At 55.1% G+C, this 57,671-nt stretch carries 48 protein-coding genes (2 of these 48 running past the window's edge); 23 read left to right on the plus strand and 25 right to left on the minus strand.

Annotated elements, in window-relative coordinates; genetic code table 11:
* A protein-coding gene (locus AC2FLU_RS19105) for an FMN-binding glutamate synthase family protein (RefSeq protein ID WP_496809409.1) crosses the window boundary here: on the plus strand, positions 1-540 show its 3' end. Its footprint begins 1,041 nt before the window's first position; the window shows 540 of its 1,581 coding nt (coding positions 1,042-1,581); the start codon falls outside the window, past its left edge; it ends in the stop codon at positions 538-540.
* A gap of 85 nt (positions 541-625) precedes the next feature.
* Here the strand turns inward: AC2FLU_RS19105 and AC2FLU_RS19110 are convergent, their stop codons facing one another.
* Genes AC2FLU_RS19110 through AC2FLU_RS19125 form a run of 4 tightly spaced genes read right to left on the minus strand, consistent with a single transcriptional unit; the run spans position 626 to position 4,542 of the window.
* Positions 626-1,282: an ABC-type transport auxiliary lipoprotein family protein gene (locus tag AC2FLU_RS19110; RefSeq protein WP_480483711.1), complete on the minus strand. Its 657-nt coding sequence runs from the start codon at positions 1,280-1,282 to the stop codon at positions 626-628.
* Positions 1,279-2,595 (minus strand): MlaD family protein, encoded by a 1,317-nt coding sequence (locus AC2FLU_RS19115; RefSeq protein WP_496809410.1) that lies wholly within the window; start codon positions 2,593-2,595, stop codon positions 1,279-1,281. Before AC2FLU_RS19115 ends, AC2FLU_RS19110 begins: the two co-directional genes overlap by 4 nt.
* 5 nt (positions 2,596-2,600) lie before the next feature.
* Entirely contained in the window at positions 2,601-3,416 is an 816-nt protein-coding gene (locus AC2FLU_RS19120; protein ID WP_496809411.1) for an ABC transporter ATP-binding protein, read from the minus strand.
* A 1-nt stretch (position 3,417) separates the two neighbouring features.
* Complete coding sequence (locus AC2FLU_RS19125; RefSeq protein WP_496809412.1) at positions 3,418-4,542, minus strand: ABC transporter permease; 1,125 nt, start codon at positions 4,540-4,542, stop codon at positions 3,418-3,420.
* Between the two features lie 257 nt (positions 4,543-4,799).
* Here AC2FLU_RS19125 and AC2FLU_RS19130 point away from each other — a divergent pair, with 257 nt between their 5' ends.
* The 3 genes from AC2FLU_RS19130 (at position 4,800) to AC2FLU_RS19140 (ending at position 9,136) form a co-directional block, all read left to right on the plus strand.
* On the plus strand, positions 4,800-6,338 hold the full coding sequence (locus AC2FLU_RS19130) for an alkaline phosphatase family protein (RefSeq protein ID WP_496809413.1): 1,539 nt from the start codon (positions 4,800-4,802) through the stop codon (positions 6,336-6,338).
* Positions 6,339-6,539: 201 nt separating this feature from the next.
* Complete coding sequence (locus AC2FLU_RS19135; RefSeq protein ID WP_496809414.1) at positions 6,540-8,435, plus strand: PAS-domain containing protein; 1,896 nt, start codon at positions 6,540-6,542, stop codon at positions 8,433-8,435.
* Entirely contained in the window at positions 8,435-9,136 is a 702-nt protein-coding gene (locus tag AC2FLU_RS19140) for a response regulator transcription factor (RefSeq protein WP_496809415.1), read from the plus strand. Before AC2FLU_RS19135 ends, AC2FLU_RS19140 begins: the two co-directional genes overlap by 1 nt.
* A gap of 107 nt (positions 9,137-9,243) precedes the next feature.
* Here the strand turns inward: AC2FLU_RS19140 and AC2FLU_RS19145 are convergent, their stop codons facing one another.
* From AC2FLU_RS19145 to AC2FLU_RS19165, 5 genes are read right to left on the minus strand one after another with little or no spacing between them, the layout of a single operon-like run.
* Positions 9,244-10,554 (minus strand): HlyD family type I secretion periplasmic adaptor subunit, encoded by a 1,311-nt coding sequence (locus tag AC2FLU_RS19145; protein WP_496809416.1) that lies wholly within the window; start codon positions 10,552-10,554, stop codon positions 9,244-9,246.
* Positions 10,538-12,685, minus strand: a complete 2,148-nt coding sequence (locus AC2FLU_RS19150) for a type I secretion system permease/ATPase (RefSeq protein ID WP_496809417.1) — start codon at positions 12,683-12,685, stop codon at positions 10,538-10,540. The genes AC2FLU_RS19145 and AC2FLU_RS19150 overlap by 17 nt, the downstream gene beginning before the upstream one ends.
* A complete protein-coding gene (locus AC2FLU_RS19155; RefSeq protein ID WP_496809418.1) occupies positions 12,682-14,025 on the minus strand; it encodes a TolC family protein in 1,344 nt (447 codons plus the stop codon). The genes AC2FLU_RS19150 and AC2FLU_RS19155 overlap by 4 nt, the downstream gene beginning before the upstream one ends.
* Positions 14,015-14,854: a SapC family protein gene (locus AC2FLU_RS19160; protein ID WP_480554941.1), complete on the minus strand. Its 840-nt coding sequence runs from the start codon at positions 14,852-14,854 to the stop codon at positions 14,015-14,017. The genes AC2FLU_RS19155 and AC2FLU_RS19160 overlap by 11 nt, the downstream gene beginning before the upstream one ends.
* 46 nt (positions 14,855-14,900) lie before the next feature.
* A complete protein-coding gene (locus tag AC2FLU_RS19165) occupies positions 14,901-18,719 on the minus strand; it encodes an Ig-like domain-containing protein (RefSeq protein WP_496809419.1) in 3,819 nt (1,272 codons plus the stop codon).
* Between the two features lie 228 nt (positions 18,720-18,947).
* Between AC2FLU_RS19165 and AC2FLU_RS19170 the strand changes: the two genes are divergently transcribed.
* Positions 18,948-20,996: a dockerin type I domain-containing protein gene (locus AC2FLU_RS19170; protein WP_496809420.1), complete on the plus strand. Its 2,049-nt coding sequence runs from the start codon at positions 18,948-18,950 to the stop codon at positions 20,994-20,996.
* Between the two features lie 93 nt (positions 20,997-21,089).
* A complete protein-coding gene (locus AC2FLU_RS19175) occupies positions 21,090-21,881 on the plus strand; it encodes an inositol monophosphatase family protein (protein ID WP_480554943.1) in 792 nt (263 codons plus the stop codon).
* Positions 21,882-21,884: 3 nt separating this feature from the next.
* Here the strand turns inward: AC2FLU_RS19175 and AC2FLU_RS19180 are convergent, their stop codons facing one another.
* Genes AC2FLU_RS19180 through AC2FLU_RS19200 form a run of 5 tightly spaced genes read right to left on the minus strand, consistent with a single transcriptional unit; the run spans position 21,885 to position 27,288 of the window.
* Positions 21,885-22,451, minus strand: a complete 567-nt coding sequence (locus AC2FLU_RS19180) for a histidine phosphatase family protein (RefSeq protein ID WP_480519952.1) — start codon at positions 22,449-22,451, stop codon at positions 21,885-21,887.
* A complete protein-coding gene (locus AC2FLU_RS19185; protein WP_480554945.1) occupies positions 22,452-23,513 on the minus strand; it encodes an ABC transporter ATP-binding protein in 1,062 nt (353 codons plus the stop codon).
* Between the two features lie 11 nt (positions 23,514-23,524).
* Positions 23,525-25,738 carry an ABC transporter permease gene (locus AC2FLU_RS19190; protein ID WP_496715875.1) on the minus strand — a complete coding sequence of 738 codons (2,214 nt, stop codon included), beginning with the start codon at positions 25,736-25,738 and terminating at the stop codon, positions 23,525-23,527.
* Positions 25,739-26,764 (minus strand): ABC transporter substrate-binding protein, encoded by a 1,026-nt coding sequence (locus tag AC2FLU_RS19195; RefSeq protein ID WP_480554948.1) that lies wholly within the window; start codon positions 26,762-26,764, stop codon positions 25,739-25,741.
* 59 nt (positions 26,765-26,823) lie between these two features.
* Entirely contained in the window at positions 26,824-27,288 is a 465-nt protein-coding gene (locus AC2FLU_RS19200) for an NUDIX hydrolase (RefSeq protein ID WP_480519960.1), read from the minus strand.
* Between the two features lie 224 nt (positions 27,289-27,512).
* On the opposite strand from AC2FLU_RS19200, the gene AC2FLU_RS19205 reads away from it, so the two are divergent.
* From AC2FLU_RS19205 to AC2FLU_RS19230, 6 genes are all read left to right on the plus strand, one after another.
* Entirely contained in the window at positions 27,513-28,322 is an 810-nt protein-coding gene (locus AC2FLU_RS19205) for a DeoR/GlpR family DNA-binding transcription regulator (RefSeq protein ID WP_480477264.1), read from the plus strand.
* A 61-nt stretch (positions 28,323-28,383) separates the two neighbouring features.
* The gene (phnD, locus tag AC2FLU_RS19210) at positions 28,384-29,358 is read left to right on the plus strand and encodes a phosphate/phosphite/phosphonate ABC transporter substrate-binding protein (protein ID WP_480899987.1); all 975 of its coding nucleotides are present in this window, start codon (positions 28,384-28,386) and stop codon (positions 29,356-29,358) included.
* Between the two features lie 60 nt (positions 29,359-29,418).
* The gene (gene phnC / locus AC2FLU_RS19215) at positions 29,419-30,213 is read left to right on the plus strand and encodes a phosphonate ABC transporter ATP-binding protein (RefSeq protein ID WP_496715870.1); all 795 of its coding nucleotides are present in this window, start codon (positions 29,419-29,421) and stop codon (positions 30,211-30,213) included.
* The gene (gene phnE, locus AC2FLU_RS19220; protein ID WP_209507091.1) at positions 30,210-31,025 is read left to right on the plus strand and encodes a phosphonate ABC transporter, permease protein PhnE; all 816 of its coding nucleotides are present in this window, start codon (positions 30,210-30,212) and stop codon (positions 31,023-31,025) included. Before phnC ends, phnE (AC2FLU_RS19220) begins: the two co-directional genes overlap by 4 nt.
* On the plus strand, positions 31,025-31,840 hold the full coding sequence (phnE, locus tag AC2FLU_RS19225; protein WP_480899989.1) for a phosphonate ABC transporter, permease protein PhnE: 816 nt from the start codon (positions 31,025-31,027) through the stop codon (positions 31,838-31,840). The genes phnE (AC2FLU_RS19220) and phnE (AC2FLU_RS19225) overlap by 1 nt, the downstream gene beginning before the upstream one ends.
* Positions 31,837-32,742 carry an HAD-IIA family hydrolase gene (locus tag AC2FLU_RS19230; protein ID WP_480519962.1) on the plus strand — a complete coding sequence of 302 codons (906 nt, stop codon included), beginning with the start codon at positions 31,837-31,839 and terminating at the stop codon, positions 32,740-32,742. Before phnE (AC2FLU_RS19225) ends, AC2FLU_RS19230 begins: the two co-directional genes overlap by 4 nt.
* 239 nt (positions 32,743-32,981) lie before the next feature.
* On the opposite strand, the gene AC2FLU_RS19235 is transcribed toward AC2FLU_RS19230, so the two are convergent.
* Entirely contained in the window at positions 32,982-33,434 is a 453-nt protein-coding gene (locus AC2FLU_RS19235; RefSeq protein WP_209507088.1) for an Lrp/AsnC family transcriptional regulator, read from the minus strand.
* 116 nt (positions 33,435-33,550) lie between these two features.
* Here AC2FLU_RS19235 and AC2FLU_RS19240 point away from each other — a divergent pair, with 116 nt between their 5' ends.
* From AC2FLU_RS19240 to AC2FLU_RS19270, 7 genes are all read left to right on the plus strand, one after another.
* On the plus strand, positions 33,551-34,750 hold the full coding sequence (locus AC2FLU_RS19240; protein ID WP_496716376.1) for a methionine gamma-lyase: 1,200 nt from the start codon (positions 33,551-33,553) through the stop codon (positions 34,748-34,750).
* A 15-nt stretch (positions 34,751-34,765) separates the two neighbouring features.
* The gene (locus tag AC2FLU_RS19245; RefSeq protein WP_496809421.1) at positions 34,766-37,138 is read left to right on the plus strand and encodes a thiamine pyrophosphate-binding protein; all 2,373 of its coding nucleotides are present in this window, start codon (positions 34,766-34,768) and stop codon (positions 37,136-37,138) included.
* Between the two features lie 172 nt (positions 37,139-37,310).
* On the plus strand, positions 37,311-38,159 hold the full coding sequence (gene hpaD, locus AC2FLU_RS19250) for a 3,4-dihydroxyphenylacetate 2,3-dioxygenase (RefSeq protein WP_496809422.1): 849 nt from the start codon (positions 37,311-37,313) through the stop codon (positions 38,157-38,159).
* Between the two features lie 93 nt (positions 38,160-38,252).
* On the plus strand, positions 38,253-39,698 hold the full coding sequence (locus AC2FLU_RS19255; RefSeq protein ID WP_496716015.1) for an NAD-dependent succinate-semialdehyde dehydrogenase: 1,446 nt from the start codon (positions 38,253-38,255) through the stop codon (positions 39,696-39,698).
* Entirely contained in the window at positions 39,698-40,552 is an 855-nt protein-coding gene (locus AC2FLU_RS19260) for a fumarylacetoacetate hydrolase family protein (protein ID WP_480555341.1), read from the plus strand. Before AC2FLU_RS19255 ends, AC2FLU_RS19260 begins: the two co-directional genes overlap by 1 nt.
* Positions 40,549-41,349, plus strand: coding sequence for a 2-oxo-hept-4-ene-1,7-dioate hydratase (gene hpaH, locus AC2FLU_RS19265; protein ID WP_480555342.1), 801 nt, complete (start codon positions 40,549-40,551; stop codon positions 41,347-41,349). Before AC2FLU_RS19260 ends, hpaH begins: the two co-directional genes overlap by 4 nt.
* Positions 41,350-41,361: 12 nt before the next feature.
* Positions 41,362-42,417, plus strand: a complete 1,056-nt coding sequence (locus tag AC2FLU_RS19270) for an aldolase/citrate lyase family protein (protein WP_496812080.1) — start codon at positions 41,362-41,364, stop codon at positions 42,415-42,417.
* 144 nt (positions 42,418-42,561) lie between these two features.
* Here the strand turns inward: AC2FLU_RS19270 and AC2FLU_RS19275 are convergent, their stop codons facing one another.
* The 7 genes from AC2FLU_RS19275 to AC2FLU_RS19305 all read right to left on the minus strand — a co-directional run bounded on the left by AC2FLU_RS19275 (position 42,562) and on the right by AC2FLU_RS19305 (position 49,938).
* Complete coding sequence (locus AC2FLU_RS19275) at positions 42,562-43,791, minus strand: AGE family epimerase/isomerase (RefSeq protein ID WP_496809424.1); 1,230 nt, start codon at positions 43,789-43,791, stop codon at positions 42,562-42,564.
* Positions 43,792-43,858: 67 nt separating this feature from the next.
* Positions 43,859-44,926 carry an ABC transporter ATP-binding protein gene (locus tag AC2FLU_RS19280; protein WP_480555345.1) on the minus strand — a complete coding sequence of 356 codons (1,068 nt, stop codon included), beginning with the start codon at positions 44,924-44,926 and terminating at the stop codon, positions 43,859-43,861.
* A gap of 11 nt (positions 44,927-44,937) precedes the next feature.
* Positions 44,938-45,780 (minus strand): carbohydrate ABC transporter permease, encoded by an 843-nt coding sequence (locus AC2FLU_RS19285; protein WP_480546696.1) that lies wholly within the window; start codon positions 45,778-45,780, stop codon positions 44,938-44,940.
* 10 nt (positions 45,781-45,790) lie between these two features.
* Positions 45,791-46,741: a carbohydrate ABC transporter permease gene (locus AC2FLU_RS19290; RefSeq protein ID WP_496812081.1), complete on the minus strand. Its 951-nt coding sequence runs from the start codon at positions 46,739-46,741 to the stop codon at positions 45,791-45,793.
* Entirely contained in the window at positions 46,723-47,982 is a 1,260-nt protein-coding gene (locus AC2FLU_RS19295; protein WP_480555349.1) for an ABC transporter substrate-binding protein, read from the minus strand. Before AC2FLU_RS19295 ends, AC2FLU_RS19290 begins: the two co-directional genes overlap by 19 nt.
* Before the next feature lie 35 nt (positions 47,983-48,017).
* The gene (locus tag AC2FLU_RS19300; RefSeq protein WP_496716011.1) at positions 48,018-49,169 is read right to left on the minus strand and encodes an aminotransferase class I/II-fold pyridoxal phosphate-dependent enzyme; all 1,152 of its coding nucleotides are present in this window, start codon (positions 49,167-49,169) and stop codon (positions 48,018-48,020) included.
* Positions 49,162-49,938: a FadR/GntR family transcriptional regulator gene (locus AC2FLU_RS19305; protein ID WP_480477294.1), complete on the minus strand. Its 777-nt coding sequence runs from the start codon at positions 49,936-49,938 to the stop codon at positions 49,162-49,164. Before AC2FLU_RS19305 ends, AC2FLU_RS19300 begins: the two co-directional genes overlap by 8 nt.
* Positions 49,939-50,332: 394 nt before the next feature.
* Between AC2FLU_RS19305 and AC2FLU_RS19310 the strand changes: the two genes are divergently transcribed.
* Positions 50,333-52,072 (plus strand): type I secretion system permease/ATPase, encoded by a 1,740-nt coding sequence (locus tag AC2FLU_RS19310; RefSeq protein ID WP_480520548.1) that lies wholly within the window; start codon positions 50,333-50,335, stop codon positions 52,070-52,072.
* A 41-nt stretch (positions 52,073-52,113) separates the two neighbouring features.
* Positions 52,114-53,388, plus strand: coding sequence for an HlyD family type I secretion periplasmic adaptor subunit (locus AC2FLU_RS19315; RefSeq protein WP_480520546.1), 1,275 nt, complete (start codon positions 52,114-52,116; stop codon positions 53,386-53,388).
* 8 nt (positions 53,389-53,396) lie between these two features.
* Here AC2FLU_RS19315 and AC2FLU_RS19320 read toward each other — a convergent pair whose 3' ends face one another.
* Genes AC2FLU_RS19320 through AC2FLU_RS19330 form a run of 3 tightly spaced genes read right to left on the minus strand, consistent with a single transcriptional unit; the run spans position 53,397 to position 56,408 of the window.
* Complete coding sequence (locus AC2FLU_RS19320; protein WP_480606797.1) at positions 53,397-54,404, minus strand: ABC transporter substrate-binding protein; 1,008 nt, start codon at positions 54,402-54,404, stop codon at positions 53,397-53,399.
* Complete coding sequence (locus AC2FLU_RS19325) at positions 54,383-55,750, minus strand: sensor histidine kinase (protein WP_480477302.1); 1,368 nt, start codon at positions 55,748-55,750, stop codon at positions 54,383-54,385. The genes AC2FLU_RS19320 and AC2FLU_RS19325 overlap by 22 nt, the downstream gene beginning before the upstream one ends.
* The gene (locus AC2FLU_RS19330; RefSeq protein WP_267366073.1) at positions 55,740-56,408 is read right to left on the minus strand and encodes a response regulator transcription factor; all 669 of its coding nucleotides are present in this window, start codon (positions 56,406-56,408) and stop codon (positions 55,740-55,742) included. Before AC2FLU_RS19330 ends, AC2FLU_RS19325 begins: the two co-directional genes overlap by 11 nt.
* 108 nt (positions 56,409-56,516) lie before the next feature.
* On the opposite strand from AC2FLU_RS19330, the gene AC2FLU_RS19335 reads away from it, so the two are divergent.
* Together AC2FLU_RS19335 and AC2FLU_RS19340 are read left to right on the plus strand one after the other, a co-directional pair.
* Positions 56,517-57,497, plus strand: coding sequence for a tripartite tricarboxylate transporter substrate binding protein (locus tag AC2FLU_RS19335; protein ID WP_480625505.1), 981 nt, complete (start codon positions 56,517-56,519; stop codon positions 57,495-57,497).
* A 65-nt stretch (positions 57,498-57,562) separates the two neighbouring features.
* Positions 57,563-57,671 carry the 5' portion of a tripartite tricarboxylate transporter TctB family protein gene (locus tag AC2FLU_RS19340; protein ID WP_496809425.1) on the plus strand. Its footprint extends 374 nt past the window's final position, so the window shows 109 of its 483 coding nt (coding positions 1-109); its start codon is at positions 57,563-57,565; its stop codon lies off the right edge, out of view.

A 57,671-nucleotide genomic window follows, 5' to 3' on the forward strand; every position in this document is an offset into this window, starting at 1 on the left:
GTGGAATTCACCAACCGGTTGGGTATGCCCCTGAACGAAGCTTTGATCTTTGTCAGCAACTGTTTGCGCGGTGTCGGAGTGCGTGACAAGATTCGGATCATCTGTTCCGGAAAAGTGGCGACCGGTTATGACATGGTCGAGAAGTTGGCGCTTGGTGCCGACATGTGCAACTCGGCGCGCGCGATGATGTTTGCGGTGGGTTGCATCCAGGCATTGCATTGCAACACAAACCGTTGTCCGTCAGGGGTGGCTACACAAGATCCCATCCGCGGGCGCGCCGTGAATGTGCCGCAGAAACGCCGCCGTGTTCATCGCTATCACGATGCCACACTGGAAAGTTTCCGCGAGCTTTTGGGCGCGATGGGCAAGGAAAAAGCGTCCGAGTTACATCCCCGTGATATCCTGCACCGAACTGCGGACGAGCATGAGCGTACCTATGCCGAGCTTTATATTTATCTGGAGGACGGTGCCTTGTTAAAGGACGACATTCCCGAAGAATTTGCAGATGATTGGAACCGAGCTTCGGCCGCACAATTCTGAAAACCACATTGGGTAGCACGATGATTGGTCATGTGAAAGCGCGGCCGTAGTTGCCCGCTTTTTCCGCCGTCTTATGCAACTTTCGTTATCTGGGAATGGATCGCGGGTTGTTTGCCACGTGGGTATTGATCTTGCGAATGCTCCATTCAACAGAATCTCTCATCGCGCGCCCCAAGGCCAGGTCAAACGCGTTGATCAGATCCGGCGTCTGATCGCTTGCCGCCACGACGTTTTCCTGGAACGAGCTGGATGCAACGATTTTATCTTCGTATTCGTCGATCACCTTGATGTTAATGCGAACTTCGACGCGAATATTGGCTCCGTTCTCGGTATTTTCGATCACGACCCCCTGAAACTCTCGAAGGTCCGGGGCTATTACATAATCGGCCCGCAGGCCAACGGTTGAGCGTCCAACAGCTGCGACTTTGCCCGAGTTCTCAAAGCTTTCAACCAACAAGGTTTGAACGATCAAGGGCGCGCGATCCACCCAGCGGGCGCGGGGCAAATATTGAACCTGCAACGAGGTGGGCTGAATGGCAATCTGGTCCGTGTTTACAGCGGCAGTTGCCGTGGGTTCCTGAACGACGATCTGCTTTTCAATCCTGGGCAGCGCCGAGGAAAACGTGCTTTTTGGGGTCAGCAGATACAAATCATTCGGTTTCGCCGCTTGTTGCAACGTGCCCAGACCAGCGCAGCCGCCAAACAACGCGACCATCAACATTGCAAGTGCAGGCTTGATCATTGACGGAACTCCGATGCTTGGGTGCCCAGAAGGAAACGTGCCGGATCGCGTTCAACTTTGTCTACGAGGCGATCCAGACTGATAACAAGACGCTGGGATTCTTCGATGAAACGAACAAACTGAGGCAACCCGACCCGCAGGAAGTCTGACACTTGTCGGCGGTTGCTCTGAACAATGCCGTCGATGGTTCCCAGCAATTCGGACGCGGAATTTGACGCGCTCAGGACGTCGTCCGAGATCTGGTCGATCTTTTCCGTTATGCCCGCGACGGTTTCAGTCACCTGATTGGCCGCCTTCCGGACATCTTCCGCAACAGGTGCCACGTCTTCCTCCATGACCCGATTTGCAGAGTCAAAAGCGGATTCTGCCGAAGCCAGCGCCCCCTTGGCGGACTCCATCGTCGTAGTAATCGAGCCAAGCGTCGTATTGGCGTTCATCACGGTTTCGTTCACAATTCCAAGGGTAACGCTGCCTTCATCAGACAGAACGGTCAATCGTTCAGCCAGTTGCGAGCCTCGCTCGATGAAAGGCTTCACGTCCTGCTGCAAAATGCGGTCCGCCGTCTGAAGGGTTGTTTTTGCTTCGTCCAGCGCCGTCTTGGCGGACCCGGATGCCGTTTTGACGGCTTCCAATGTTTCCGTGCCGGTCTTGAGCGTTGTTTGCGCAGTTTCGATCAGCGGGTCCAGCCGCTTTGAAAACGCGCCAATATCCTGCGCAGCGCTGCCGATGTCATTTGCGACGGATTCAAAACTTGTCAGTGTCTTGTCCAGTTTACCCGTAGCCGAAGCAAGATTGTCCAGAATACCGCTCACAGCTTCCCGGTTTTTATCATCGACGACTTTGTTCAGGTTTTCCAAAAGCGTTACGGCTTCATCCAGAACTTTTGGCGCGCCTTCGAACAGGGATTGAATTGTGCTGCGTTTGCTCTTGATAACACTCTTTTGTGGCAATCGTTCAGCGTTAGCCGATCCGCCGGTCAGTTCAACATAGCCAACACCGGTCACGCCAAGGGACTGAAGCTGCGCGATTGTCTCATTGGTTATCGGAATGTCTGCGTCCACTTCGATCCGCACCCGAACCTTTGACGGATCATTTTCATCCAGTTGCAAGGAAACGACTTGCCCGACCGGCAGGCCGTTGAAGTTCACGCCGCCGGCTGCCGACAGACCTGCGACATTGTCAAATAGTACATCGTAATAAGCGTATTGGCGCGTGATCTCAAATTTGGCGAGCCACAGGAAAAAGCCGAATGCGCCCAGCAACCCCGCAAGGGTAAACGCGCCGATCAGAATATAGTTCGCCCGGGTTTCCATTGCTTTTACCTGTTTTGCCCCTTCTGCTGCGCCGCGCGGGCGCGGGGGCCTGTGAAGTATTCCTGTACCCAAGGATGATCGACCTTGGTCATGTCCTCAATCGGACCTTCAACCAACACGCGCTTTTCTGCAAGCACCGCAACGCGGTCGCAGATCGCGTAAAGACTGTCCAGATCATGGGTGACCATGAAAACAGTCAACCCAAGTGCCTGCTGCAACTCGCCGATCAGTTCATCATACGCCGCTGCGCCGATCGGGTCCAATCCTGCGGTTGGTTCGTCCAGAAAAACGATCTCGGGGTCAAGAGCCAGCGCCCGGGCCAGCGCAGCGCGCTTGCGCATGCCACCCGACAGTTCTGACGGAAACTTGCCGCAACTCAGCTGTGGCAGTCCCACGAGGCTGATCTTCAACGCACCCAGAGACTCCATTAGTTTTTCGCTGAGACCTGTGTGTTCCCGCAACGGAGCCATCACGTTTTGCAGCACGGTCAGTGACGAAAACAAGGCCCCGTCCTGAAAGGCAACACCCCAGCGGCGTTCGATCCTGCGGCGGTCATCCTCTGGGCCATTCAGAACATCGACGCCCAGCACTTCGATTTCTCCGGCGGCAGGTTTGTTCAGCCCTACGATAGTTCTGAGTAATACGGATTTACCGGTGCCCGACCCGCCAACGATTCCCAGAACTTCTCCCCTCCAGACATCAAGATTCAGGTTTTCGTGTACCACCTGGGTACCGAACTGAGTTCGGAGCCCGCTTACACGAATGACAGCCTCACGGTCTTTAGTTGTGGCGACTGATGGCTGTGGTGTATCCCCGGTCATGTCATATTCCGATCTCTGAGAAGAAGATCGAAAACAAAGCGTCGATTGCGATCACCATGAAAATGGATTGAACAACTGATGCTGTCGTACGTTGACCGACACTTTGGGCGGACCCTTTGACCTGCATTGCCTGCCAGCAGGCAATTACGCCGATGACGAGCGCAAAGAACGGAGCTTTGATAAGACCGACCGCCAATTGCCAGACGTCGGTGTTTTCCTTCAAACGAGTAAGAAACATGCCGGGGCTTACCCCCAGGTCGATCCAGCTCATCAATGCGCCACCAAACAGACCCGCGATATCGGCGACAAAACCCAGTATGGGCAGCATGATCAACAAGGCCAAAACGCGGGGAATGACCAGAACTTCGATCGGGTCCAGACCCAGCGTTCGCATTGCGTCGATTTCTTCCTGCACTTTCATCGAACCGATAGATGCGGTGAATGCAGAACCCGAGCGCCCGGCAACAATAATTGCCGTCAACAATATGCCCAATTCACGCAGAACCGAGATCGAGATCAGTTCGACAACGAATATCTCAGCTCCAAATTGCTTCAACTGGGTTGCGCCCTGAAAGGCCAGTACGACACCGATCAGAAATCCCATAAGGGCCACGATTGGCAGTGCTTTGAACCCGGTCTCTTCCATGTGTGTGACCAGCGCTGCCTTGCGCAGTCGCCATGGCATGAGAATGGTACGAAACAGCCGATGCAGTGTCAGACCCAGAAATTCGAGGATGGAAAGCGTATCCCGCCAGGCACCAACAGTGATGTGACCCATTTGTGCGATCAAATCTAACAGACTTCGCGGTTTATCAAGTTCACTGGGTTCGTCGGGTATGCTGCGGGTTACAGTATCTATCAGAGTGGCATGTGCCGGTTTCACCCCTTGAAATTCAAGTGTTGCACCTTGCGACGTGAAGCGTTTGCCAAGGTCCGCGATCAGCCAGGCACCGCCGGTATCCAGGGCTTCGACCTCGGACAGATCGAGAACAAGCCTGTCTCCGGTTGGGCGGACAGAGGCAAAACCTTGTTCAACGGTTTGCAGCGATTGCGTGAGCAGCTCTCCGGATATGCGTACACGAGTACCGCTGGAATCGTGTTCTGAGATTATCGAAGGCTGCGTCATGAGGTCATGTGAAGTGAAACATTCAATGACCGCAATGGCTTTGTGCCGTTGAACATCTTTTTGCGGCGCCGGATGGCCTTGACGTCACGCCGACCGTCGCATTGAAGCTATGCTGAACAGGTGCTTGCCAGAAGTTATCGCGCAGCGACTTTGCCGGGATAATACGCCTTTGTCCGACCGACAAATCGGTTGCGCTATGGCGGGAAGCAATACACATTCCGCGTTGTTTGTTACGGCGCGGAATCGGAGAAGTCGGTATGCATCAGACCAAGAACGTCTTGTTTGTCATCATCGATCAACTCAGAGCGGATTGCCTGTCCGGGGCCTTGGCAGACCATGTGAACCTTCCGAATTTGCGGGCTTTTATGGATGAGGCCGTGACCTTTACCCGCCATTTCTCGGTCACCAATCCCTGCGGTCCCTCGCGTGCATCGATTCTGACCGGCCAATATGCGATGAATCATCGGTCGGTTAGAAACGGAACGCCGTTGCGACACGATACTCCGAACATTGCCACGGAAATGCGCAAAGCTGGTTACCTGCCAATGTTGTTTGGGTACACAGATACCTCCGCCGATCCGCGCGTCCATGATCCCAATGACCCTGACCTCAAGTCTTACGAACAGTCGATGACCGGGTTCGTTGAAGTTGTCGAAATGCGCCTTGAAGAATCATATCCATGGCAAGCCCATCTGATGAAAAAGGGGTATCAGTTCGAAAAGTACTGGGACGTCTACAAGCCCGTTTCGCCCGATGGTGGACACCCGCAGCTGAATGATCCCGCGCTGTATCGGGCAGAAGACAGCGATACAGCCTTTCTGACCGATGCCTTTCTGGACGGAATCGCGCCTCATCGTGGAAAGGGTTGGTTCGCCCATTTGACCTATATCCGCCCGCATCCGCCGTTGGTCGCACCGGCCCCCTACAATGACATGTATGACCCGGCGGACATCCCTCTGCCGCACTGCTTGCCGAGCGCAGCAGCAGAAAAAGCGCTGCATCCGTTCTTCGGACCAAAGCTGGATACCTATAGCGCGAAAAAATTCGTTCACGGTTTTGATGACGTTGAACCTACGGACGAAAACAATCGCACTTTGCGTGCTATATATCTTGGCCTGGCAACAGAGGTTGATCACCACATCGGTCGTGTTGTCCAGTACCTGAAGGACAGCGGGCAATACGACGATACACTGCTGGTTATCACCGCCGATCATGGTGAAATGCTGGGGGATCGACACAGCTGGGGCAAGATGACGGTCTACGATGCGGCGTATCACACACCGCTGATGATCCGTTTGCCCGGGAATGAAGCTATGGCGGGAAGCAAGATCACCGTTCCAACCGAGTCTGTGGATGTCACACCAACCATATTGGACTGGATTGGACAGGCTGTTCCGAACGCTATGGATGGACGGTCCTTGCTGCCATTGTTGCGGGGTAATATCCCAGACGATTGGCGCGACTATTCTTTCAGCGAACTTGATTTCTCAGAACCTGAAAACCCGACGTTATGGCAGCAAGAATTGGGGACCGGTAACAGCGACTCGTGTTTGGGAATATTGCGGGATGAACGGTTCACCCTGGTCGAGTTCGCTGCCGACCTGCCCCCGATCCTGTTCGACCATCAAGGTAAGGGCGAATTTGAGAATGTCGCGGAGAATCCGGATTTTGCAACAGATCTCGCACGGTTAGGCCGACAGATGTTGCGCCACCGGATGAAAAATATGGACCACACATTGTCCTTGCACTCGATCACATCTGAAGGCGCAAAATCCTGTCCCAGATACACATCTTAGAACGCGGTTTATTGTCAACGTTCATCTATTCTGCCTGTACCGGATGCTCGGTCACGGGCGGGTGTGTCGAAGTATTTTGCTTTGTGCACTCCCGGATTGCAAAAAGCAATTGAACGAAGACAGGGTCCGAAACGCCTCCCCTCAATTCCACTACCCGTGCATGGTTTCAGATGCTAGGCATGAGCCGAGGAGACGACGAACTTGGACATAACGGAAAAGCGTATCAAGGCGATGACGACCGCCGGGCTGAACCTGATCGGTCAGGCGCTTTCCATTTATGACAGCAAATTGCAACTGGTGCTCAGCAATCGCCGTTTCCAGGAAATGTTCGGTTTGCCGGACGAGCTTGTTCAAAGGGGTGCTTTGTTTCGGGATACGATCCACTTTCTTGCCAGCCGCGGTGAGTATGGCGACGATGAAAGTGTCGAGGAAATGGTCAATCTGCGCGTCCAGCAAGCCTTGGCGTTTGAGCCTCACTACATGGAGCGCGTGCGTCCCAATGGGCAGGTTGTTTCAATTGAAGGCGCACCGCTGCCACAAGGCGGGTGGGTCGCGGTCTACACCGATATCACCGGAACGCGGCGGGCGGAAAACCTGTTGCGCGCGCGGTCTGAGGAACTGTCGGAACAGTTGCTGAGCCACGCGGAAGAACTGTCCGCAACCAACCGCAAACTTGCGGCCACGATCGCGGCGCTGGAAGAGGCCAAGCGGGAATTGACCGAAATCGAAGCTCGCACACGTATGGTGACCGAGATGATGCCGGCTCATATTGCGCATTTGGACAGCGACGGCCGATACGATTACTCGAACCGTCGCCTGAGCGCCGTCATGCCTGGGCGTCCGTCCGATATTCTGGGGCTTCACATTTCTGAAGCGCTGGGTGCGACCGCCTTTGAACGGGTTAAGGCCCAATTGTTTAAGGCCTATAGCGGAGAGCCGTCGGTTTTCGAGTTCACCGAAGATCAGGATTCCCGACGCATCCGGGTTTCGTTTACGCCGGATGGGGCAGGGGGTGTGTACGTGATGTCGGTGGACATCACCGAAGAGACACAGGCACGCGTTGCATTACAGCAAACCCGCCGCCGGGCGATGGCAGCCCAGATGACCAGCGGGCTTGCCCATGACTTTTCCAATCTGCTCACTATCATCCTGGGGATGCAGTCCCGCCTCGACAAGATGGATTTGCCGGATGGCGCTCAGGAACTTGTGGTCGCAACTCAACAAACCGCGCGCCGGGGCGGGCAGCTGCTGAACCGGATCGCCGACATGACTGGAAACCGAACGCCGCAACCGCAGGCAACGGACATCGGGGGATTGTTGGAAGACCTGAGGATTCTGGCGACACCCTCACTGCCTCGCGGTGTGGGCCTGTCCGTCGTAAACACCTTGCCAAAACAAACATTGATGCTTGATCCGGGTATGGTTCAGGATGCGCTTTTGAATTTGGTCCTGAATGCCCGGGATGCCTGCGGGAGCACGGGTCAAATCACAATCAGTGCACATGCCATAGGTGAGATCTGGATCGAAGTCACGGTTTCCGACACCGGGCCGGGGTTTTCACCCGAGGCGCTAGAAAAGGCACTGAACCCGTTTTTCACAACAAAAGGGAGCGACGGGTCAGGACTGGGGCTGCCGATGGTTTATGATACGGTCAAGCTTGCCGGTGGCGATCTGAATCTAAGAAATACACCATCTGGGGCCTCAGTTGTCATGCGTTTGCCTTTTCGGCCCGCTCCTCCGGCTCAGGGTGGATTGGTACTGTTGGTTGAAGACAGCGAAGACCTGCGCGGGCAGTTTAGGGACATGCTGGTGGATTTGGGCTTTACTGTCATTGAAGCAAATTCAGTTGATGAAGCACTGGCCTTGATATCGAGTGTGAAGGACATTTCGCTGGTCTTGTCGGATATCCGTCTGGAAGGACACGGTACAGGCTTGGACATCCTTGAACAGATGAAACCGGGGTTGCCGCTTATCCTTATGACATCTCTGCCAAATTCAGATCCGCTGCATCAACGGGCGCTTGCCCTGGCACCTGTTTTGCGTAAACCGTTCTCACAGGCTCAATTGTCTGCTCTGATCCAAACCGAGGCCGCCTGATGTCGCAACCACTGGTGACCATTCTCGACGACGAACCCGAGATACGGCGCATTCTGACGGATGCACTGGAGGATGCCGGTTTCCGGACGCAGAGTTTTTCCCGTGCCAGAGAGTTTGAAGCAGCCCTTAATCGAGTAACCCCTGATGTTTGCCTTGTGGACCTGTCTTTACCAGATACCGACGGGCTGGCGCTAGTTCATCGCTTGGCGCTGGAACAGGGTGCAGCAGTGATCATTATTTCCGGCCGGGCACAGGTTCAGGACCGTGTGACAGGGCTGGAGTTGGGCGCGGATGACTATATTACCAAGCCGTTTGACCCGACAGAAGTCGTTGCCCGGGTGCGGGCCAGGTTGCGCGCGCCGCGCGGTCGGACATCACAATCGGACAGGGCGGAATTCAACGGCTGGATTGCGCATTTTGATCGGTATGTTCTGGAAGACGGGTCAGGGACTGAAACACCTTTCAGCCATGCTGAAGGCGAGGTTTTGCGTCTGTTTCTGGAAAGCCCCAAGCGGCTGATCAACAGGGGGCAGATGCAGGAGTCCTTGGGCGGTGCGGCCGGCGACAGTTTTGATCGTGCTATGGATGTCAGAATCTCCAGGTTGCGTACGAAACTTGGTGAAGATCCAAAGAATCCGCGCCTGATCAAAACGATTTACGGTGCCGGGTATATTTTCCTGGGGGATGTCGACTGGAAATAGTGACCCCCTGGTGGGCAGATTGCGAACCTGAATTTCTTTCCGCCCTCTGCGTCAGGCGATGTTGATAGAAAAACACTGTAAGCGTCGGAAAAACAACTATTTTGCACTTACTCACGCAAAGCTTGATCTTTTATCTTCACGACAGGTTCCAGCAGATACTCCAATACGGATTTTCGACCTGACAAAATGTCAACCTCTGCGTTCATGCCGGGTATGATTTCCACCGCGACACCATTTCCATCGAGCATTGTGTCGCTCGTGCGAATTTCCACAACGAACACCTCTTCGTCGTTCCGCTCTGAACGTTTGACGGTATCGGCGCCAATCCGTAGGATTTCACCATCCAGCGCCCCGTATCGCGCAAAATCATAAGCCGTGATCTTTACCTTTACGGGCTGTCCAGCACGTAAAAATGCAATATCTTCGGGCTTTACGTAAGCCTCGACCAATAGTGTGTCGTCCAGGGGAACAATCTCGACAAGGTCTTCGCCACTTCGCGCCAAACCTCCAATGGTGGTTCGGTGGATGCGGTTGACGATACCGCGAACCGGAGAGCGAACCTGCGCTCGTGCAGCCCGGTCGCGTAGGGCTGGCAAGGCGGGTTGCAAAGCCGCCAGTTCCGCAGTTGCAATAGCCAATTCAGTAAGTGCAGCGCTTCGAAATCGGCTATGAGCAGCTTGAATCCGATCGTCGATTTCATCCAAACCAGTTTGCAACCTGTTGGTCACGGCTTCGGCCCGGACCTTGCGACCGCGCCACTCAGCCTCGCTGCGCCGCAACGCCAGCAATGTTGTCGCAGGTTCCATTTGCCGCTCAACAAGCGGAGCAATGATTGCACGCTCCTCCCCAAGTACATTTAGGGTTTCTTCTGCCGTCACCTGATCCACTACACCTTCTTCGTGTTCTCGCTGCTTTTGTTCACGCTGACGTTCCAAAATTGCGATTTCTGCCGCCAGCTCTGCTTGTCGACCCTGATACAATGCAGTTTCCGAACGCACGACACTGGGTGCACCTTCGATCAGCTGCGCATCGAAACTTAATTGTGTTCCATCAATTTCTGCCTGCAAACGTTGTGCACGGGCTTGCAGCCCGAAAGCGCGCTGTTGTTCCTGGCTAAGTTGGCTGTCGATTTGTGTGGCGTCCAGTTCCATCAACAATGCCCCTTTGTCGACCAACTGGCCTTCGCGCACATGAAGCGACCGCAGCACGCCGGGCTCGGCGGCGTCGATCTCCTGTATGTCTCCCGAAGGCACGATCCGCCCATCGACGCGCGTTACGTCATCCAACTCGGTCAAATGTGCCCACAACCCGGCCGAGACAATACAGGACAGGATCAACAGCAAGAGCAATGAACCACGAACGGGAGAGCGCCCCTGCATTTCGCGCGCCAACTTCGCCAGATCAGGATGCTGCGACATTCAAGTGCCTCCCTTTCTGGCGCATGTGCTGCGTCAGTAAGCTCTTGGGTCCATCAGCTGCGATTTTTCCGTTTTCCAGAACGATAACCCTGTCCACAAGCTCCAGCAGGCTGGTTCTGTGCGTTACAATGACCAGGGTTGATCCGGAGGTTGACGTACTCAGGCGTTGAACCAGTTGGGCTTCGGTTTTGACGTCCATCGCACTGGTTGGCTCATCAAAAAGCAAAACCGGAGGACGCCCGACAAGTGCCCTTGCAAGGGCGATTGCTTGCCGTTGACCCCCGGAAAGCCCCTCACCGCGTTCCGCGAGTTGAAGGTCATAGCCCGACGGATGGCTGTTCACGAATTCTTCGACACCGGCAATACGACCGGCTTCGACTATATCGCAATCTCTGGGTCGGACTGCACCGCTGGCGATATTCTCCCGGACAGACCCCGAAAAAAGCCAGACATCCTGCAGGACAGATCCAATATTGCGCCGCAAGTCACCTGGGTCGATCTGACGTATGTCGAGCCCATCGATCATGACCGAGCCTACTCGTGGCGTGTAAAGCCCCAATAGCAGGCGCGCAATCGTGCTTTTCCCGCATCCGATTTGACCTAGAATTGCGACTTTCTCACCAGGCATTATAGTGAAAGACACGCCTCGCAGGGTATCTTCGCTTTGGTCAGAATACGAAAAACACACGTTATTAAAGGCAATTGCCCCTTTGAAATCAGATCGGGTCAGCCATGTGCGCCCCTCCGGGCGTTCGCTTTCTGCGTGCATTAGCGCATTGAGGTTGCGATAGGCGCATCTGGCCTGGTTTGCGCGCGTCAAAGTCTGCGCCAGTTGACCCAGAGGGGCCAACGCCCGTCCAGTCAACATTACCGAAGCGACCAGGGCACCCATGCTGGCCTGCCCGTCAGTGATCAGAAAAACACCAAGAAATACAACAAGCACTTGCGCGGCCTGTTGGGTGAAACCGGTCAGGTTCAGGGCAAATTGCGTGACAGTCCGGCTTCGCGCACCATGCGCTGATTGCTGTTCGATGGCCTGTTCCCATCGTGCGCGCATTTTTCGGCCTGCTGCCGTTGTTTTAATGGTTTCAAGTCCCGAGACAGCCTCAACCAGAACTGATTGCTTGGACTGCCCGTCGGACAGGCTTCGTTCCGCCATCCTTGATAAAACTGGTTGCACCGCCAAACCTGTCAGGAGCACCACCGGTACGGCCAGTGCAGGGATCAAAGCCAGTTGTCCGCCCACCAGAAAGATCGCCAGGATAAACAATCCAATGAACGGCAGGTCGACAACGGCCACCAGCGTCGCGGATGTAAAGAACTCTCGCAGAGTTTCAAATTCGCGAATGGTGCTGGTCATGGCACCGGTAGACCCCGTGCGCGATTTCATCTGGATGTTCAGCAACTGGTCGAAAATGCGCCGGCCCATCAACAAGTCGGCTTTCTGCCCGGCCTTGTCGATAAACCCCGCCCGCAGCAACTTGAGGGTAAAGTCAAAACACAGTGCCAACGCCACACCCACGGTCAAAGCGATCAGCGACTCCGTTGCTTCGTTGGGCAATACCCGGTCATAGACCACCATGATGAATACGGACGTGGACAAACCAAGAAGATTTGCCAGCGCCGCTGCTAGCGCGACCTGAATGTATGACCACCGGTTTGCGGTTAGTGCGTTCCAGAACCAGTGACCGCCATGTGAACCGGACACCCCCAATGCTTCGCCGTCGTGATGGCGCCGGAACAGGATTGCGTAACCGGTATAACAGGCTGCCAGCCTGTCTTCAGAAATCTCACCGACACCTTCGCCTAACTCTGGGTCGAAGACCAATAAAGTACCCTTCTGCCTTCGTCCGTGAAAGACAACGGCTTTACCCTCTGCCAACAGCAACTGGGTGGGTGTCAGATTGTTATCCAAATCGGAAAGGCGCTTTGCCCCATACCCCGCCTGCATACCCGCCTTTTGCGCGAGGGTGAGAATGTCCCGTATTGTCAGATCCCCGTCTGCGCCACTTTGCGCCGCGTGCAGCGCCGCGAGACTCAATGGCCGTTCAAGTGCCGACGAGATATTCAACAGACAGGCTTCAAACGGTGTAAGCAGCGAAGCATTGGGGGCAGGGTCGGATGCGTTCATTGCGTATTGCCCCAGTCGCCCAATGAAACCCCGAGCAGGTCGAGTATGTCCCCGGTCAGGCTTAGGGCTGCATAATTGGTCAGAAAGTAGCTCTGTTCCGCAAGGATCAAACGTTCCTGAGCATTAACGTAGTCCCGCTGTGCATCCAGAATTCCAATGAGGCTACGACGACCGATCGAAAATTGTTCGCGGGAAGCTACGACATTTTCCGCGTTAGCCTCCACGGCAATCCGGGCTTCTCGTAACCGATCGGCACCCGCTTTTTGATCCGAACGGATAAAACCCAATTCTCGCGTTATTTCGCGGATAAGCTGCTCGCGCGCAAACTCGGTCTCTTTGACCAGCGATTCCGCCGCTGCTATTGCAGCGCGGCGCTGGCCGGTGCTGTCCAGCTCGTAATTGAAAGAAAGATCCACTCCAAAGTTCGCGTCACGATTGTTATTCTGGTTCGCGAATGCGGCGACCCTGACATCAGGGCTGCGACGCGCATGCGCTGCGGACCATTCTGCCTTGGCAGCAAGTAGGCTTGCATCGGACCGCCGAACCTGAGGGCTGTTCATTATGATCTGCATGTCACTTCTTTCCAGTCCAGGTGCCGGAACTGGTGCAGAAAGAGCGCCGGGCTCATCCCCGAAAACCTCGCGGAATCGCGCTTCGGCGCGGTCTGTTCGCGCATGCGCATCAGCCAGCTTTGTGCGCGCATCGGACATGCGCGACCGGGCTGCCAGAACGTCGGCACTCGAACCGACACCGTTTTCTGTTCGGTCGGTTATCTGGCGAACAAGCTCTTCATGTGTTAGAACATTCTGTGCTGCGATGCTTCGAATCTTTCGTTGATCGAGGACAAGTACATAGGTCTCGATAGCTGCGAGAGCAGTGGATGAGGCTGTTTGAATCTGATCGCCTCTGCTTTCCAAGACACGTGCCCGCGCAGCGGTCAGATCCCCTGAGGACGCCCCTCCGTCATAGACCAATTGTGAAACCCTCACATACGGCGATACATCCGCTACATCTGAGGCAATCCTTTCAGATCGTGCGTTTAGCCCCAGCGAAATCTCCGGGAGAAAAGCGCCTTCAGCTGCGTCTTGTTTGGCTTTCGCGATGCCCATTCTGGATTTGACTTGCGCCAGGTTGGGGCTGTTCTCGACCGCCTTTTTCACCCGCTGCCCGAAGGCGCTGTGGCTGAGTGTTTTTGATGGTTTTGTTGCCCTGGCACCGGCTGTTTGGGCTGCAAAGGACATCGCAACTGGCGTCAAATCGGGCGGGCGGGTGCAGGCGGAAATCGAGACCAAAAGCAGACTGAGCGTGACAAGATGCAGTGAATACTCATTAAATCGCATACTGACCCTCCTGCCACCGATGGTCCAGTAGGCTTTCTTTTTGTTGGGCGGCGGCCAGCGCTTCTAGAAAATCTGAAGCATCAGATCGTACGCTTGGCGACGACCCGTTGACCAATTGTTCGGCGCGCAATTGAGCGGTCGATAGCCACGAAAAATGGGTCAAGGAAACTTGGTGGGCATATATGAGGCGCAGGCCACCGTTCATGGCGAGCAATGACAGATGCGCTGAAGGAACTTGCTGCAAGGCAACCACGTTGACACCAAAGTAACCGTCGAGGCTTTCGTCCGTTTGTGCGCAGGCGAGTGGAGAAAAAAGCCCCATACCGGCTATCGTACGGCACAATTGATATGTGTTCTCCAGTGATGCTGTGAGAGTGTGAAAGAACGCTTGGACTTTTTGCAGTTCCGGCCCCAACTCTCCGGTTTTGTCAAAGAACGGCTCATCTTCGGGGTTGTCGGTAACCAAGTCCAAGCTTTCGTTGACAAGCAAGTCAAACTCCCCCTCACCGATTTTATCGTGAAGTTCAGGTGGCAGGAATTGAAACGGTGCACATCGCAGTGCAGAAGGAACATAGCTTGCACGCCAATCCCCTTCCGCTGACACGAATGGCGTCGGTTTGTCTGGTGTCATCGATAAGATTGCGACAGGGTAAAATCCCCGGTCGGATTTCAAAAATGCGATTGGAAAAGTGGCTGCTGCCTGAAGAATCTCTGCCTCTGCCACCGGGCAGTCGACTATATCGTGCGCGAATTCGAACGACGTGTAACGTTTCCAGAACCGATGACCATGTCGTAATCGTGTGATCGGGGTTAAGCCATTCTTTGCCATAACTGCCTCATGAAAATGATGGGCGCCAATTTGTTTCGAAGCCGCGTCAGGCGGTCGCGCCGGTTGGGTCGGTGTGTATGATGTTGTCCGCGGTCAAGCCGCTGAGATCGCCCAAACCATGGAAAGTGGCGAGGGTTTCGACGTTGGCGTCGCCTGGTGTCACGAAATCAACTTTGATCAGAACACTGTCCGTTCCGTCCGTTGCCATCACATAGAGCTCATCACCTGTAGATGCCCCGGCAAGGCTTTCTACAGCCGTTTCGAGTGTAACGGCATTGAGGTCCGCAAGAACGGTATCGAGGCCTACAAATCCAGTATCTATGCCCAATGTGCCACCGACAGAAAGCAGTTCGAAACCCGTACCATCACCGCGGAGCGTGGCGACATTCAGTCCGCTGAACATTAGGGCGTCGGTTACATCTGCTGCAGACCCAATTGTGAAACCGGTTATGCTGTCTACGCCATTGTTATTAGGGTCGGCTTCAAAGACAACGACGTCCCGCCCAGCTTCGGTGATGTCAATACTATCATCGCCACCACCGCCACGAATGATTGTATCCGTGTTTGCCGCGGTTAGGATGTCATTGCCATTGGTGCCAAACTGAATTGCAACAGGGCCACCTTCAGGTGATTTTATCGTTAACTCAATGGGTTGAGCAGCGTCCTGTACTGTCATCGTGAAGGTGACAAGAGGTTGGGACAAATCAGAAAAAACAGTCGCCGCCCCAGCGAAGTTGATGATGTCACCTGTGCCTGGGTTTGCCAGGAACAAATCAAACGCGCTGTGTTCCGTGTCTGATCCAATGTCGAATGTGGCAACGGCTGAGTCGAACTCAAGCTCCGCTGTAAAAGCCAGGCCACCAGAGATGTCACGATTTGCATCGGCATAAATGGCAAACGTTACGGTTGACCCACTGCGCCCGACTTCAGAGATCACGTAGGCAGCTGGCTCATGAGCAACCGCCTGATCCGATACAGGAAAGGGATCTGGTCCTCCTGCAACAGTTGCCTGGGCAGAGAAAATAAGATCATCCCCAGCCTCTATGGCGGCGAAATCTGACGACGCGACAGCCAGTGTCCAGGATCCGTCCGCGGTTACTGTCGCGCTACCGACGGAACTGCCGTTCAGCAAGACATCCACGACCTGGCCGTTTGAAAGCCCGGCAGAGGAACCGCTGACAGTAATGCCTGACAGCTTGGCGTCGGCAAGGACCACTGCGTTGTTTACGCCGATATCGTCCAGCATCAGAACAGGCCGAAAGTCCGTCGTTACCGAACTGCTTGCCGCAACCGAGCTGTTGCCGGCAATATCGTCAACTGTTGCGGAGATGGTGTGGTTTGTTCCGTCGGACAGCGCGCCTAGGTCGCTGGCTGGCACAGTGATCGCCCAGGTTCCGCCCGATGGAATACCGGTATAGGTTTGCCCGCCAAACGTGACAGACACTGTTTGGCCATCTTCGGAGGTCGTCGTGCCTGAAATTGTCAGGTCTGTAGCTTGTTCCGTTACATCCAATACGGAGCCAACCGGCAAACTGTCGATCGTGATTGCTGGCGCCGTAAAATCGGTTGTAAAACTTGTCGAGGTTTGGTTGCCATTCCCAGCCGCGTCGGAAACAGAAGCCGTGACGTGGTAGGTGCTCGCATCCTGAAGCCCTGATAGCTCCGCCGATGTGGCTGTGTAGGTCCAGACACCACCGGTTACCGTTGCGGTACCGCTTATATCTACTGTTCCGTCTGCGCGCGCGACCTCCACGGTAATGACCGTTCCATCCTGAGCGTCTGAGGTTCCCGAGACAATCAGGTCGGTACCTTGCTCAGCAGCGTTCATAACAGTGCCGTCAGAAATACCGGTTATTCCCAGGGTAGGGGGTGTGAAATCGGTCGTGAAACTGTTGCTGGCCTGTGACGCCGGATTTCCTGCGGCATCCGAAACGTCAGCCGTGACCGTCACGGTGGCGGCATCAGAGAGGGCCGCAAGGTCAGCAACAGGGACAACTGAGCTCCAAGACCCTCCGGCTGCTGTAGCACTGTAAGATTGACCGTTCAAAGAGACGGTCACGACTTGACCGTCTTCGGCCGACGTTGCGCCCGATATTGTCAGGTCCACCGCCTTTTCGGCAGCATTCATGAATGCGCCGGTCGAGAATGTGTCGATGCTGAGGGTTGGTGCTGTGACGTCTTTCAATAGTGTCACATCAGCCTGAGGGGCTGTCAGCCCGTTTGCGTCGCTGACGTCTGCGGTAATCTGAAAGCTGCCTCCGTCGGCCAAAGATGCCAGATCACCCGCTGGGACTGTTACAGTCCATGTTCCGCCCGTCACTGTTGAGGTATATGTTTGACCATCCAGAGTGACAGTGACTTGCTGACCATCTTCGACATTGGCGGTTGTCCCGCTTATAGCCAAGCTTGCCGCGGCTTCAGCAGCATTGAGAACTGCGCCGACGGAAAGCGGAGATATCGAAATTGAGGGGCCGGTCAGGTCCACAGGTACAGTAACAAGAATCGGCGCGGCCGGGTTGCCCGCGATGTCCTCGACCGCCACAACAACTGCAGCAGGTGTTCCGGTGGATAGACTACCGAGGTCGGAATTGGGGATCGTGACAGTCCAGTTTCCGCCTGTCGCAGCACCACTGTACACCTGACCGTCGAACGTGACGATGATGGTTTGCCCGTCTTCGGCCGTGGTGGAACCCGTTAAGGTTAAGTCACCAGCCACATCAATCAGGTCAATTGATCCACCCGCAACTGGATCCAGAGAAACACTTGGCGCGGTGAAATCCGTATCAAAGCTTCCGCTGGCCTGTGCGGCCGGGTTTCCAGCCGCGTCAGTCACGTCTGCCGTTACATTTACGATTGCGCCGTCAGGCAAGGCGCTAAGGTCAGCCGCCGGGACGGTTACGCTCCACTGTCCACCGGAAACCGTACCGGAATAGCTTTGCCCGTTCAGTGAAACCGTTACGATTTGCCCGTCTTCAGCATCAGTTACACCGGTGACCGTCAGGTCGGTGGCCTGTTCGGCCAGGTTGAGTACCGGCCCGTCAGAAAATCCGGTGATTGACAGGCTTGGCGGGACCGTATCGATGTCAAACTGAACGGATTGTGTCGACAGCTCAGCCCCCGACCCATCCAGGTTCCTGATGGTCACCGTCGACACCCCCTGTGGAAGCGCGCTGGCCTCGGCGGCTGTCAGAGAGATGCTCCAGCTGCCATCGGGGTTGGGTGTCACGGTTTTGACCAGTGACCCTATTGTGACTTCGATAGTCGCAGTCCCTTCGGGAGCGATGGCGTTGGTGCTGACATTGTTCAGTGCAGCGGATTGCAGCTCTGCGAGGTTGAGGCTTGTGTATGTCGGCATGGGTTCGGATACGACGGGGCTGTCTTCACCGCCACCGCCGCCACCTCCTGCGGCCGCAGCCGCCCCGGCCAGACCCAATCCGCCCAACGCCGCGCCGGCCCCACTGATGCCGCCTGCGGACGCGCCTGCTTCCACAGCGCTGAACTGGGCAATCTCCTGAACCACATTCTCAGCGATCATGATGGCACCGCTGTCCAGGATCTGGACGTTTTCAGCCGCCACAATCATTGTGCGGCCATCGGCCATTTTTAGAAGAACATCGCCATTCTTCAACAACTTGACAGAGCGAACGCCTGGAATGGTTTCCGCGAATTGAAAAGCATACAGTTCTTCAATTGTGACTTGTGATAACGCGGGCAAGGCCATCAAAGTTGAAATCAACCCACCGGCAGCGCCGCGCCCTGCCCAGCGACCAAGTTTTCCATCGATCCACTGACGAATGTGTTGCTTGCGGTCCGTTTCCGAAGGTTCAGCCGCCGGACGGTTGTTGAACTCTGGTGCTTTGGTCATCTTACCCTCACATGTGGTTTCCGCGATCACCGAAAAGGAAGACATGTCGCGCTGATAACGGCTGGCTCATCTGTCTTTCCCGCTGGTTACTGTTGCGATCGAAAGTGAAAAATTGAGTTAATCTGAAATCGAACTTCTCGTTTTCACCACAATTCCGCTTTTGTTTCGGTCCGTGCATCAGGTCATCTTTTGGTCAAGGCCAGGGGTGGCGCAGGAGGTGTGGCTGTGATGCTTCAATTCGAAGGTGTGGTGGCAACGGGGAGCGCGGCGCTCGATTCAGGTATCGGCGATACGGCTTTAAAAACGCTTAACGGAACCACGTATCTTTATACCGTCGCCGGACCGGGCGGCGGCGTCGCGGTCTGGAGGCTGGTCGAGGGCGCGATGCCTCAACTGGTCGACACGGAATATTACAGCGGCACAATCACGTTTCACGTTGGTCGCAGTGGTACACCAATAACGCTGGCGGGAACCGAACAACTTGTACTGGATGTGAATATGGCGGTCGGGTTGGTCGGATATGACCTAAACCCGGATGGCACCCTGGACACCCTTACTGAAACCGGATCTCTGACGGGAGGCGGAGATATCTCGGCCATTGTTCAAGTGTCGATCGGGCCCATGGATGTTCTAGCAATGGCTCATGAAGAAACGGGTCAAATCGGGACATATCTTGTTAATCAGGACGGAACGCTGAGCCTTGCTGGCCTTGTTGCTGGCTCTAGTGGCGCGATGCAGACGTTGCGCGCAGGAACAGACCATTTCCTGATCTCAAGTGATGCGGTCAGCAATACAGTCTCAACTTTTCGGGTCGACAGCATTTCCGGTCAGTTGACCGAGATTGACAACAGTTCAGCCCTCGGAACCCTTGGAATCTCGACTCCGACAGCCATCGAAACGATCGAGGCCTACGGCAAGCCCTGGGTAATCGTGGCGGGTGCAGGCAGCAACTCGCTCAGTGTGCTTCAATTGAACGCTGACGGCAGCCTGAGCGCCACAGACCATATTCTGGATTCGCTCACGACCCGCTTTGAATCAGTGCAGGACCTTGAGGTCGTGGACATCAACGGGCGCGTATTCGTCGTGGCGGGTGGCGGCGACGATGGGCTTACATTGTTCACGCTGACTCCGGAAGGCCAGCTGGTTTATCTGGACAGTTTCGCCGACACTTTGACTAGTGGATTGCAGAATGTTGAATCGCTGAGCATTGCACATGTCGGCAATGAGTTGCAGATTCTGGTTACGTCGCAACAAGACGCTGGAGTCACTGTAATTTCGGTTCCTGTCGATGATCTGGGGATCGTGGACAAAGGGTTTGGAACAGTGTCGGGGACGACCTCAGACGACATGCTGAGCGGCAGTATTCTGGATACCACCCTGATTGGCGGAGATGGCGATGACATACTGATAGCCGGAACAGGTGCTACGACTATGTCAGGTGGGGCAGGGGCCGACATTTTCGTGATGCAGTCGGGCAGCGGTCTGACCACGATCACGGATTTTCAACCGGGTGTGGACCGTCTGGACATGTTCGACTATTTGCTGTTGCGGTCCCCTCAGCAACTGACCTTTACCAGCACCACTCAAGGGGCGCGGATAGAGTATCGGGGCGAGGTGGTGCAGGTTCAGTCTGCTTCGGGTGGATCGCTGACCAGTACCGATATTTTCGGGGCCGGGTTTGAAGGCCCCGATCACATTCCGGTTGATTTTGGTGATTTCGGCGGTTTGACGCCCGACAGTTCGGATGGCGTGCTTGGGCCAATCACTGTGGACAGCCAATCTGCAAATCCCGGATTGTCGGATGCAGAGATCAAGTTCACTCCTGACGGTGGTGGCACGGTATCTGTCACGGCTGACGATCAGGGGCAATTTGATTTGGACCTTCCGGATGGCACTTTCCCCGGAAGACTGGACGTCGTCAAACATTATTCAACGGCGAGCAAAGAGATCGACGCCCTGGATGCCTTGCAAGTGTTACGCATTTCGGTTGGCCTCGATCCGACATGGGGACCTGCCGATGCGGAGAACTTGATCGCGGCGGATATCAATCAAGATGGAACCATCAATGCCCTGGATGCACTGGCGATCTTGCAGGTGGCCGTTGGGCAAACCACTGCGCATGAACCTCAATGGGTCTTTTTGGATTCAGATGCGGACTTGTCGGGAATTACAAAAAGCAACGTTGATTATCAGACTGGAATGGATGTTGTTGCCATAGACGGGGTGATAACCGCCGATATGACGTCCATATTGCTCGGCAACCTCGAAGCGGCATGAATTGAATTGAACGGTGCTGCAACTCAGTCATTGCAAGCCTTCCGCTTGGACCGCAATGTTGGCCCTAGATACACAAACACAAAAGGACAGGCCATGAATCGTCTTTCGGAACGCAGAGATTTTGCCATCGCGGTCTGTGAAGAAGCTGGGGTGATTGCAGAGAAATACTTCTTGGACAGGAGTAATCTGGTCATCGATCAAAAAGGTGCTCAGGACTGGGTGAGTGAGGCGGACAAAAACGTCGAAACCTTCATTCGCCAAAAGATCATGGATGCCTGGCCGCAGGACGGGATATTTGGCGAAGAACACGGCGCTGCCACCGGTGAGAGCGGGTTTGACTGGGTGATTGATCCAATTGATGGAACTACGAATTTCGTCAATGGCATACCGGTATGGACGATTGTTCTGGCCGGTGTCACCGAAGGGCGCACTGCGGTCGGTGTGATCCGGGATCCGAATATGGACGAAACCTTTGTGGCAACACGTGGAGAGGGCGCGACACTGAACGGTTCACCGATACACGTGGCCTCTGGGGTTGCTCTTCAGGACGGGACGGTTTCTGTGGGGTATTCGAACCGGATCGAAACTCGCCACGTCGTGCCGGTGGTCGCAGCGCTGATCGAGCGCGGTTCCATGTTTCACAGAAACGCCAGTGGTGCATTGTCATTGGCCTATGTCGCAGCCGGGCGACTTCTGGGTTATGTGGAAGAACACATGAACGCTTGGGATTGTCTGGCTGGGCAATTGTTGGTTACGGAAGCGGGTGGTGTTGTCGAAGATCAAGACGCCGACGCGATGATCCGCGACGGTGGGCGTGTGATCGTCGGAACGCCAGATGTATTTGAAAGCTTGCTGGAAATCGCAGAGAACGCTTGGGGTGCTTAACGTCTAGGCCATTGATAACCAAGTGGAATAAGGTCGTAGATTTGTCAGGCTTGCCTGCCAATAATGGCCTTGTGACGGTTGATCGTACTGGCGGTTAATCGGATTTCCAGAAAGTTCACACCACAACAATGTACCGACCGCGCCATGTGTAACGATTGCGAGGTCTCCGGCTCCATGGGCACGAATGATCTCCGACACTGCACGACGAATGCGCCTCTGAGCATCGGCCGCAGTTTCCCAACCGCGAAAGCTAATGTCCGGCTGGGCAAAGAATGCGTCGGCGGCCGCCTCGAACTTTTCCCGTGGCAGGAAACCTGTGGCACTCCGATCATTCTCGCCAAGATCCGGGTGGAAATATAAGGGCAACCCCAAGGGCGCAGCCAGAATCTCACCAGTGTCGCGAGCCTTTCGTTCGCTGCTGGCCCAGATATGGCTGACATTGGCCATAGCTTCACTGGCGGCAAAGGATGCGGCGCGCCAGCGACCTGTCGTGCTCAGACCCCATTCCGTAATGGGGGTATCCGGATCAATAACGACCTCGGGGTGAGTGATGATCAGTAAATTCGGCATCTAGTCAGGCAGAAGTACCGGTCCTTTGCCCGCAAACCCCATCCTGATTTCGGTACCCGGTGCAAGCGGTGCATCAACATCATCGTGGACCGCAAAAACCTGACCAAATGCGCCGGTCAGCGTGTATTCCATCCGCACGCCAACATAGGTTGCCTTGGCCACTGTAGCGGCGATGCCGTCATCAGAACCAATCACAAGGCGCGAGGGTCGTACAGCGATGGTCGCGGCCCCATTGGTCAAACCCCGACGCGGCAGAGTGTGACGGTATCCTTCGATCTCGATCGTTGCAATATCTCCGTCAGTTGCAATGATTTGACAGTTGAGCAGGTTTGCCTCGCCTATGAAATCGGCAACAAACCGGTCATTCGGGGCATCATAAAGCTCGCGAGGTGTACCCATCTGAGCGATCGCGGCGTTCCGCATCACAACAATCTCGTCCGAGACGGCCAGGGCCTCTTCCTGATCGTGGGTGACATAGACAACCGTCAATCCAAGGTCTTGCTGAATGGCCCGGATATCCTCGCGCACCTGGCGTCGCAGCTTGGCATCAAGGTTGGATAGCGGCTCGTCAAACAGCAGAACCTGTGGTTCAAGAACCAGCGCTCGCGCGACGGCGACACGTTGTTGCTGACCACCCGAGAGTTCGGAGGGAAGGCGATTGTCGAACCCCTTGAGCCCTACCAATTGCAAGCCATGCAAGGCGCGGCTGCGAGCCTCATCCTTGGCAAAGCCCGAGAATGTGAGGCCGTACATCACGTTCTCCAGCACGCTCATGTGGGGAAACAGCGCGTATGATTGAAACACCATTGATACGTCGCGATCTGTTGCGGGCAGTTTGGTGACGTCCCGGTCGCCAATCATAATCTTGCCAGAGCTTGCCATTTCTAACCCGGCGATCATGCGCAACGTCGTTGTTTTCCCACAGCCTGACGGACCAAGCAGCGTGACCAGTTTTCCCGCTTCGACATGAAGGTTAATGTTATCAACAGCCACAACGTTTTTGCCGAACACTTTCGACACGTTCTCGAACCGTACCGGCGCGGCCTTGGATTGCAGGCTCATGTCAAAATCTCCTAAACATTGGTGCGTGACTGCGTCATTCGACGCCCGATCTGAGTGCGACCAACGATCAGCTGCATCAACGCAACAACTGCCAGCATCACGAAGATAAGCGTCGTCGAATACGCAATGGCTAGACCATAGTCGTTATTCTCGACCCGCCCGATAATATAGCTGGTTGCCATGTCGTATTCGGCACTGACCAGAAAGATCACAGCCGAGATCGCCGTCATCGCACGGACAAAACTGTAAACAAGTGCGGCCAGTATCGCGGGGCGTAGCAGCGGCAGAATGATACGACGAAATGTCTGCCACGAGTTTGCACCAAGGGTCAGCGACGATTCATCAAGACTGCGGTCAAGTTGCGACATGCTGGCGATGCCCGCACGGACCCCAACCGGCATGTTGCGGAATATGAAGCTGATAACAAGGATAACGCCTGTGCCGGTTATTTCGATTGGCGGAACGTTGAAGGCAAGAATATAGCTGACACCAATCACCGTACCGGGGATAGCAAAGGACAGCATGGTTCCAAACTCGAAAGTGTTCTTTCCTGCAAAGCTCTGCCGGGTCAACAGGTAAGCCGTTACCAGCCCAACCGCCGCCGTCAGAGGTGCAGCAATTGCCGCAATGGTTATGGTGGTCCAGAAGCTGTCCCAAGCAGCGCCGGTCCAACGAATGCCCTCTTCTTCAAATCGAACAGAGAATGCAGTGACGTAGTGCTTTAGGGTCAGGGAGTTATTGACACCCCAAAGCTCGACCACACTGCCGTAGATGATCATTGCATAGACAATGATCGTGAACACCGCCCAGCCAAGGGCGAATACCAGCACGGGAACAGAAAGGCCTGTCGGCATCAAAGGGTGCACGCCTGCGTCGCCTTTGCCTGTTACGGTTGTATAGCTTTTCTTACCCAGCCAAACACGCTGTGCGTAAAAGGCCGAAAGGGTGAAAAACAGCAATACCATGGCCAGAACGGCGGCCCGTCCTTGGTCGTATTGCGCCCCTACGATGGCAAAGAAAATCTCGGTCGATAGAACGTCGAAATTCCCACCCAGAACAAGTGGGTTTCCGAAGTCGGCCATACTTTCGATGAAGCCCAAAAGAAATGCATTGGCAAGTCCGGGGCGCATCAGAGGCAGGGACACTGTCTTGAACGTTTGCCACCTGCTGGCGCGGAGAGTCTGTGCCGCTTCCTCCATAGATGGCGAGACGCCTTCCACCACGCCGATTAGAACGAGGAATGCAATGGGTGTGAACGCAAGGGCCTGTGCGATGAATATGCCTGGCATTCCGTACAGCCAGCGCGTTGGCTGCGTGCCGAACAGATCGGCGACGAACCGTGTGACTGACCCTGACAGGCCAAAAAGCAGGATCAGCGCGAGCCCAATCACAAATGGCGGGGTGATGATCGGAAGAACAGTCAAAGCCCGCAGCATGCGCTTGTAGCGGAAACCCGAGCGGGTCACGACCAGTGCAAAGCACAAACCCAGGGCCGTCGTGACGAAGCCAACCAGGATGGCGAGAAACAGCGAGTTCCATGCCGCGCCGCACCTGGCGCCATAAAAACACCCCAACCCCCAAAGCCGGCCATCAAAGAACTTTGAGAAGAAGACAGCAATCGAATATGCGCCATCTTCAGTGACGAAAGCAGCGAACAGCATCTTGGCGATCGGAAAAAAGACAAAGACGGTGACGATAGTAATCACACCGCCAATCGCACTGACAACAAAGACGTCACCGTTGATGGCACCTCTTGCCGCAATGCCTTGGGTCAACAGGAACAGAAAGCTTGATGCGCAAATCATTGCACCATAGCCCATGCCGAACTGGCGATCGCCAAGTTCACCAAAATAGGCTACCAACCAATTGAAATTGAAACCCCTGATGCCAATCCCGAAGCCCTGTGCGATCAACCAGCCGAAGCCGAGTGCACCGGAAAGGATCAGAACACGGGCATAGAGCGGGTCAGATTTCGCTCGTTTCAACACCAGAAGGGGTAAGGTCAGGGCGATCAACAGCGGGGCAAGCCAAAGCTTCTCACCCTGTGCGATCAGGAATGCAGCGGGGGCATAATCTTCGTCAAACGGGTAGCCGTCAAAAAGCCATTCGAATGACCACAGGCCGCCGTCGACCATATACCACGGCAGCAGGCAAAACCCGGCCCACCCGGCGATGACCCAAAAGATCAGAACCGGGCGGGTCTTTTTTGAAGTCTGGTCAGTCATTTACTGCGGCAGAACCGAAACCTCTTCGTCCCATTTCTGCAACAGACGTTTCCGTTCGTCTGAGGAACCATACTTTTTGAAGTCATAGTCAATCAGCTTGATCTGGCTCATGTCAGGCGCGCTTTCCGATGTTTCCGCGCTCTTGTTCGATGGCACCTGAAACGCGCTGACCTGAAGAGCAAGGTTCTGCGCCTCGGGCGACAGTGCCCAGTCATAGAACTTCTTCGCCTCTTCCTCGTTGCGGGCGCCTTCAATTATGGACATCGAGCCAATTTCGTATCCCGTACCCTCGCACGGCGCGACGACCTTGATCGGGAAACCCGATACGGCCTGCTTTACCGCATCATGCATGAAGACGATGCCAATCGTGTTCTCGCCACGACCGGCTGCTTTGATTGGTGCCGATCCGGATTTGGTATACTGGTTGATATTCGAATGCAGGCCTTTCATGAACTCAAAACCTTCATCCTCGCCAAAGATCTGCACCATCGAGGCCAGCGTCGTATAGGCCGTACCAGACGAGTTCGGGTTGGCCATCTGAACGTGGCCCTTGTATTCAGGCTTTAGCAGGTCTTTCCAACAGGCGGGTTCAGGCAGGTTGTTGGCCGCCAGCAAGTCTGCGTTATAGCCATACCCAAGTGCGCCGGAATAGATACCTATCGTTCTGTTTCCGGCACTCTCGGCCTGGGAAATCGCCCAATCATGAAGCTGGTCGCGCATTGGCGACATGTATTCCATTGTCAGGCCCTCTTCAGCGGCCTGCAAATGCGGGTCACCCGTGCCGCCCCACCACACGTCTCCTTTCGGGTTTGAGCTTTCGGCACGGATTTGAGCAAAAGTTTCACCTGACGACTTACGCGTCATGTTGACGTCGATGCCCGTCGCATCTTCGAAGCTACGCGCCATGAGTTGGCACCAGTCTTCCTGCGCGGAGCAATAGAGTGTCAGCTTGTCCGCCTGCGCTGCCGACATAGATGCGGCTATTGCAATCAGCGACCCGACGGCCGTGGATGTAAGTTTTTTCATTATCATTCCTCCCTTTGGTTATTTTGCGCCCAGTATTTTTTGTTTTGTCAGGCGCTTTCTCATCCAGCTTTTCGAAGCTTGTTAATGACAGACTGGGCGTTCTGATTGCCCGTCAGATTTTTCAGAATACTTGAGAGATCTCTTTCTTCCACCAGCTTTGCCGCTTTCCCCGGTGAAAACCAGTGACGTGTCCGTTCGTCCCGTTCTTTCCAACGCCGTTTCAGTTTTTCAACTACCATGGGATAGAGGGTTACGCGGCAACGAACGCTATTCGCGCCCTCAAAGCGTTTGTCATAGAAAAAATGACCAACTGGCTGTTTCGAGATTGCCCCGACTGCACCTGCTTCTTCCAGTGCTTCAATTTCGGCGGCATGCCAGGGTTTCTTTCCTTCCATCAACCAACCTTTTGGGATGACCCACCGTCCTGTATCGCGCGAAGTCACCATCAGAACACGCAGCTTTCCATCCCTGTCCCAGCGCATCGGAAGCGCTGCAATCTGGTCTGTTATGTTGCCGTCGCTCATGCTGCCCTCAATGACACGGTATCAAAAGCGCAACCAGAATAACCTTCAGTCGTTAATGGTGGTCCTTGGGTTTTCACTTTGAAACGGTTCAATTCACACATTCTTGCCTTGCGCTTTAGACTCTTCCGAATTGTCACAACCTACTGAGGGTTATGCAACAAAAATTATTGCATTATGCCCGAAATCCCACAAAGGTGGGGATTGAAACCTGATTGGGTTGTTGGATGTCCAAAACGAAAATACGTGCCAAAACGATTGAAAAGGGTCGGGGTAGGGTAAAGAAATCCGACCGGCGCCAGCAAATACTGCTGGAGTTGAAGCTTCGCCCGCACGTTCGCATCAATGAATTGGCCCAGCGTTTCAACGTCTCTAACGAGACGGTGCGCAGGGATTTTGACGCCCTGTCGAATGACGGCCTGATCGCACGCGCGCACGGAGGGGCATCTGCCCCGGCACAAGGGCATTATCCAGGTCTGGACGAGCGAGCCAACGCGCGGATTGAGGAACGCGAACGCATAGGTATCAGCGCGGCGGGGTTGGTACGCGATGGTGAAACGGTCATGATCGATTCCGGTTCGACCACAATCGAAATGGCCCGTGCATTGGCCTATCTCGGCACTCCTTGCACAGTGATTACGAATTCTATTCCGGTGGCAATGACCCTCGGCCATGGGGCTGCCGAGGTTTTGCTTTGTCCAGGAGAATATCTGGCAACCGAATCTGCGACGATTGGAACCGAAACGCTGGAATTCCTGTCTCGGTTCAATGTCGACAGATGCATGATCGGCTCGTCGGGTTTTTCGGTTGAAGGCCCTTCAGAAACCGTGCGCGGTTTTGCGGCTGTCAAAAGAATGATGCTGACGCGCGCAGCAAATCGACATCTTTTAATCGATTCAGGGAAATTTGGCCGTAAAGGCCTGTCTCAGGTCGGAGACCTGACCAGCCTGGATTCCATAGTTTCCGACACGAAACCAACAGGAGAATTGCTTAACGCGATCAACGGTGCCGAGGTTGATGTTCTCGTCGCCCCGTAAACACTGAAACGAATGACGAACAGCGGACTGCAAAAAGACCGCGCATGACTGGGAGGAAAACATGAAGATAGACATCAGATTATTGATTGGGGCATCGGCAATTTCGCTTATGTCGCTTTCCGGCACAGCTTCGGCGCAAGATTGCCCGAGGGGTGATCTGGACGAGCGATTTTGCGACGTGGATGGGGATTTGATTGCGGATATCCCCACAGATTCTTCCCAGCTAATTGATCCTGACACCCTGATTTTTGCCTATACACCGGTCGAAGACCCAGCCGTATACAAAACCGCGTGGTCTGACTTTCTAGAGCATCTGAAGGCTGAGACAGGCAAGGACGTGGTCTTTTTTCCGGTCCAAAACAACGCCGCCCAGATCGAGGCGATGCGGTCGGGACGCCTGCATATTGCGGGCTTCAACACCGGGTCCAACCCACTGGCAGTAAACTGTGCCGGGTTCCGACCGTTTACGATTATGGCCTCAAAAGACGGTAACTTCGGTTATGAAATGGAGATCATCACCTACCCAGGCTCGGGCATCGAAAAGGTTGAGGATATCAAAGGTAAGCAACTTGCCTTCACGTCACCCACGTCCAACTCGGGCTTCAAAGCACCGTCGGCGATCCTGAAAAGTGACTTTGATCTTCTGCCCGATCGCGACTTCGAACCCGTCTATTCGGGAAAGCACGACAACTCGATCCTTGGTGTGGCGAACAAGGACTATCCAGCGGCATCGATTGCAAATTCGGTAAAGGCACGGATGATTTTGCGGGATGTGATCAAGGAGGAAGATGTTGTTACGATTTACAAATCGCAGACCTTTCCAACCACCGGATTTGGCACTGTCTACAACCTGACGCCCGAATTGCAGGAGAAAATCCGCAATGCTTTCTTCAACTTCGAGTGGGAAGGGACGACGCTTGAAGCAGAGTTTTCCAAGTCGAACGAGGGCCAATTTCTGGAGATGACTTACCAGGAATTCTGGGACGTCATTCGGAAAATTGACGCGGCAAACGGCGTCTCCTACGCCTGCCAATAAGCCTTGCTTAATCAGGCGGGCCTGAAAAGGCCCGCTATCCACCCTAATCGGGGGCATTTTATGCTGCGTCTTCAAAAGCTGACGAAAACCTACAAGACCGGAGATCAGGCACTGAAGGCCATCGATCTTGAGGTGCCCAAAGGGCAGGTGCTTGCACTGATCGGGCCCTCGGGTGCGGGAAAATCGACGATGATCCGCTGCATCAACCGTTTGGTTGAGCCTACAAGCGGCGGTGTTCTTCTGGATGACATGAACCTGACCAAACTCGGGTCGGGTGCGTTGCGGAAAGCACGCCGCGAAATGGGTATGATCTTTCAGGAATATGCTCTGGTTGAACGCCTCACCGTGATGGAAAACGTATTGTCCGGTCGGTTGGGGTATGTCGGATTCTGGCGCAGTTTTCTACGGCGGTATCCGCAGTCGGATGTGGACGAGGCTTTCCGCCTGCTGGACCGGGTGGGGCTGTTGCATATGGCTGACAAACGCGCGGACGAGTTGTCGGGTGGTCAACGCCAAAGGGTCGGTATCTGCCGCGCTCTGATCCAGAACCCAAAGTTGTTGCTGGTCGATGAACCGACCGCGTCGCTGGATCCGAAGACCAGTCGTCAGATCATGCGGTTGATCACCGAACTGTGTCAGGAGCGCGGGCTGGCGGCTATCATCAACATCCATGACGTGGCACTAGCCCAGATGTTCGTTCCGCGTGTCGTGGGCCTCCGCTTTGGCGAAATCGTGTTTGATGGCCTTCCAACAGGGCTTACCCCGGAAAAGCTGACCGAGATTTACGGTGAGGAAGACTGGGAAGCGACCATCGAAAAAGTGGATGAGGATGAAGATGTCGAGGCCGCAGAATGAGCCATCGAGAACTTGACGACATGCTGGGAAAAGGTTGGCGCAAACCGGCCTTTATCAAAAACACGTTGCTGCGCAGGGCATTGATACTTGGGTTTTTCGCTTACCTGATCGCGGCTTTCATGACCATCGATGTTGATTGGGGAAGGGTCTATGAGGGACTGGACAGGGGATGGGCGTTCGTCCTTGCCTTTACCAGCCCGGATTTCATTTCACGGTGGTCGGATATCTGGGCCGGTCTTCTGGAAAGCATTGTGATGACCGTGGCCGCTTCGGTTGTCGGTATCCTGATTTCGATCCCGATAGGATTGGGGGCTGCACGTAATATCGCCCCGTTGCCAATTTACATAATGTGCCGCGGCATTGTCGCGTTAAGCCGGGCATTGCAGGAAATTATCGTTGCCATTTTGCTTGTGGCCATCTTTGGCTTTGGCCCGCTGGCAGGATTTTTGACGCTGTCTTTCGCAACCATTGGGTTTCTTTCCAAGCTTTTGGCCGAAGATATCGAGGCGATGGACAAAGTTCAGGCTGAGGCGATTCAGGCCTCTGGTGCACGATGGCTGCAATGGATCAACTACGGGGTTCAGCCTCAGATCATGCCTAGGCTTGTGGGTCTTTCCATGTACCGGATCGACATCAATTTCCGGGAAAGCGCTATTCTCGGGCTGGTGGGGGCAGGCGGCATTGGCGCGACACTTAACACCGCGTTTGATCGATATGAATATGATACGGCTGCCGCCATTCTGATCCTTATCATCGGGATCGTCATGGCCCTTGAATACCTTTCGGGAATTATCCGCGCGAGGGTTCAGTAATGCCGGTTCTTGAACGCGACGATACACAAATCTGGCGCAGGCGGACGACGCGCCAAAGCCTGGTTCGCTGGTTTGGCTGGCTTCTGGGAGTAGCGGTTTTTGTCTACTGTTGGCAGCTCATTTCGGAATCGACAACCTGGTTTTTCGTCTGGGACGCACCCCGTATCGCCAACGATATCTGGACCCGCGCAACACCTCCGAAATGGGATTATATTACCCAGCTGGGTCGCCCGATCTGGGATACACTGAACATCGCTACACTGGGCACGATCATCGCTCTGTGCATGGCCGTGCCGGTTGCCTTTTTGGCGGCCCGCAATACTACCCCGTCGGCGTTGTTCATCCGCCCCATTGCCTTGTTGGTCATTGTCTCGACCCGCTCAATCAACTCGCTGATCTGGGCGCTGCTATTGATCGCTATAATTGGACCGGGCGTGTTCGCAGGTGTCATAGCAATCGCCATCCGTTCAATCGGGTTCTGCGCTAAACTTCTTTACGAAGCGATTGAAGAGATTGATCACGGTCAGGTCGAGGCGATCACAGCCACCGGTGCTTCGCGGTGGCAAGTCATGGCGTATGGGATCGTTCCGCAAATCCTGCCAGCATTTGCCGGAATTGCAGTCTTTCGTTGGGATATCAACATTCGCGAGTCCACAGTGCTTGGGCTGGTTGGCGCCGGTGGCATCGGGTTGCAGCTTTCGGCCTCGCTTAACGTTCTGGCGTGGCCGCAAGTGAGCCTGATCCTAATTGTAATTCTTTTTGCGGTCATGATCAGCGAGTGGGTTTCGGCAAAAGTACGAGGAGCGATCATTTGACCGGATTCTCAGCGCAAGAGGCTTTCAAGGCTTACGAAGCCGTCCGGCACCGCCTTCCAGATATTGAACCGAACGACGTGAGCTATCGTCGTATCGAGACTCTTTCCGAAATTAAGGATGAGTTTGACGTGTTTCTTCTGGATGCGTTCGGGGTTCTTAATATAGGCGACACGGCGATCCCCGAAACGCCCGAACGGATCAAGTCACTGAAGGCTGCGGGCAAACGTGTCTTGGTGGTGTCGAATGCCGCTGGGTTTCCCCACGCCACGCTGTTGGAGAAATACACCAGACTGGGATATGACTTCGCGCCGCAGGATGTGATCACCAGTCGGGCTACGTTGCTGTCCGGGCTGAATGGCCAACGTGGGCTGCATTGGGGTTTGATGGCGACACCCAGCGCCGGTCTTCGCGACTTGGAAGGTTTGAAATTAACCTATCTGGAGGATGACCCGCAGCCCTACGAATCTGTTGATGGTTTTCTGATGATCGGGTCAGCCGCCTGGACCGAAGCCCGGCAGGCGATGTTGGAGGCGGCATTGCTAAGCCGCCCCCGCCCGGTATTGGTGGGCAACCCGGATATCGTTGCCCCGCGCGAGTACGGCTTTTCCAAAGAACCAGGTCTTTTCGCACACCGTTTGGCCGACCGGACAGGTGTAGCCCCGCAATTTTATGGAAAGCCATTCGGCAATATCTATGATCTTGCTTTTCAGCGACTTGGGCCTGTCAACAAATCCCGCGTTCTGATGGTGGGTGACAGTTTGCATACTGACATTCTGGGCGCGCGTCATGCCGGAGTGGCTTCGGCACTTGTCTCGGATTTTGGTTTCTTCGCCGGGCATGATGTCGAGGAAGCGATCAAACAGGCAGCGATCGTGCCGGATTTTGTTGTGACCCGACCTTGAGATTTTGAAGTAATGCGAATTGTAGGAGGAGCGTCCGGGCAGTGTTGGGTTAATTCACCTTTGATTCGCAGGAAGCTCGCGTAATGATGATTATGTTACTTTTACGGAGACGCATCCAGTCGGCGAATTTTACCTAACCGAGGTAATACTCACAGTCACGGAAACTCGAAACTGGTTTTTCCGCATCCTAACAATCTAGAACTCAATGCTAAGGGTCACTTTCGAGAACTCAAACCATCTCAGGCTGGAAACACCGCTGTTTTCTTGACTGTTCCATAAACAAAGCTGGTGTCGATCGAAGCTATCCCGCCGATCGGGTGAATTCGGTTTCGAATAAAGTCTTCGTATGCTTCGAGGTCCGATACCAATACCCGCAACTGGTAATCCATTGCGCCGGTCAGCACGTGGCATTCTAGAACTTCATCGATCATCCGAACGCGTTTTTCGAATTTCTGCACATCTGTTTCATTGTGCCGCTCAAGCCGGATGCGGACAAAGACGGTTATCGCCATCCCGTATGCAGCAGCGTCCACATCGGCACTGTATCCCTTGATGACACCGCTGGCCTCAAGGTTTTTGACCCGCCGCAAACACGGTGAAGGAGACAGATTGACCTCATCAGCAAGATCCTGGTTCGTCATACGCCCGTCCCGCTGCAACGCTCGAATGATCTGCCTGTCTTTGGCGTCCATCTTCTCTCCATTTTTTAGCATAATATGCCAATGTAGGCCTTCAACGTGGCATTATTCGCAACCCATTGCTCAAAGTAAAGGCGCAAAGTGATAGCGACTTAGATCAGGAGCCCACCGTGACCCACACAACCGGATTTGCCACTCGCGCCATTCATCATGCCTACAACCCATTTGAAAATGATGGTGCGCTGACACCGCCCCTCCACTTGACCTCAACCTTCTCCTTCGAAACCGCAGAGGCAGGCGGTGAGATGTTTGCCGGCGAGCGCGCAGGTCATATCTATAGCCGGATATCGAACCCTACATGTGACCTTCTTGAAAAGCGCATTGCAGTTCTGGAAGGTGCCGAGGCTGGGCTCGCGCTTTCCAGCGGGATGGGCGCAATTACCGCCGTATTTTGGACCCTGTTGTCGCCAGGTGACGAAGTCATTGTCGACAAAACACTCTATGGCTGCACATTCGCTTTCATGCGCCACGGTCTGGCAAAATGGGGTGTCACTATTACCCATGTTGACATGACGGACCCCGCGAACCTGAAAGCCGCTGTTTCCGAAAAAACCCGTGTCGTCTACTTCGAAACCCCAGCCAATCCAAACATGCGCTTGGTGGATATCGCCGCCAGTTCAGAGATCGCACATTCTGTCGGTGCGCAGGTTGTGGTCGACAATACATATGCCAGCCCCTATCTGACCCGCCCGATTGAGCACGGCGCGGACATCGTCCTTCACTCCGCCACCAAATATCTGGGCGGGCATGGCGATGTGGTCGCGGGTCTTGTGGTCGGAACCGCCGAGCAGATTTCTGAGATCCGGCTTGTCGGCATGAAGGACATGACAGGCGCAGTGATGGCACCATTCAACGCAATGCTGATCCTGCGTGGGCTGAAGACACTGAACCTGCGACTGGATCGCCACTGTGCGTCCGCCAAGGTTGTTGCCGATTACCTTCAGGCACACACTGGCGTCAGTGAGGTGTATTTCCCGGGGCTTGAGAGTTTTGCCCAGCACGATGTCGCACGACGCCAGATGTCGCAGCCGGGGGCCATGATCGCCTTTGAAATCAAGTCTGGCCTGTCCGGTGGCATCAAGTTCATGAACCGCCTGAACATGATCCAGCGCGCCGTGTCCTTGGGGGACGCAGAAACCTTAATCCAGCACCCGGCATCCATGACCCATTCGACGTATACTGCAGAAGAACGAGCAGAACATGGAATCAGCGATGGCCTGATCCGACTTTCCGTCGGGTTGGAAGACGTTGAAGATATCCTTGCAGATTTAGAGCAAGCTTTGCCCTACCCTGCCCGCAGTGCCGCCTGAGTCCCGGAGACCACCATGCCGTATGATCCCAACCAGTTGAAAATCGTTGAACAGCGTCTGCTGTGGCTGTCGCATTGGATGATCCACCATGCCAACCATATCCGGCCCAAGGTTGATGGGATAAAGGTCGGTGGTCATCAAGCGTCGTCTGCGTCGATGGTTTCGATCATGACTGCGCTCTACTTTTCGGCTTTACGGCCCGAAGATCGGGTTGCGGTAAAACCGCATGCGTCACCGATTTTCCACGCGATGCAGTACCTCATGGGCAACCAGACCCGCGAGAAGATGGAAAACTTTCGCGGGTTTGGTGGCGTGCAAAGCTATCCCAGCCGGACAAAGGACATCGATGATGTCGACTTCGCGACAGGTTCGGTAGGTTTGGGTGTCGCGATCACCTCGTTTGCTTCGATCATTCAGGACTACGTCAAGGCCAAAAACTGGGGGGCAGATGCCCCGATGGGGCGAATGGTGGCGCTTGTAGGCGACGCTGAACTGGATGAAGGCAACGTATACGAGGCATTGCAGGAAGGCTGGAAAAATGGCCTGCGCAACACGTGGTGGATTATCGACTACAACCGGCAGTCACTTGATGGCATCGTTCGTGAAGGGTTGTTCGAACGGATCGAGAAAATCTTTGATGCCTTCGGATGGGATGTTGTGCGCGTGAAGCACGGCGTGTTGCAGCGTGCGGCCTTCAAAGAACCTGGCGGCGATCGGCTGCGAGACTGGATTGATGCCTGCTCGAACCAGGAATACTCGGCCCTGACGTTCATGGGCGGCGAGGTTTGGCGAAAGCGCCTCATGGACGATCTTGGGGATCAGGGGGATGTGACGGCGCTGATCGAGCGGCGCACAGATGCCGAACTCGCTGCATTGATGGAAAACCTCGGCGGCAACTGCGTTGAGACCATGGCCCAAACCTTTGCTGCCATCGAGCATGACCGCCCTACTTGTTTCTTGGCCTACACGATCAAGGGATGGGGTACGCCAATTGCGGGCCACAAGGACAACCACGGTGGGCTGATGAACAACAGCCAGTTCGTCGCGTGGCAAGAACACATGGGCGTGCCTGCCGGTGAGGAATGGGAGCCACTTGCGGCAGTGCAGGACCCGGAAGCGCTGAAAGACTTTCTGTCGAAAGTTTCCTTCTTTGCCAAAGGTCCGCGACGCTATTTCGATGACAAGCTGGATGTTCCATCTATTGACATCGAAACAAGCCGCGAAATCTCGACCCAAATGGCTTTCGGCAAGATTTTGGATGACTTGTCGAAGGGCGACAGTCAATTGGCCGAGCGTATCCTGACGACGTCTCCTGATGTCACAGGCACAACAAACCTTGGCCCGTGGGTAAACCGGCGCAAACTGTTTGCCAGATCCGAGCAAGCCGACGCTTTTATTGAACACCGTATCCCCTCGACGGCAAAATGGGAATTTACTCCTGAAGGGCAACATATCGAGCTTGGTATTGCCGAGATGAACCTCATGTTGCTTTTGGGCGTTGCGGGCCTTTCGCATTCCCTGTTCGGCAAGCGGCTTATCCCGATCGGTACTGTGTATGACCCCTTTGTCAGCCGCGGCCTCGATGCACTCAATTATGCTTGTTATCAGGATGCGCGCTTTATGCTGGTCGGCACGCCTTCGGGCATTACGCTGGCCCCAGAAGGCGGCGCACATCAATCCATTGGCACACCGTTGATCGGGATGAGCCAGGACGGTCTGGCGGCCTTTGAGCCAGCCTTTGCCGATGAACTGGCCGTGATCATGGAATGGGCCTTTGATTATCTTCAGCGCGACGGCGAAGGGCAGCCGGACGAACGCACCTGGCTGCGTGACGAAACAGGCGGTTCGGTTTATCTGCGCTTGACGACAAACCCGATTGAACAGCCTGGCAAACGCGTGGACGATGAGTTCCGTCAAGGTGCCATTGATGGTGCATACTGGTTGCGGAGGCCGGGCCCGAATTGCGAGGTCGTAATCGCTTATCAAGGGGCCGTTGCACCCGAAGCGATCAAAGCCGCTGGCGTGATGGGCGAAGGACGCAAAGACATCGGAGTGCTGGCGGTGACTTCAGCAGATCGGCTAAACGCCGGGTGGACGGCAGCGCAACGGGCGCGTTCGCGCGGCAATCAAACGGCTCGGTCCCACATCGAAACTTTGATGTCCGGTCTGCCGCGCCACTGCAAGCTGGTTACCGTGATTGACGGACACCCCGCGACATTGTCTTGGCTGGGTGCCGTACAGGGACATCAGACCATCCCATTAGGGGTCGAACATTTTGGCCAGACAGGGACAATCGGCGACCTCTATCGGCACCATAGCATTGACGCGGACTCCATCCTGGAGAAGGTGAACGGTCTGACCCATGGCAAGGCTTTGCTTCGCACATGAGCGGCGGTATTGGGCGTCGCAGCTAGGGGCCCTTACCCTCCGGGTATTTGGGCCCTTTGTGCTGGCGCGCCCTTGGGTTCGAAACCCGGAACGAAAGGCACCTTGTTCGAGCCAAACTTTTGGGATCTGAGAAGAATTGCCGTTCGGGACTAAAGAAGAAATCCGCACGCCTTTGCTTCTGTCACTACAGGTGCTCAAAACTGTCGCAGGTACCCTGCTCATGTCCGAGCAGGAAGGACCGATCAAAGGCAAGCGTCAGCCGGCTATTGATGGCCACCGAGAGATTGCTCGTCGCGCCAAGGAGCTGGGCGCAACAACGGTTGTCATCTGTGATACGCATTGGGTGTTGAACGCGGGCTTTCACATAAACGCCAACGACCATTTTGAGGGTCTATTCACGTCGAATGAATTCCCGCAGTTCATTCAGGACTTGCCCTATAAATACGAGGGCAACCCCGAATTGGGTGATGCGATTGCGCGGATTGCGACCGAAAAGGGTGCCTATACGCTGGCACATCACCTGGACAGCCTTGAGGTGGAATACGGCACGCTGGTTCCGATGCGGTTTATGAGCCGTGAACACGAAATGAAAGTGGTGTCGATCGGTGCGTGGTGCACCGTGCACGCCCATGACGAGAGCCGTATCGTCGGCGAGGCAATCCGTGAAGCAGTCGAGGCCAGCGACGAAAAGGTGCTGCTGGTGGCGTCGGGTTCGCTGTCGCACAAGATCTGGGCCAACAAGGATTATGCCGCCAATAACGGCACTTTCACAATCAGCTCAGAATTCAACCGCCAGATGGATCTGCACGTGCTGGAAATGTGGAAAAACGGCGATCACGCTACGTTCCTCAAGATGCTGGGGGACTATGCCAACTTCTGCTGCGGTGAAGGCTCGATGCATGATACCGCGATGCTGTATGGCGCACTCGGCTGGGACGCTTACGACAAAAAATGCGAGGTTGTGACCGAGTATTTCCCGTCCTCGGGCACCGGTCAGACTAACGTCATATTCCCGGTTTAAGGATCGCGATGTCCACTCCGATTGCTTGCTCATGATGCCTTTTGGCCGGGCAAGCCGTTGATCTATCCAATTCGAACTGATGCAGGTCCCGATATGTTTCCTTTGAATGACCCCGGTTTGCTGCGTGAGGCTGCCCTTATAGGTACACGCTGGATTGAAGCTGACCCGGCCACCGGCCTGGCCGTCACCAACCCCGCCACCGGCGAAGTTATTGGTCATGTTCCCAATCTGGGTGCCGCCGAGACCGCGCGCCACGGGTGGGCTAAACGCACCGCCAAGACGCGCAGTCAAATTCTGCGCCGCTGGTACGAACTGATGATGGAGAACCAGGACGATCTGGGTGCCATCCTGACAGCCGAGCAGGGCAAGCCACTGGCCGAAGCCAAAGGTGAGATCGCCTATGGTGCCAGCTTCATAGAGTGGTTCGCAGAAGAGGCCCGCCGCGCCTATGGTGATGTCACACCTGGCCACGCTCCAAACAAACGCATCCTGACGATCAAACAACCCATTGGGGTTGTCGCCGCGATCACGCCGTGGAATTTCCCAAACGCAATGATCACGCGCAAGGCTGGCCCTGCACTGGCGGCGGGCTGCTCTATGGTTCTGAAACCGGCCGGCCAGACTCCGTTCTCAGCTATCGCGTTGGCAGTTCTGGCCGAGAGAGCGGGCCTGCCTGCGGGACTGTTCTCGGTCGTCACCGGCTCAGCCCGTGGCATTGGCGGCGAGATGACCGGGAACCCGACAGTGCAGAAGCTGACCTTTACCGGTTCGACCGAGTTCGGCACGCTTCTATATGTGCAATGTGCGCCAACGATCAAAAAACTGGGGTTGGAGCTGGGTGGCAATGCGCCCTTCATTGTTTTCGATGATACTGATCTGGACGCCGCTGTTGAAGGGGCGGTGATCGCCAAGTTTCGAAATAATGGTCAGACCTGTGTTTGTGCCAACCGCATTTACGTGCAGGCCGGTGTCTACGATTCCTTTGCCGCCAAGCTGCGCGACAAAGTAGCTACTCTGCCCATTGGTAATGGCTTTGACGAAGGTATCATATTCGGCCCGCTGATCGATCAGGCGGCAGTCGACAAGGTTGCTGAACACATCGCTGATGCGACCTCGAAAGGAGCCGATGTCATTCTGGGTGGCAAGTCACACGACATGGGCGGCACATTCTTTGAGCCAACCATTTTGACCGGAGTCACTTCGGAGATGGCGGTCGCGACCGAAGAGACGTTTGGCCCGGTCGCGCCCCTTTTTAAGTTCAACACCGAAAGCGAAGTCGTCGCTGCGGCAAATAACACCGAGTTCGGCCTTGCCTCATATTTCTATTCCCGCGACCTGGCTCGCGTTTGGCGAGTTTCCGAGAAGCTGGAATATGGCATGGTCGGTATCAACACCGGCCTGATCTCGACCGCGGAAGCTCCCTTTGGCGGGGTTAAGATGTCTGGTCTGGGCCGTGAAGGCTCGCGCCATGGGCTGAATGACTTCATGGAACTCAAATACCTGTGCATGGGCGGCATCGACACCGCCGAGGAGGCTTAATGCGCTTTGCTACTTTTACCGCCGAAGGGGATACCTTCTTTGGCGCGATTACCGATGATGGTGCGATCGCCCTGAACGGTGATTTTCCTGAGTTTTCCAGCCTGTATGAGGTCATCGCTACGGGTGAGTTTAGCCGGTTGGCTGCGGCGGCCGAGGGCAAGCCGGTGACCCATTCCGATTTCACCTATGAAATGGTGATGCCGGATGCCCTTCGCATTCTGTGCGTCGGCGTGAACTTCCCGGACAGGAATGCGGAATACAAGGATGGCAGCGCGCAGCCGGAATACATGTCGCTGTTCCCGCGCTTTGCCAGCGGCTTTACCGGCCACAACCGCCCGCTGATCCGCCCGCCTGAAAACCGCACGCTGGATTACGAGGGCGAAGTGGCCATTGTGATCGGCAAGGCGGGCCGTCGGATTTCGCAGGACGAAGCCTATGATCACATCGCCGCGTTGACGCTGTGCAACGAAGGCACGATCCGCGATTGGGTGCGCCATGCCAAGTTCAACGTAACTCAGGGCAAGAACTGGGACAATTCAGGGTCGATCGGCCCATGGCTGGTGCCTTTCACCGACCCGGCGCAATTGGATGACGCCCGCATTCAGACCCGCGTCAATGGTGAATTGCGTCAGGACGATACCCTCGACCGCATGATGTTCCCGATCCGGCGCGAAATCGAGTATATCTCGACCTTCATGACCCTGAAACCGGGTGACATTATCGTAACAGGTACCCCCACCGGAGCGGGCGCGCGCTTTGACCCGCCAAAGTATCTTGTACCGGGTGACGTGGTCGAGGTCTTCGTCGAAGGTATCGGCACCCTGCGCAACACGGTCGAGGATGAGAAGGTATGACACCCGAAGAGCACGCCCGCGCGGCAGCCGACCTGCTTCAGGCCGAACGCACCGGCGACCAGATCGGTCTGCTGAGCCTGCGTCACCCCGAAATGAATATGGGCGACGCCTACGAGGTGCAGAATGCCATCTATCGCCAGAAACTGGCCGAGGGGCGCAGGGTCATCGGGTGGAAGATCGGTCTGACGTCGAAAGCGATGCAATATGCGCTAAACATCGATATTCCCGACAGCGGCATCCTGTTTGATGACATGGCGTTTGAACACGGTGGTACGGTCCCTGCAGGCCGTTTCATCCAGCCCCGGATCGAGACTGAAATCGCCTTTGTCATGAAATCCGCCGTCGGCGGCGAGAATGTGAGCCGCGACGATATCATATCCGCCACCGATTACGTCGCGCCGGTGATTGAAATTCTGGACACACGTATTCAGCGTCAGGACCCCGAGACCGGCAAGATCCGAACCGTCTTTGACACGATCAGCGACAATGCCGCCAATGCGGGCATTGTGCTGGGCTCGGAACGTCACGCGATAGACGACTTCGACCTGCGCTGGGTTGGTGCCTTGACCTTCCGCAACGGTGAGATTGAGGAAACCGGCCTTGGTGCCGGCGTATTGAATGATCCAGTCGAAAGTGTTGTCTGGCTGGCCCGGCGCATGGCGCAATACGGTCAAAGTATTGAACCCGGACAAGTGATCCTGTCAGGCAGCTTCATCCGCCCTGTCGAATGCCCGCCAGGATCAGAAATCAACGCCGAGTTCGGACCCTTCGGTTCGGTCAATATCAAATTCGACTGAAGGAGAACTTCATTGCCCGCGCCAACAAACCCCTTCAAGGCCGCACTGAAAGCCGGAAAACCCCAGATCGGATGCTGGATTGGGATGGCCAACGCATATGCCGCCGAAATCGCCGCCACATCCAGATTTGACTGGCTTCTTGTGGATGGGGAACACGCCCCAAACGATCTACTGTCCATTCTGGAGCAAGCGAGGGTCATTGAAGGAACAGGTAGCCAGCCAGTAGCGCGCCTGCCAATTGGCGAGACCTGGATGATCAAGCAATATCTCGATGCTGGCATCCAAAGCATATTGGTGCCAATGGTTGAAAGCGGCGATCAAGCGCGGGAGTTGGTGCGCGCGGTGCAATATCCCCCACATGGAGTTCGAGGCGTTGGGTCTGCTCTGGCGCGAGCTTCGCGTTTTGCGGCGATTCCGGATTACCTCACAACGGCAGGTGACCAGATTTGCCTGTTGGTTCAGGTGGAAAACCGCCTTGGCCTGGATGCACTGGATGACATTCTGACCACAGATGTCGACGGCGTATTTATCGGTCCGTCAGATTTGGCCGCGGATATGGGCCACATCGGCAATGCTGGCCACACCGACGTGGTCGAAGCGGTTTTGGACGCGTTGAAACGGATCGTGGCCGCGGGCAAGGCAGCGGGCATCCTGACGTTGGACCCTGTGATGCAGCGCAAGTGCGTGGATCTTGGGGTTACGTTCCAGGCCACGAATATCGACGTAACACTTTTTGCGAAGGCTGTGCGCGGGGCGGCTGAAACTGCGTTGGAAATGTTGCCGGACCAGAGCGCGTCAGGAAATGCGCCAACAGATGTGGCCAGCAAGTATCTTCAGCAGTTATGCAAGCACTGGTCCTACAAGGGGCAAGTAGAATTTGATGTAACTGAAGGGAAAGTTTCATTTGAAAACGGGTGTGCGGTCGCGATGAAAGCGACGGACGAGGGGCTGGACATAGTTGCTTCAGTCGGCCCACGTGGCGATTTGAACTCCTGGAAAGTAGTCATAGAAGACCACTTGAAACGCTTTGCATTTCGCGAAGAGTTCAAGGTTGATTGGAGTGCATAACACTGGAATGCAGGGGCAACCGAGCGACCTCCTGACATTCGGACACCGCCGCAGGCTACGATTTGTAGTCTGCGGGTATTCGACAAGACCCTGCACCGGATTCTTACTCGGGTAAGACAAGCCGCAACTGAGGATTTTCCAAACCTAAAGCGGCATCATCCTCGACAAACGTCCTGACAGCGGAAACAGACAGGCTTGCAACGAGTGGTAGATGTCCGGCTTGCCGTCAAAAATAGATGTCACTACAGCCCCTGCCCCATCCACTGCTGGAAACCAGCCGCCATGTCGATGATCCACAAGTGTTTCACTCGCATAGGTCCAGAGCTTTCTGTACCACTCCTCGTCTTCTGGCCTTCTGTCTAGCGCGATCAGAGCGGCAACCGCCCCTATGGCTTCGGTGATGGGCCACCAGAACCGCGAAGCATTGGCAACGCGACCATCAAAATCAAGAGTATAGGCCAACCCGCCGCCAGGCAGCCACGCATCATTCAAAGCCTGCGCAATCAAGCGGCGCGCCCTGTACGGAGCATTGGGGTTCGTTCGGCCTGACAAATCCCAATGCTGAAGCTGAAGCCGACCCAATTCGAACGAATGCCCCGGCGTTGTTCCGTAAGGTCTGAACATCGGGTCACCCGCATAATCCCGGTTGATCTGCCAATCAGACGAATAGTGTTCGGGAAGCCGCCAGTTTTCACCGGGTGCAATTTTGCCAATGAAGAAGTCCAGAATGCGACCGGCGCGGGACAGGAAGATTTCGTCTCCTGTGGCTTCAAAGGCGGCCAGCATTGCCTCAACGCCGTGCATATTCGCATTCATTCCGCGATATGTGGAAAACGGCGTCCAATCCCTGTTCCATTCATCGCGAAACAGGCCTGCATCTTCGTCCCAGAAGTGTTTTTCCAGAACACTTTGGACATCTGTCATTAGCTTGTCTGCATCCGGGTGACCCGCCAGTTTCGCACTTGCCGAGGCAAGAAGGACAAAGACGTGCCCATAGGCAAGCTTGCGGTCATCCTTGATCTGATCCCCATCCAACGCCCAGAGATATCCGCCGTGGTCGCGATCTCGGTGATGGCTATCGAGATATGTCATGCCGTGATCAATGATCCGTTCAGCACCTTGGAAACCGGACAGAAGTCCTAATGCATAAGAATGAACCAACCGGGTCGTCGTGTGCAGCTCCTGCGGCTTGCCGGGCAACGGGCGGCCATCGTGACCAAGTGTATAGAACCCGGGCTCATCCCGGCAGCTCGCGCTGAAGAACGTAAGTTGCCGCATGGCCTGATTCATCAACCAATCGCGATGTCTTGACGTTTCAACCCAAAACCCGGCTTCGGACTGCGACCCCGGCAGCAATAACTGGTTATCGTTCATCTAAAGATCCCGCGGATGGAGTTTTATCGCATGCGGCGAAGCCCAATCTTCCAAATTATCCACCATCTCAGCAAGCCCGTCTCAACGCTGTACCATCCGAAGCAAACAGATGTGCATTCTGTGCTTGAATGCGCAAACCGAGGCGATCCCCGGATTTCACCGGGATATTGCCATGCTTGCGCACCATCATGGGGCCGATCCCTTCGGCATTGACGTAGATGTTCGTGTCCGACCCCAGATGTTCCACAACATCCGCCACGGCCGACAGATCACCGGTGCCGTTGTCCACAACATCGATATGTTCCGGCCTTACACCCAGTTCTTTCGCCTGAGCGGTAAGGGGTTGATCGAGTATCCTGATTTCAACCCCATTCCCGACATTCACACCTGTTTTGGTTCCCAATACAGGCACAACATTCATGGTGGGTGAGCCGATAAACTGGGCAACAAATTTGTTGGCCGGCCTTTCATAAAGCTCGAGCGGACTGCCGACTTGCTGGATATCCCCTGCGTTGAGAACAACGATCCGATCTGCCAGCGTCAACGCTTCGACCTGATCATGGGTCACATAGATCATGGTCGCACCTAGTTTTTGATGAAGCCGCGCGATCTCCAGCCGCATCTCGACACGCAGAGCCGCATCAAGGTTTGACAATGGCTCGTCAAACAGAAATGCGCGTGGGTCTCGGATGATGGCCCGCCCCATGGCAACCCGCTGACGTTGACCTCCTGAAAGGGCCTTGGGCAAGCGATCCGTCAATTTGGTCAACCCCAGCGTCTCTGCCGCCTGGGCGACCTTTGACATGCGTTCAGCCACCGGAGTTTTGCGGATTTCCATTGAGAAGCCCATGTTCCGAGCGACATCCATATGCGGATAGAGAGCGTAGGACTGGAACACCATCGCGATGTCCCGATCCCTTGGCCTCACATCATTCATGCGCTCGCCATCGATCAGAAAGTCGCCGCTTGATATCGGTTCAAGACCAGCAACCATGCGCAGCAAAGTGGACTTGCCGCAGCCTGACGGGCCGACCAGAACGATGAACTCACCATCCTGAATCTCAAGGTTGATGTTGCGCAGAACCTCGACGGATCCATAGCGTTTTGCAACGTCACGAAGTTCAATACGTGCCATGATTTGGCCTCCTATCCTTTGACCGCGCCGGACGTGAGGCCCTGCACGAGATAGCGTTGAATGAAGATGAAGAAGAGGCAACTTGGGATCAGTGCCAGCACGCCGGCCGCCATCATTTGCCCCCAATCGACCGAGAATTTGGAAACAAATGTCAACAAGCCAACCGGGAATGTCATCGCGTCGTTCTTTGAAATCAGCATCAACGCAAACAACAGCTCGGACCATGCGGCAGTAAAGACAAATCCAAGCGTCGCCCCGAGACCGGGCAATGTCAGCGGGAACACTACTTTGCGCAGCGCCTGAAACCGCGTACAGCCATCCATCATCGCCGCGTCTTCAAGATCTTTGGGAATGCCGTCAAAGAATGACTGCATCAGGAATGTTGCAAAGGGGATGTTGAACGCGGTGTAGACAACGATCAGGCTTGTCAGCGAATTCAACAGCCCCAGGTCCGCGATGATCTTGTAGATGGGTGCGATGATCATCAGCAGCGGGAACATCTGGGTGACTAGCATCAAGGCAATGATGATCCGTTTGCCCGCGAAAACAAAGCGGGAAAAGGCATAACCCGCCCCAGCCGCGAACAATGTCGTAAAGAACGCCGCCCCCAGCGACACCACAAGAGAGTTCCGGAAATAGGCCACAAAATCGGTCTGAAAAATGACTGTTTTGAAGTTTGAAAAGGTCACTTCGCTTGGGAACAGGCGCGTTCCCTCTGAAAAGATCAGCGCGTCCGGGGTCAACCCGATCTTGAGCAACCAATAAAGCGGGAACAACGCAAAGATCAGATAGAACGCAAGTGCTGCGTATTTACCCAAAACCAGCAGCGGGTTGGGATTCCTGACAGCTGACATGGCCAACTCCTCAAATCTTGACCAGCTTCTTACGAAGCCAGAGCAGGACTACGGCGTAAATCAGAAGGATCACCAGCAGCGCCACAGCAATGGTTGACGCATAGCCGAAGTCCAATTTTCGAAAAGCTGTGGTGAAGATGTAGGTCGACAGGATTTGCGTCGAATTGGCAGGCCCGCCGCCGGTCATCACGTAGATCAGGTCGGCGAAATTGGCGATCCAGATCGTCCGCAGCATCACGGTGATCGCGATCATCGGAGCAAGGAACGGCAAGGTGATCTTGGTGAAGGTCTGCCATGGGGTCGCGCCATCGACTTCTGCAGCCTCATAAAGCTCACCGGGTATCGATTGCAAAGCCGCCAACAGCGTGATCGCAAAGAACGGTACGCCAAACCAGATATTTGCAGTGATCGGCCCCCACATGGCAAGCTCGGGATCGCCAAGGATATTGTAGGGCTCTGACAGAATGCCAAGGGCGGCCAGCCAATGCGGTAGCGGGCCGATGACAGGGTTAAAAAGCCACGCCCATGTCAGCGCAGAAAGGAAGGTCGGGACAGCCCAGGGTAGGAAAACAAGCGCCTGAAAAAGTTTCTTTCCATAGAACTGCGTATTCAAAAGCATGGCAAGACCAAGGCCAAGCAGAAACTGGAATGTTATCGACCAAAAGGTCCAAAACAGCGTGTTCTCCATCGCGATCCAGAACTTGCGGTCTCCCCACAGATCAACGTAGTTTTCAAACCCGATCCAGCCAGAAGCAAAAGGCTTCAACAGCTCAATGGATTGGAACGAATATGAGATTCCGATGATTAGCGGAACCATGATCACCGCACCGATCAGAAGAATAGCGGGTGACAAATAGAAAAACGGCTCGACCATGTATTGTAGGTAGAGCGAGCGTCGTGCCCGGGTTTCCCCGGGCCTGACAGTTTTCTGAGCGCGCGAAATCACTGTCTTGCCTTCCACTTGGCGTGTTCGTCAGTGAGGAACTCAGCCCACTCATCCGCGACGTCCTGCGCGCTGCGCTGCCCCAACAGGGCTTCCTGACTGGTTTCCAGCAGAAGCGTGCTGCCAAAATAGCCCCACTGTTCCAGGTTGGTTGGCATTGTTGTTGGCACATATTGCTCGCCGTTCAGTTCTTCGAACCAGCCTTTGAATTGCTCGGTCTGGAAATGAGGATCCTGATCGGCACCTTTGTGGATCGGAATGACACCAACACGCTTTGCCCACGCGGCATTGGCTTCGGGCGTCGACAAGGCCGCAACCAGATCAAAGGCTTCGTCCTCGTGTTCTGTCGCGCTGAAAATCGACCAACCTGCGAACCCAATGGTCGGGAAAGCTTTGCCCGAAGGTCCGACAGGCATCGGAATGACCGCAAAATCTTCGGCAGGCATCCGCTCGGCAATAGCGATCAGTGCGTCCGGATCCTGATCGAGGAATGCACATGTACCGGAATAGAAACCGGCCACGATCTCGTTAAAGCCCCAACTGACGGCGTCCTTGGGCGCATATCCGTTCTGATACATGTCGATCATGAACTGGATACCTTCGACCGAGCCGGGCTCGTTGATGCGGCTGACACCGTCTTCTGTGAAGAACTCGTTGGTGCCGTTCATGGCTGCGGCGAACATGATCCAGCCATTTGTTCCACCGGGACCACCGCGCAAACAGTACCCATACTTGCCCTCAAGCTCGGACACTGCGGCCGAGGCTGCCTTGAACTCCTCCATCGTTGTCGGGGGAGTGTCGATACCCGCTTCGGCCAGCAGTTTCTTGTTGTAGAACATCGCCCGCAGATAGAATCCGTACGGGATCATATAGAGATCACCCGCCTGGCTGCCCATAGCGACTGTCTTGTCAGTCAGCGAAGCCCCGTGTTCCCATCCGGCGACATGATCCTTGAGACTGACCAGCTGATCGGACCCAGCATAAAGAGCCTGCCAGGTATCGGGCATTTCAACCACATCAGGGATGTCGCCACCTGCCACCATTGTTGCCAGCTTTTCGAACGCGTTACCCCAAGGTAGCGATACAATCTCGACAGTGACGTCGGGATTATTGGCTTCAAACTCATCAACCAGTCCCTGAAGCACCTCTGTACGCTCGGGGCTTGTAATAACCTCGACCAGTTTCAATGTGGTCTCGGCGTAAGATGCCGAACCCATGAGCACGGCCGCAGCCGTCATTCCAGTTAGTAGTTTCTTCATGTTTTCCTCCTGTTGATTTTATTGAGCGAACGGTTCTAAGCCGTGCTTTCGGCGAGCGCCGAAGAAAAATCGGCCCATAGATCTTCTGCCGACTCGAGCCCCAAACTCAGGCGCACCAGATTGGGTGAGACCCCAAATTTCTGCATTGAGTTTTGTTCACCAGCCTGAGCAAGTCCGACGCGCGCAGGCAGGATCAGACTTTCGAAGCCACCCCAGCTCACACCGAGGCGGAAAAGGTTCAAGGCATCAGAAAGTTTGGCGATGTCGACACTGTCATCAAACTCAACCGACATAAGTCCGGACCGCCCCGTCAGCCCGGGCACGTCGTTGGCGCCTGGTGAGTTGACCCGCCTGACCTGCGGAACAGTGGCCAGGCGATCAACAAACATGTTGGCCGTCGCTTGATGCTGCATCATGCGTGCGTTCAGCGTGCGCAGGCCGCGCGTCAGCAGGAAGGCCTCAAAAGGTGCCAGTTTGGCCCCAAGCAAAGGAAGTGTCAGATCACGGATGCGGGCGATATGGTCCCGGGAGGCAACCACCACGCCCGCAACCGTGTCCGAGTGCCCCGAAATGTACTTCGAGGCCGAGTGGATGACGATGTCGATGCCCAGTGCGAGGGGGCGTTGGAACACCGGGCTTGCCCATGAATTATCGATTATCGTCAACACATTGTGGCGTCTGGCATGCTCTGCGACACGACGTAGATCCATCGCCTCAAAAACAATCGATCCGGGGCTCTCCAGATAGGCCACCGTTACATCGGCAAGTAGATCGGGGTCGTTCTCGAAACGCTCCGGCGCATGGTAGTCGATATGCACCCCGAACGGGCGCAGGATGCGCTCCATAAACCGGAATGAATCCGGATAGACGTGTTCGACGCAGGCAATCCGGTCACCGGGTTTGACAAATGCCAGCAGCGTTGAGGAAATGGCCGCCATCCCGGAAGCAAATGCAACGGCAGCCTGACCTTGTTCGGCTTCAGCCATGAGCGTTTCAAACGCGGCGACGGTCGGGTTTTCCACGCGCGTGTAGATGGCTGTTTCTGATCTTCCGGCCATCCGGTCTTCAAAACTCTGATAATTGTCAAAGGTGAATAGTGAGGTTTGAACAATAGGAGGCGTGACCGAACCTGCCTCTTCCGGGAAGATAGTTGCAAGACGCGTTGCAAGGTCTCTGTAATCAGACATTCTGACTTTCCATGATTTCTAGGACTTCTGCTTCGACCATGTCCATGATCTCGCCGATAATACGCGCGGCTTCATCTGCACGGCCTGCGACAACTGCTTCAGCCAGCTGCGCATGTATTGGAATTGAGGCTTGACCCAAGTGTGGTTGGCCGAATGGGGTGTCATATACTTCGTGAAATGCTTTCTGAATTTGCCGTATCAACTGCCCGAAAAGTGGGTTTCCGCACGCTTCATGCAGTGCCGCGTGAAACCGGTAGTCGGCCGGTCGCCAATCCTCACCCGCAGAATGAACAGCTATGAGCTCGGCAACGCGGGCCGAAATCAAAAGCCGCTGCGCGTCTGAGCAATTCAATGCAGCCAACCTTGCAGCCTCGATTTCCAGTGGCCGGCGCACGGCGTGTGTCCGCAAAAGGCTTTCGGCTTCGAGCTTCAGCGTGAGTGGGAGATGGATCGTGTTGGCAGATACCTCGGCTGCCAAACGCGTCCCTGCTTTCTTGTTCCGCACAACGATGCCCATGTTCTGCCAACTTGTCAGGGCCTCGCGAACCTTCGCCCGTCCGATTCCAAGCTGATTTGCAATTTCGATCTCTGGCGGCAGGCGATCGCCTACTTTCAAACCTTCCGCTTCGATCATTCCAGAGAGAGCTTCCAGAACGTCCCGGCCACTGCTGCCAGCCGGTAGCACCTTCAAGGTGTTGCCGACACTCTCAGCTTTTTCCTTTAGGGGCGTTCTTTTGACCACGTGCGACTTCTCCGATTCGTGTTTCATTCACTTCTACATTTAATGTAGGACAAAATAAACAATAATGTCCGACAATATAACAACACTTGCCATCCCTACAGATAAAGTCGAAAAAATTTGGTCTCGGTCATTTCGCGGCCGGATCGATACAGCCTTCCTCGCCTGCGGCTTGTTGGCGGGTTATGGTCTTTGCGTGACCGTCTTTCTTGCTGTATTCCGCCCGAATTGCCGTTATCCTGAAGCGCCCGCCTAACGGTGCCCATAATCGCCGTTAGGTTTTTTTGTCAGCTACGGCTGAATAGTGCTTCTTTACGCCAAGGACCCGCGGTTTCTTGCCCAAAAAAAGATGTGCAAACTTGGCAAGGCTGATCTAACTTTTTAAGTGCGGGGTCGCATCTCCGAATAATATGGATTTAAAACATTGAAACCTGAACACCGCGTATCCGCGGCCCCCCGACATGAACTGCGCAATGTGCGCAATCAGGGGATCGCGTTCCTTGCTTTGGCGTTCTTGTTCAGCATTTTTGTGAACCTGCTTATGCTGACAGGCCCATTGTTTATGTTGCAGGTGTATGACCGGGTATTGGGCTCGCGTGCGGTGGAAACACTGACAGCGTTGTTTTTGTTGGTGGCGTTGCTTTATGCGCTGATGGCGATGCTGGATTTTGCCCGCGGACGCATCGTTGCCCGGTTCGGCGCACGGTTCCAGTCACAGTTGGATGAGCGCGTCTTCGAAGCAACGCTGCGGCGTTCACTTATGCCGCAAATACGATCTGCCCCGGCGACGGCCTTGCGTGATCTGGAATCCATTCGAAACCTGTGTTCGTCCCCCGTTCTGCTGGCGGTGATGGATATACCATGGACGCCTGTTTTTCTGGGCGCGATTTTCCTGTTTCATCCCCTGCTGGGTTGGCTGGCCGTGACAAGCGGTGTTCTACTTGTCGTGATTGCACTGCTCAATCAGGCGCTGACCAGCAGGAAAGTCGCCGAGGCACAATCTGCAGCGGCGCGGGCAAACGCCTTTGCGGAACATGCGAGACAAGCGGCAGAGGTTGTGCGCTCTCAAGGTATGCAGGCGGACGTGACAAAGCGGTGGTTGGACCAGCGTTCGAATGCCTTACGCCAAACCATTTCTGCCAGCGATTGGACAGGCAGTTTTACATCTCTGACCAAGTCGCTACGACTGTTTCTTCAATCTGCAATGCTTGCCTTGGGCGCGTGGCTGGTTCTGCAAAATGAAATGACACCGGGCGCGATGATTGCGGGCTCAATCCTTTTGGGTCGGGCCCTCGCCCCGGTCGAACAAGCGGTTGGCCAATGGGGCATGATCGAACGTGCGCGAACAGCCTGGACTTCCCTCAGCCGGTTTTTGGATCAGACCCCACCCGAAGAGCAGCGGATCCGCTTGCCCATCCCGAAGGCGCAGCTGGAAGCAAAATCGCTGACTGTCATTCCCCCTGGGGCAACAACGCCAACGTTGCGGAACGTCAATCTGAAACTGCAACCGGGCAAGGCGCTGGGTGTCATCGGCAAAAGCGGGTCGGGAAAGACGACACTGGCCAAGGCGTTGCTGGGGCTTTGGAATCCGGCAGCCGGGGAAATTCGGCTGGGTGGTGCCACTCTGGATCAATATGACTCCAACGATTTGGGCAGCCATATCGGATATTTGCCGCAGCAGGTTACCCTATTTAACGGAACGGTGGCCGAGAACATCGCCCGGATGTCGGAGAACCCGGATTCCGAAGCGGTGGTGGCCGCGGCCAAAAAAGCCAATGCACACGACCTGATCCTGTCTTTGGAGAAAGGTTATGGCACCTTCCTTGAAGGCAATGACAGTCAGTTGTCAGGTGGACAGAAACAGCGCATCGCTCTGGCCCGCGCCCTCTATGGCGACCCTGTTCTGCTTATTCTGGACGAACCAAACTCGGCACTGGACGCGGATGGCACCGAAGCCTTGAACGCGGCCGTGAGGGGGCTCAAGGCGGCCGGCAAAGCCGCGATCATCATGACACACCGCCCGCAGGCCATTTCGGAATGTGACGATCTGGCCGTTGTCGAAAAAGGACAAGTGGTCAAGTTCGGTAGTCGTGACGAGGTTCTCAGCGCAATGGTGCAGAATGCGGGCGCGATTAAGCGCAAGCTTAGCCCCGTAGGTGAATAATGGCAAAAAACACGACCAAGAAGCAGGCGCAGGCCTGGAGTATGAGAATCCCCGCCCTGGTAGGATTCGCCGCGCTTGCCATTTTGGTCGGCGGACTGGGCCTTTGGGCAGTGAAGACACGCCTAGCTGGTGCGATCGTATCCTCAGGCGTGATCGAGGTACAAAGCAACCGTCAGGTGGTCGAACACCCTGATGGCGGCGTTGTTGGCGAAATCTTTGTACGCGATGGTGATGTGGTCGCCTCGGGCGAGATGTTGCTGAGACTGGATGATACTTTCCTATTGTCCGAACAGACGATTGTGGAAGCGCAGCTTTTCGAACTTCTGGTCCGGCGTGCCCGGCTTCAGGCCGAACGCGACGGGCTTTCGTCGCAAGAGCTGTCGGCGCAGTTGCACGAGGTACAGGAGGAATACAGCATTGATCCCGACCTGATTGTAGGGCAACAAAACTTGTTCGACGCGCGGGTGGAAACAATGTCCAAGCAGCACGAACAACTGAAAAAGCAGTTGGTTCAGATCGAAAGTGAGATCGAAGGCACACAAGCCCAACTCGTTTCCCTGCGCCGTCAGGTTGAGTTGATCGAGGATGAGCTGGAAGACCAGCAAAGCCTGTTGAAACGTGGATTGACCCAAACCAGTCGCGTGCTGGCCCTGCAACGGGAAGAAGCCAGCCTGACAGGTGAAATAGGTCGACTGGAAGCCGCTGTCGCCCGCCTCAAAGGGCAGATCGCATCAACCGAGATCCAGATCGTTGAACTGACTGCAACCCGCCGGGAGGAGGCGATTACCACTTTGCGAGACGTACAGGCCCAAATTGCTGAACTATCGGAACGCCGACTATCCCTGTCCGAGCGGATGGCACGTTTGGACATCCGCGCACCTGTCAACGGAACCGTTTACGGCAGTCAGGTCTTTGCCCTGCAGTCGGTGATTCAGCCGGGCGAACCCATGATGTATGTGGTCCCACAGGATACGCCATTGCTGGTCGCCGCGCGTGTGGACGCAATCCATGTGGATCAGCTGCACGTGGGTCAACCTGTCGCCCTGCGATTTCCGGCCTTCAATCAGCGCGAAACACCTGAATTGGACGGGCAGGTCAAAAACGTGTCTGCCGACACTTTCACGGATGAACAGTCCGGCTTCACTTTCTACCGCGCCGAGGTGATTATGAATGATGGTGAAATGGACCGTCTCAACGGTCAGGAACTTTTGCCGGGTATGCCTGTTGAGACACTGATCAAAACCGATGAGCGCACTCCGTTGTCCTATCTTGTCAAGCCGATGGCCGATTACTTCAATCGTGCATTTAGGGAATAACGGCAGGGCTATCTCTGGATTACCGCGCTTTCCCATTCGGCCAGAAACCGGCGGCGTTTTAATCTGTCCAAAAACGTCATCAACGCTGGATCCAGCCCGATCGTTTCACGTTCTTCGTCCGTGTCATAAGGCGCCAAAGGCGGGAGGGTATGGCTGCCACCTGCCCGGCTGGATTGACTGGATACAAGGTGACGGACAAAAGACGCGGCAAATTCAGGTACGGGTGTACCTTCAAGCACCATCGCCGTGCGCATCATGGTCGTCTGAAAATCCGACGGCAGAATAACCTCAAGCGTATCCTTGTGCCCGGCGCGCGCATCCGCGTAGCTGCCAAGTACATTGTAGGCGACGGCGATCTCGCCTTTGACAAGGTCGTCAATCATGTCACCCGAACAGCAGTACAGACGCACATCCAAACCGCCCATGACTTCCATCAGACGCCAGAACGTTTCTGACGCACGGGCATCCTGCGTCGCAAACAGATACCCTAGACCGGACTGTCGGATGTCATAAGTTCCCACCCGGCCCCGAAAACTGTCCGGTCGCATTCGAAGTGCTTCGATCAGTTGCTGTCGGGTCTCCGGGATAGGCGTGCCGGAAAAGGCGGCACGGTTGATCACGATGGTCGCGGGCTCAAACGTGAAGGCGAAAAGACTGCGATGCCACTGCGCCCAGGACGGCAGAGATATGTCATCGATCACGCGTCCATATCCGTCATTGGCCAGTTTCAGTTGCAGGTCCATAGCGCTGGAAATGACAATATCGAAATCTTCCGGTGCGGCACGCACGATTCGATCGATGTCGGCAGTACCCGTCACCATATACTCGACAGAAATGTCAGGGTTCTCCTTGATAAAACCGGAAATCATAGGCTCAAACAAAAACGTATCCGTGCTCGAGATGACCCGAATATGCGCCTCGTCTGCTTCGGCGTTGAATACTTGCCGATCCTCCCAGATTTGCGCCAGTGTGACAGCAGGAAACCAAAGGAAGACTAAAGCGATAATGTAACGCAAGCGCCGCCTCCCTGCCTGTTGGACAAGTCAAGCGTTCCACCATGCGCTGTTGCAACGTCCCGCGCGATGGTCAGGCCCAGACCGGACCCGATGGTGCCACTTGCGTTCTTACCCCGTTCGAAACGGCGCGTGAGAGTGTCAATTTCGTTTATGGGGAACCCCGTGCCACGATCTTTTACCCGGATTTGAACCCGTGGTTCCGAAGTGACTTCGATGCGAACAGAACTGTCGGCCGGAGCATATTTCAGTGCATTGTCAATCATGTTGCGTACGGCGTTTTGAATGAGGATGGGGTCACCTGAATACATGACCTGTGGGTCGCCACAAAGCGACAGTGACAGGTCCTTCATCTCGGCAATTGGTGTTAGGCGCTGCACAAGGTCACGGACCAAGGCGTTCAGGTCTATGTCTTCCCGCTCAAGATGATCAGCCCGGAACGTGATCATTGCGTGATCCAACAGCTGACCAGCTGCACGTGAGCTTTCGTCAATGGCGCGCACCATCGAACGCAGCGCCTCGCGGTTTTCTTCTTTTTCAACCCTTTGCAAAGTGGCATCAGCATATGACCTGACAGTGGCAAGCGGGGTGCGAACGCGGTGAGCCGCTTCGGCGATAAAATCTTCTGACTGGCTCAGTGACTGATCAAGCCGACCCATCAATGAGTTCAGTGAAGCAACCAATGGGGCCATTTCGCGGGGTACCGGCTTTTTGAACGGGCTCAAGTCCTGTGGGCCACGGCGGGTGACAGAGGTTGTCAACCTGTTCAACTGCCCGATGGTCGAGGACGTCGCCCAAAAGGAAAGAGCGGCGGCAAGGGCAAAGAACCCTACGCCCAGAATCGCCGCATTGCGCGAAATCTGGTCCAGAGTCTCCGCCAACGCATCTTGCGTTTGCCCCAGCGCGACCACGAGCTCGGTTTGCTTATCCAATCCCACCAAAGTCCGGCTGGCGCTGACCTGACGAATGGTTTCACCGCGAATCTGGCTGAACCTGAAAAGCGACTTGCCGTCATGCGGTCCTATGGTCGGTGGAAAATCCTCGTATCCGGACAGAAACGACCCGTCCTGAAAGATAGAATAGAAGATTCTGTCGTCCGCAGGGGTGCTTAGCATCGCGAAGGCCGCATACGGGATATCGACCTCCAACACGCCTTCCCGCAAAGCGGCCGCATCGAGGATAGAGGCCACTGATGCGCCAAGTATGTTGTCTTGCCCCTGTAGCGCGACCTGCGCAGCATAGTTTCGTACTGCGACAAACAGCAGGAACGCAAGTATGGCCGCGCCACCGATCAGTGTCAGAACCAGCCTGTTCCGCAGTGATCCTGACACATTGGGATCAGGAGGCATGATCCAACCTGTATCCCAGCCCACGCAACGTAGTGATCTTCAGGTCCGAGGGTTCCAGATGCTTGCGCAAGCGGCCGACATAAACTTCGATCGCGTTATCAGAGACATCATCATCATAAGAAAACAGCCGGTCGGTTAGTTTTTGTTTCGAAAAAACCTGACCAGGTGCGCTAATGAACAATTCCAGCAGGCGCAGTTCACGGTTACGCAGCGACACGGTCTCGTCACCCACCGTCAGATGGCCTGCAAGAGGGTCGAATACGATGCCGCCGACTTCAATCGTTGTCTTCGTATTCCCAGATTTGCGGCGCAGAACAGCGCGGCAGCGCGCTTCAAGTTCGGCATGATCAAACGGTTTGGTGACATAGTCGTCAGCGCCCAGATCAAGCGAGCCGATTCGATCAGAAACCTGACTGCGGGCCGTCAAAACGATTACTGGCGTGTCCAAATGGCTCGCGCGATGACGCTTGAGGAAATCGCGACCGTCCCCATCCGGCAGCATGATATCCAGCAGGATCAGATCGTATTCCTGAGTTTCAACAAAGGCAGTTGCATCGCCTAATGTGGACGCGTTATCAACCACATGCCCGTCCAACCTCATGCGGGAACTGATCGCGTTTGCGAGGTCTAGATTGTCTTCGACAAGCAGAAATTTCATCGGGCTTTAATACTATTCTCGCGCGTGACAGGTTGATGTCAGGTTGGTGTGTTTTTGTTCTTCCCAATCTGAGCCGCCATGCGGCCCGTTGTCAAATGGGAGGACATCATGACAACTTTCGAACTGGGCCGTCGCGCCCTGATCGCAGCTGTTGCTGCTGTAGGTCTTGCAGGACCCGTTCTGGCTGAAGACCAGCTGGTGGACAGCATCCACTTTCTGATCCCCGGCGGCGCCGGTGGTGGTTGGGACGGTACCGCTCGCGGCACCGGCGAAGCGCTTACCAACGCCGGTCTTGTGGGCACCGCGTCTTATGAAAACATGTCAGGCGGTGGTGGCGGCAAAGCCATCGGCTATCTGATTGAAAACGCCGACAGCAACCACGGGACGTTGATGGTAAACTCCACGCCTATCGTGATCCGTTCGTTGACTGGCGTGTTTCCACACAACTTCCGCGACCTGACGTTGGTGTCGGGCACGATTGGAGATTACGCAGCAATTGTTGTCGGCAAAGACAGCCCTATCAACTCTATGAGTGATCTACTTGCTGCCTTCGACGCCGACCCGGGCAACACGGCCATTGGCGGTGGCTCAGTTCCTGGTGGCATGGACCACCTGGTCGCAGCAATGGTGATGGAAGCCGCTGGGAAGGATGCGCTTGGCGTGAAATACATCCCATATGATGCAGGTGGCAAAGCCATGGCTGCCCTTCTGTCCGGTGAGATCGCAGCCCTGTCTACGGGTTTTTCGGAGGCCGTCGATTTGGCCAACGCAGGTGAAGTCAAGATCATTGGCGTTACATCGGCAGATCGTGTTGACGCCGCCCCAGACGCGATGACCATGAAAGAACAGGGCATAGACACCACCTTTGTGAACTGGCGTGGCTTCTTCGCGGCCCCGGGCCTGCCCGAGGACAAGCTTGCAGCCTATCAGGCCGCGATTGCAAAGATGTACGACACCCCGGAATGGGAAGAGGTTCGTGCACGCAACGGTTGGGTGAACATCCACAACTCGGGCGATGATTTCCGGTCATTTCTTGAGCAGCAGGAACAACAGATCGGTGATCTGATGAAAAAGCTGGGCTTCCTCTGAATCCAACTTGGGCAGAGCGGTAACCCGCTCTGCCATCTCTGACGACCAAAAAAGGAGGGGGTCCCATGGCGCTGGATCGCTGGATCGCGCTCATTCTTCTGGGTGTTTGTATAACATATGGCTACGCCGCTTGGTTCACGATGGACAGTAGTCTGCCTCCTTTCATGCAAAGAA

Source organism: Ruegeria sp. SAZD013, from assembly GCF_059612525.1.

Excerpts from the sequence above, each read along its gene's own strand:
- AC2FLU_RS19110 (WP_480483711.1), bottom strand. The coding sequence starts at position 1,282 with ATGATCAAGCCTGCACTTGCAATGTTGATGGTCGCGTTGTTTGGCGGC.
- AC2FLU_RS19115 (WP_496809410.1), bottom strand. The coding sequence starts at position 2,595 with ATGGAAACCCGGGCGAACTATATTCTGATCGGCGCGTTTACCCTTGCG.
- AC2FLU_RS19120 (WP_496809411.1), bottom strand. The coding sequence starts at position 3,416 with ATGACCGGGGATACACCACAGCCATCAGTCGCCACAACTAAAGACCGT.
- AC2FLU_RS19125 (WP_496809412.1), bottom strand. The coding sequence starts at position 4,542 with ATGACGCAGCCTTCGATAATCTCAGAACACGATTCCAGCGGTACTCGT.
- AC2FLU_RS19130 (WP_496809413.1), top strand. The coding sequence starts at position 4,800 with ATGCATCAGACCAAGAACGTCTTGTTTGTCATCATCGATCAACTCAGA.
- AC2FLU_RS19140 (WP_496809415.1), top strand. The coding sequence starts at position 8,435 with ATGTCGCAACCACTGGTGACCATTCTCGACGACGAACCCGAGATACGG.
- AC2FLU_RS19145 (WP_496809416.1), bottom strand. The coding sequence starts at position 10,554 with ATGTCGCAGCATCCTGATCTGGCGAAGTTGGCGCGCGAAATGCAGGGG.
- AC2FLU_RS19150 (WP_496809417.1), bottom strand. The coding sequence starts at position 12,685 with ATGAACGCATCCGACCCTGCCCCCAATGCTTCGCTGCTTACACCGTTT.
- AC2FLU_RS19155 (WP_496809418.1), bottom strand. The coding sequence starts at position 14,025 with ATGCGATTTAATGAGTATTCACTGCATCTTGTCACGCTCAGTCTGCTT.
- AC2FLU_RS19160 (WP_480554941.1), bottom strand. The coding sequence starts at position 14,854 with ATGGCAAAGAATGGCTTAACCCCGATCACACGATTACGACATGGTCAT.
- AC2FLU_RS19165 (WP_496809419.1), bottom strand. The coding sequence starts at position 18,719 with ATGACCAAAGCACCAGAGTTCAACAACCGTCCGGCGGCTGAACCTTCG.
- AC2FLU_RS19170 (WP_496809420.1), top strand. The coding sequence starts at position 18,948 with ATGCTTCAATTCGAAGGTGTGGTGGCAACGGGGAGCGCGGCGCTCGAT.
- AC2FLU_RS19175 (WP_480554943.1), top strand. The coding sequence starts at position 21,090 with ATGAATCGTCTTTCGGAACGCAGAGATTTTGCCATCGCGGTCTGTGAA.
- AC2FLU_RS19180 (WP_480519952.1), bottom strand. The coding sequence starts at position 22,451 with ATGCCGAATTTACTGATCATCACTCACCCCGAGGTCGTTATTGATCCG.
- AC2FLU_RS19185 (WP_480554945.1), bottom strand. The coding sequence starts at position 23,513 with ATGAGCCTGCAATCCAAGGCCGCGCCGGTACGGTTCGAGAACGTGTCG.
- AC2FLU_RS19190 (WP_496715875.1), bottom strand. The coding sequence starts at position 25,738 with ATGACTGACCAGACTTCAAAAAAGACCCGCCCGGTTCTGATCTTTTGG.
- AC2FLU_RS19195 (WP_480554948.1), bottom strand. The coding sequence starts at position 26,764 with ATGAAAAAACTTACATCCACGGCCGTCGGGTCGCTGATTGCAATAGCC.
- AC2FLU_RS19200 (WP_480519960.1), bottom strand. The coding sequence starts at position 27,288 with ATGAGCGACGGCAACATAACAGACCAGATTGCAGCGCTTCCGATGCGC.
- AC2FLU_RS19205 (WP_480477264.1), top strand. The coding sequence starts at position 27,513 with ATGTCCAAAACGAAAATACGTGCCAAAACGATTGAAAAGGGTCGGGGT.
- phnD (WP_480899987.1), top strand. The coding sequence starts at position 28,384 with ATGAAGATAGACATCAGATTATTGATTGGGGCATCGGCAATTTCGCTT.
- phnC (WP_496715870.1), top strand. The coding sequence starts at position 29,419 with ATGCTGCGTCTTCAAAAGCTGACGAAAACCTACAAGACCGGAGATCAG.
- phnE (WP_209507091.1), top strand. The coding sequence starts at position 30,210 with ATGAGCCATCGAGAACTTGACGACATGCTGGGAAAAGGTTGGCGCAAA.
- phnE (WP_480899989.1), top strand. The coding sequence starts at position 31,025 with ATGCCGGTTCTTGAACGCGACGATACACAAATCTGGCGCAGGCGGACG.
- AC2FLU_RS19235 (WP_209507088.1), bottom strand. The coding sequence starts at position 33,434 with ATGGACGCCAAAGACAGGCAGATCATTCGAGCGTTGCAGCGGGACGGG.
- AC2FLU_RS19245 (WP_496809421.1), top strand. The coding sequence starts at position 34,766 with ATGCCGTATGATCCCAACCAGTTGAAAATCGTTGAACAGCGTCTGCTG.
- AC2FLU_RS19255 (WP_496716015.1), top strand. The coding sequence starts at position 38,253 with ATGTTTCCTTTGAATGACCCCGGTTTGCTGCGTGAGGCTGCCCTTATA.
- AC2FLU_RS19260 (WP_480555341.1), top strand. The coding sequence starts at position 39,698 with ATGCGCTTTGCTACTTTTACCGCCGAAGGGGATACCTTCTTTGGCGCG.
- hpaH (WP_480555342.1), top strand. The coding sequence starts at position 40,549 with ATGACACCCGAAGAGCACGCCCGCGCGGCAGCCGACCTGCTTCAGGCC.
- AC2FLU_RS19275 (WP_496809424.1), bottom strand. The coding sequence starts at position 43,791 with ATGAACGATAACCAGTTATTGCTGCCGGGGTCGCAGTCCGAAGCCGGG.
- AC2FLU_RS19280 (WP_480555345.1), bottom strand. The coding sequence starts at position 44,926 with ATGGCACGTATTGAACTTCGTGACGTTGCAAAACGCTATGGATCCGTC.
- AC2FLU_RS19285 (WP_480546696.1), bottom strand. The coding sequence starts at position 45,780 with ATGTCAGCTGTCAGGAATCCCAACCCGCTGCTGGTTTTGGGTAAATAC.
- AC2FLU_RS19295 (WP_480555349.1), bottom strand. The coding sequence starts at position 47,982 with ATGAAGAAACTACTAACTGGAATGACGGCTGCGGCCGTGCTCATGGGT.
- AC2FLU_RS19300 (WP_496716011.1), bottom strand. The coding sequence starts at position 49,169 with ATGTCTGATTACAGAGACCTTGCAACGCGTCTTGCAACTATCTTCCCG.
- AC2FLU_RS19305 (WP_480477294.1), bottom strand. The coding sequence starts at position 49,938 with ATGAAACACGAATCGGAGAAGTCGCACGTGGTCAAAAGAACGCCCCTA.
- AC2FLU_RS19315 (WP_480520546.1), top strand. The coding sequence starts at position 52,114 with ATGAGAATCCCCGCCCTGGTAGGATTCGCCGCGCTTGCCATTTTGGTC.
- AC2FLU_RS19325 (WP_480477302.1), bottom strand. The coding sequence starts at position 55,750 with ATGCCTCCTGATCCCAATGTGTCAGGATCACTGCGGAACAGGCTGGTT.
- AC2FLU_RS19330 (WP_267366073.1), bottom strand. The coding sequence starts at position 56,408 with ATGAAATTTCTGCTTGTCGAAGACAATCTAGACCTCGCAAACGCGATC.
- AC2FLU_RS19335 (WP_480625505.1), top strand. The coding sequence starts at position 56,517 with ATGACAACTTTCGAACTGGGCCGTCGCGCCCTGATCGCAGCTGTTGCT.